This is a genomic window from Streptomyces xanthochromogenes (assembly GCF_014650455.1).
In the GTDB taxonomy this organism is placed as follows: Bacteria; Actinomycetota; Actinomycetes; order Streptomycetales; family Streptomycetaceae; genus Streptomyces; species Streptomyces xanthochromogenes.
Window position 1 is genome coordinate 226,955 of the sequence record NZ_BMUZ01000011.1, and the last position, 56,322, is coordinate 283,276.

The 56,322-nt window shown below is 72.2% G+C and carries 50 protein-coding genes; 20 read left to right on the top strand and 30 right to left on the bottom strand.

Going from position 1 to position 56,322, the window contains the following annotated elements:
* The first annotated feature begins 245 nt into the window (after positions 1–245).
* The 4 genes from IE267_RS27550 to melC2 all read left to right on the top strand — a co-directional run bounded on the left by IE267_RS27550 (position 246) and on the right by melC2 (position 3,894).
* Positions 246–692, top strand: a complete 447-nt coding sequence (locus IE267_RS27550) for a subtilase-type protease inhibitor (RefSeq protein WP_167160083.1) — start codon at positions 246–248, stop codon at positions 690–692.
* 204 nt (positions 693–896) lie between these two features.
* Complete coding sequence (locus IE267_RS27555; RefSeq protein WP_229861454.1) at positions 897–1,988, top strand: phosphatidylinositol-specific phospholipase C domain-containing protein; 1,092 nt, start codon at positions 897–899, stop codon at positions 1,986–1,988.
* Positions 1,989–2,622: 634 nt separating this feature from the next.
* Complete coding sequence (melC1, locus tag IE267_RS27560) at positions 2,623–3,012, top strand: apotyrosinase chaperone MelC1 (protein ID WP_189765077.1); 390 nt, start codon at positions 2,623–2,625, stop codon at positions 3,010–3,012.
* A gap of 54 nt (positions 3,013–3,066) precedes the next feature.
* On the top strand, positions 3,067–3,894 hold the full coding sequence (gene melC2, locus IE267_RS27565) for a tyrosinase MelC2 (RefSeq protein WP_161253112.1): 828 nt from the start codon (positions 3,067–3,069) through the stop codon (positions 3,892–3,894).
* A gap of 22 nt (positions 3,895–3,916) precedes the next feature.
* On the opposite strand, the gene IE267_RS27570 is transcribed toward melC2, so the two are convergent.
* From IE267_RS27570 to IE267_RS27585, 4 genes are read right to left on the bottom strand one after another with little or no spacing between them, the layout of a single operon-like run.
* Complete coding sequence (locus tag IE267_RS27570; RefSeq protein WP_161253109.1) at positions 3,917–4,717, bottom strand: methyltransferase domain-containing protein; 801 nt, start codon at positions 4,715–4,717, stop codon at positions 3,917–3,919.
* A gap of 19 nt (positions 4,718–4,736) precedes the next feature.
* A complete protein-coding gene (locus tag IE267_RS27575; protein ID WP_167160081.1) occupies positions 4,737–5,615 on the bottom strand; it encodes an ABC transporter permease in 879 nt (292 codons plus the stop codon).
* The gene (locus IE267_RS27580) at positions 5,575–6,429 is read right to left on the bottom strand and encodes an ABC transporter ATP-binding protein (protein WP_189765078.1); all 855 of its coding nucleotides are present in this window, start codon (positions 6,427–6,429) and stop codon (positions 5,575–5,577) included. Before IE267_RS27580 ends, IE267_RS27575 begins: the two co-directional genes overlap by 41 nt.
* Positions 6,426–6,890 carry a MarR family winged helix-turn-helix transcriptional regulator gene (locus IE267_RS27585; RefSeq protein WP_161247007.1) on the bottom strand — a complete coding sequence of 155 codons (465 nt, stop codon included), beginning with the start codon at positions 6,888–6,890 and terminating at the stop codon, positions 6,426–6,428. The genes IE267_RS27580 and IE267_RS27585 overlap by 4 nt, the downstream gene beginning before the upstream one ends.
* Positions 6,891–7,103: 213 nt before the next feature.
* Between IE267_RS27585 and IE267_RS27590 the strand changes: the two genes are divergently transcribed.
* Positions 7,104–8,243, top strand: coding sequence for a hypothetical protein (locus IE267_RS27590; protein WP_373304595.1), 1,140 nt, complete (start codon positions 7,104–7,106; stop codon positions 8,241–8,243).
* Between the two features lie 93 nt (positions 8,244–8,336).
* Entirely contained in the window at positions 8,337–9,008 is a 672-nt protein-coding gene (locus IE267_RS27595; protein WP_189765079.1) for a heme oxygenase-like domain-containing protein, read from the top strand.
* On the opposite strand, the gene IE267_RS27600 is transcribed toward IE267_RS27595, so the two are convergent.
* The gene (locus tag IE267_RS27600; RefSeq protein WP_229861455.1) at positions 9,005–9,910 is read right to left on the bottom strand and encodes a hypothetical protein; all 906 of its coding nucleotides are present in this window, start codon (positions 9,908–9,910) and stop codon (positions 9,005–9,007) included. The genes IE267_RS27595 and IE267_RS27600 overlap by 4 nt on opposite strands.
* Before the next feature lie 208 nt (positions 9,911–10,118).
* Between IE267_RS27600 and IE267_RS27605 the strand changes: the two genes are divergently transcribed.
* The 3 genes from IE267_RS27605 to IE267_RS27615 all read left to right on the top strand — a co-directional run bounded on the left by IE267_RS27605 (position 10,119) and on the right by IE267_RS27615 (position 13,844).
* A complete protein-coding gene (locus tag IE267_RS27605; protein ID WP_229861456.1) occupies positions 10,119–11,660 on the top strand; it encodes an alpha/beta hydrolase in 1,542 nt (513 codons plus the stop codon).
* Between the two features lie 139 nt (positions 11,661–11,799).
* The gene (locus tag IE267_RS27610; RefSeq protein ID WP_189765081.1) at positions 11,800–13,275 is read left to right on the top strand and encodes an MFS transporter; all 1,476 of its coding nucleotides are present in this window, start codon (positions 11,800–11,802) and stop codon (positions 13,273–13,275) included.
* Positions 13,272–13,844: a TetR/AcrR family transcriptional regulator gene (locus IE267_RS27615; protein ID WP_189765082.1), complete on the top strand. Its 573-nt coding sequence runs from the start codon at positions 13,272–13,274 to the stop codon at positions 13,842–13,844. The genes IE267_RS27610 and IE267_RS27615 overlap by 4 nt, the downstream gene beginning before the upstream one ends.
* An 18-nt stretch (positions 13,845–13,862) precedes the next feature.
* Here IE267_RS27615 and IE267_RS27620 read toward each other — a convergent pair whose 3' ends face one another.
* A complete protein-coding gene (locus IE267_RS27620; RefSeq protein ID WP_161244472.1) occupies positions 13,863–14,054 on the bottom strand; it encodes a ferredoxin in 192 nt (63 codons plus the stop codon).
* 31 nt (positions 14,055–14,085) lie between these two features.
* Positions 14,086–15,318 (bottom strand): cytochrome P450, encoded by a 1,233-nt coding sequence (locus tag IE267_RS27625; protein WP_167160067.1) that lies wholly within the window; start codon positions 15,316–15,318, stop codon positions 14,086–14,088.
* Positions 15,319–15,518: 200 nt separating this feature from the next.
* Here IE267_RS27625 and IE267_RS27630 point away from each other — a divergent pair, with 200 nt between their 5' ends.
* Complete coding sequence (locus tag IE267_RS27630) at positions 15,519–16,523, top strand: cytochrome c oxidase assembly protein (protein WP_229861457.1); 1,005 nt, start codon at positions 15,519–15,521, stop codon at positions 16,521–16,523.
* Positions 16,524–16,527: 4 nt separating this feature from the next.
* On the opposite strand, the gene IE267_RS27635 is transcribed toward IE267_RS27630, so the two are convergent.
* Together IE267_RS27635 and IE267_RS27640 are read right to left on the bottom strand one after the other, a co-directional pair.
* Entirely contained in the window at positions 16,528–16,935 is a 408-nt protein-coding gene (locus IE267_RS27635) for a hypothetical protein (RefSeq protein WP_189765083.1), read from the bottom strand.
* Between the two features lie 100 nt (positions 16,936–17,035).
* Positions 17,036–17,806: a DUF2127 domain-containing protein gene (locus tag IE267_RS27640; RefSeq protein WP_167160065.1), complete on the bottom strand. Its 771-nt coding sequence runs from the start codon at positions 17,804–17,806 to the stop codon at positions 17,036–17,038.
* Positions 17,807–17,999: 193 nt separating this feature from the next.
* Between IE267_RS27640 and IE267_RS27645 the strand changes: the two genes are divergently transcribed.
* On the top strand, positions 18,000–18,629 hold the full coding sequence (locus IE267_RS27645) for a DUF1275 family protein (protein WP_189765084.1): 630 nt from the start codon (positions 18,000–18,002) through the stop codon (positions 18,627–18,629).
* Positions 18,630–18,819: 190 nt separating this feature from the next.
* A complete protein-coding gene (locus IE267_RS27650) occupies positions 18,820–20,253 on the top strand; it encodes a PP2C family protein-serine/threonine phosphatase (RefSeq protein ID WP_167160061.1) in 1,434 nt (477 codons plus the stop codon).
* Between the two features lie 80 nt (positions 20,254–20,333).
* Here the strand turns inward: IE267_RS27650 and IE267_RS27655 are convergent, their stop codons facing one another.
* Positions 20,334–21,827: a DNA-binding protein NsdB gene (locus IE267_RS27655; protein WP_167160059.1), complete on the bottom strand. Its 1,494-nt coding sequence runs from the start codon at positions 21,825–21,827 to the stop codon at positions 20,334–20,336.
* Between the two features lie 233 nt (positions 21,828–22,060).
* Here IE267_RS27655 and IE267_RS27660 point away from each other — a divergent pair, with 233 nt between their 5' ends.
* Positions 22,061–23,191 (top strand): aminoglycoside phosphotransferase family protein, encoded by a 1,131-nt coding sequence (locus tag IE267_RS27660; RefSeq protein ID WP_161244549.1) that lies wholly within the window; start codon positions 22,061–22,063, stop codon positions 23,189–23,191.
* 94 nt (positions 23,192–23,285) lie between these two features.
* Here IE267_RS27660 and IE267_RS27665 read toward each other — a convergent pair whose 3' ends face one another.
* The 3 genes from IE267_RS27665 to IE267_RS27675 all read right to left on the bottom strand — a co-directional run bounded on the left by IE267_RS27665 (position 23,286) and on the right by IE267_RS27675 (position 28,079).
* A complete protein-coding gene (locus IE267_RS27665) occupies positions 23,286–24,614 on the bottom strand; it encodes an N-acetylmuramoyl-L-alanine amidase (RefSeq protein WP_189765085.1) in 1,329 nt (442 codons plus the stop codon).
* A gap of 320 nt (positions 24,615–24,934) precedes the next feature.
* Positions 24,935–25,435 carry a hypothetical protein gene (locus IE267_RS27670; protein WP_161244551.1) on the bottom strand — a complete coding sequence of 167 codons (501 nt, stop codon included), beginning with the start codon at positions 25,433–25,435 and terminating at the stop codon, positions 24,935–24,937.
* 193 nt (positions 25,436–25,628) lie between these two features.
* Complete coding sequence (locus IE267_RS27675; protein WP_308428856.1) at positions 25,629–28,079, bottom strand: LuxR C-terminal-related transcriptional regulator; 2,451 nt, start codon at positions 28,077–28,079, stop codon at positions 25,629–25,631.
* 182 nt (positions 28,080–28,261) lie between these two features.
* Here IE267_RS27675 and IE267_RS40305 point away from each other — a divergent pair, with 182 nt between their 5' ends.
* Together IE267_RS40305 and IE267_RS27680 are read left to right on the top strand one after the other, a co-directional pair.
* Complete coding sequence (locus tag IE267_RS40305; RefSeq protein ID WP_308428857.1) at positions 28,262–28,639, top strand: hypothetical protein; 378 nt, start codon at positions 28,262–28,264, stop codon at positions 28,637–28,639.
* 208 nt (positions 28,640–28,847) lie between these two features.
* Entirely contained in the window at positions 28,848–29,921 is a 1,074-nt protein-coding gene (locus IE267_RS27680; RefSeq protein ID WP_167160053.1) for an isoafricanol synthase, read from the top strand.
* A gap of 110 nt (positions 29,922–30,031) precedes the next feature.
* Here IE267_RS27680 and IE267_RS27685 read toward each other — a convergent pair whose 3' ends face one another.
* The 5 genes from IE267_RS27685 to IE267_RS27705 all read right to left on the bottom strand — a co-directional run bounded on the left by IE267_RS27685 (position 30,032) and on the right by IE267_RS27705 (position 34,739).
* A complete protein-coding gene (locus tag IE267_RS27685) occupies positions 30,032–30,298 on the bottom strand; it encodes a DUF397 domain-containing protein (protein ID WP_373300102.1) in 267 nt (88 codons plus the stop codon).
* Between the two features lie 107 nt (positions 30,299–30,405).
* A complete protein-coding gene (locus tag IE267_RS27690) occupies positions 30,406–31,572 on the bottom strand; it encodes a thiolase family protein (protein ID WP_189765086.1) in 1,167 nt (388 codons plus the stop codon).
* A complete protein-coding gene (locus tag IE267_RS27695) occupies positions 31,569–32,630 on the bottom strand; it encodes a thiolase family protein (protein WP_189765087.1) in 1,062 nt (353 codons plus the stop codon). The genes IE267_RS27690 and IE267_RS27695 overlap by 4 nt, the downstream gene beginning before the upstream one ends.
* A complete protein-coding gene (locus tag IE267_RS27700; RefSeq protein ID WP_189765088.1) occupies positions 32,630–33,619 on the bottom strand; it encodes a Zn-ribbon domain-containing OB-fold protein in 990 nt (329 codons plus the stop codon). Before IE267_RS27700 ends, IE267_RS27695 begins: the two co-directional genes overlap by 1 nt.
* A gap of 319 nt (positions 33,620–33,938) precedes the next feature.
* A complete protein-coding gene (locus tag IE267_RS27705) occupies positions 33,939–34,739 on the bottom strand; it encodes a crotonase/enoyl-CoA hydratase family protein (RefSeq protein WP_167160045.1) in 801 nt (266 codons plus the stop codon).
* A 167-nt stretch (positions 34,740–34,906) separates the two neighbouring features.
* Here IE267_RS27705 and IE267_RS27710 point away from each other — a divergent pair, with 167 nt between their 5' ends.
* Positions 34,907–36,529, top strand: coding sequence for an acyl-CoA synthetase (locus IE267_RS27710; protein WP_189765089.1), 1,623 nt, complete (start codon positions 34,907–34,909; stop codon positions 36,527–36,529).
* Here IE267_RS27710 and IE267_RS40485 read toward each other — a convergent pair.
* Together IE267_RS40485 and IE267_RS40490 are read right to left on the bottom strand one after the other, a co-directional pair.
* On the bottom strand, positions 36,484–37,014 hold the full coding sequence (locus IE267_RS40485) for an alpha/beta fold hydrolase (RefSeq protein WP_373304601.1): 531 nt from the start codon (positions 37,012–37,014) through the stop codon (positions 36,484–36,486). The two genes, IE267_RS27710 and IE267_RS40485, sit on opposite strands and share 46 nt — an antisense overlap.
* Positions 37,015–37,116: 102 nt before the next feature.
* A complete protein-coding gene (locus tag IE267_RS40490) occupies positions 37,117–38,034 on the bottom strand; it encodes an alpha/beta fold hydrolase (protein ID WP_373304596.1) in 918 nt (305 codons plus the stop codon).
* A 223-nt stretch (positions 38,035–38,257) separates the two neighbouring features.
* On the opposite strand from IE267_RS40490, the gene paaK reads away from it, so the two are divergent.
* Positions 38,258–39,550, top strand: a complete 1,293-nt coding sequence (gene paaK / locus IE267_RS27720) for a phenylacetate--CoA ligase PaaK (RefSeq protein ID WP_189765090.1) — start codon at positions 38,258–38,260, stop codon at positions 39,548–39,550.
* 35 nt (positions 39,551–39,585) lie between these two features.
* Here the strand turns inward: paaK and IE267_RS27725 are convergent, their stop codons facing one another.
* From IE267_RS27725 to IE267_RS27735, 3 genes are all read right to left on the bottom strand, one after another.
* Complete coding sequence (locus tag IE267_RS27725; RefSeq protein ID WP_189765091.1) at positions 39,586–41,088, bottom strand: acyl-CoA synthetase; 1,503 nt, start codon at positions 41,086–41,088, stop codon at positions 39,586–39,588.
* A gap of 99 nt (positions 41,089–41,187) precedes the next feature.
* Positions 41,188–42,738, bottom strand: a complete 1,551-nt coding sequence (locus IE267_RS27730; RefSeq protein WP_167160038.1) for an acyl-CoA synthetase — start codon at positions 42,736–42,738, stop codon at positions 41,188–41,190.
* On the bottom strand, positions 42,735–43,844 hold the full coding sequence (locus tag IE267_RS27735; protein ID WP_167160036.1) for a nitronate monooxygenase: 1,110 nt from the start codon (positions 43,842–43,844) through the stop codon (positions 42,735–42,737). Before IE267_RS27735 ends, IE267_RS27730 begins: the two co-directional genes overlap by 4 nt.
* A 198-nt stretch (positions 43,845–44,042) precedes the next feature.
* Between IE267_RS27735 and IE267_RS27740 the strand changes: the two genes are divergently transcribed.
* Positions 44,043–45,809 carry a serine hydrolase domain-containing protein gene (locus IE267_RS27740; protein ID WP_189765092.1) on the top strand — a complete coding sequence of 589 codons (1,767 nt, stop codon included), beginning with the start codon at positions 44,043–44,045 and terminating at the stop codon, positions 45,807–45,809.
* Positions 45,810–45,840: 31 nt separating this feature from the next.
* Here IE267_RS27740 and IE267_RS27745 read toward each other — a convergent pair whose 3' ends face one another.
* The 4 genes from IE267_RS27745 to IE267_RS27760 all read right to left on the bottom strand — a co-directional run bounded on the left by IE267_RS27745 (position 45,841) and on the right by IE267_RS27760 (position 52,005).
* Positions 45,841–47,406: a phytoene desaturase family protein gene (locus IE267_RS27745; RefSeq protein WP_189765093.1), complete on the bottom strand. Its 1,566-nt coding sequence runs from the start codon at positions 47,404–47,406 to the stop codon at positions 45,841–45,843.
* Positions 47,407–47,581: 175 nt separating this feature from the next.
* On the bottom strand, positions 47,582–49,798 hold the full coding sequence (locus IE267_RS27750; RefSeq protein WP_189765094.1) for a serine/threonine-protein kinase: 2,217 nt from the start codon (positions 49,796–49,798) through the stop codon (positions 47,582–47,584).
* An 18-nt stretch (positions 49,799–49,816) separates the two neighbouring features.
* On the bottom strand, positions 49,817–50,707 hold the full coding sequence (locus IE267_RS27755) for an oxygenase MpaB family protein (protein WP_189765095.1): 891 nt from the start codon (positions 50,705–50,707) through the stop codon (positions 49,817–49,819).
* Positions 50,708–50,826: 119 nt separating this feature from the next.
* Complete coding sequence (locus tag IE267_RS27760; RefSeq protein ID WP_189765096.1) at positions 50,827–52,005, bottom strand: acyl-CoA dehydrogenase family protein; 1,179 nt, start codon at positions 52,003–52,005, stop codon at positions 50,827–50,829.
* Between the two features lie 226 nt (positions 52,006–52,231).
* Between IE267_RS27760 and IE267_RS27765 the strand changes: the two genes are divergently transcribed.
* Positions 52,232–52,651 (top strand): CBS domain-containing protein, encoded by a 420-nt coding sequence (locus IE267_RS27765; RefSeq protein WP_189765097.1) that lies wholly within the window; start codon positions 52,232–52,234, stop codon positions 52,649–52,651.
* 102 nt (positions 52,652–52,753) lie between these two features.
* Positions 52,754–52,951 (top strand): long-chain fatty acid--CoA ligase, encoded by a 198-nt coding sequence (locus IE267_RS27770; protein WP_161258353.1) that lies wholly within the window; start codon positions 52,754–52,756, stop codon positions 52,949–52,951.
* Between the two features lie 232 nt (positions 52,952–53,183).
* On the opposite strand, the gene rho is transcribed toward IE267_RS27770, so the two are convergent.
* From rho to IE267_RS27785, 3 genes are all read right to left on the bottom strand, one after another.
* Positions 53,184–54,317, bottom strand: a complete 1,134-nt coding sequence (gene rho / locus IE267_RS27775; protein WP_189765098.1) for a transcription termination factor Rho — start codon at positions 54,315–54,317, stop codon at positions 53,184–53,186.
* A gap of 335 nt (positions 54,318–54,652) precedes the next feature.
* Positions 54,653–55,495, bottom strand: coding sequence for a carboxymuconolactone decarboxylase family protein (locus IE267_RS27780; RefSeq protein ID WP_189765099.1), 843 nt, complete (start codon positions 55,493–55,495; stop codon positions 54,653–54,655).
* Between the two features lie 29 nt (positions 55,496–55,524).
* The gene (locus IE267_RS27785) at positions 55,525–56,271 is read right to left on the bottom strand and encodes an AraC family transcriptional regulator (protein ID WP_189765100.1); all 747 of its coding nucleotides are present in this window, start codon (positions 56,269–56,271) and stop codon (positions 55,525–55,527) included.
* Positions 56,272–56,322: the final 51 nt, after the last annotated feature.

Here is a 56,322-nt window from a genome sequence, read left to right on the forward strand (position 1 = left end):
GGCCTAAGATTCACAGAATTCAGCCTTCCGTTGCCTGGAAAACGACTTCACACCTGCCTTCGTGCCTTTCTTTTGGCCGACCTTGACCGACTCGGCGACCTGCACACCCCTCCGGCCGCCTGCACCGATGCGGCTTCGTTGAGTGACTTCGTGTGACCGAATGTGTCCGGCGTGGCTCACGGGACCGCCCGCCGCAGGACAGACTCCTGTTCGTTCTTCGGAAACCAACCCCAGGAGTGTTCGAAATGCGGAAGATCGCAGCAGCCGGCGCCGTCACCGTCGCCCTACTCGCCAACGGGCTCATCGGCACCGGACTCGGCAGCGCGGCAGCGGCGCCGGCCGAGGCCATGAAGCCGCTGAGCCTGTACCCGCCGTCGGCCCTCGTCATCAGCATCGAGCCCGGCACCGGCGACCAGGGCGCCTCCGTCCAGCGCGCCGTCACCCTCAGCTGCGCCCCGACACCCTCCGGCACCCACCCCGCACCGGGCGCCGCATGTGCCGAACTCAAGGGCGTACAGGGCGACTTCAACGCCCTCGTGGCCAGTGGCGCCCCACGTCTGTGTACCCAGGTGTGGCAGCCGGTGACCGTGCGGGCGGACGGCGTCTGGAACGGCAAGCGCGTGAGCCATGTCCAGACGTACGCCAACTCCTGCCTGAAGGCCGCCGGTTCCGAGGCCGTGTTCAACTTCTAGGCGACCCGACATCGGGGAGGCTTGCGACTCCCCGTCTCCGAAGCCAGGTTGACCCCGTCGACCGTCACACGAGCACCATCTGCGACCGGACCGGCCGCAGGGGGTGACAGAAGGAATCCAACTCGTGTTACTTGACATGTCTTCGTCGCTTCACTCGACGATGACACCGTCCTGACGGAGAGTCACCCCCCACTAGGAGGACCCGTGTCGGATCCCCGGCCCAGACGCTTCACGACCCGGCCGCGCACCGCTCTGCTCGGCGCGCTCGCCGCCTGCCTCGCCCTCGCCACGGCGGGTGCCGGCGGCAGCGCATCCGCGGCGGGGCCCGAGACCCTGCCGCTGTCCGGGGCCACCGTCTCCGGGCTGCACAACACCTACGATCCGGCGGCCTTCTCCTATCTGGCCCAGGCCCTGGACTCCGGCACCTCGATGATCGAGCTCGACGTCTGGGACGACTTCATCACCAAGGAGTGGAAGGTCAGCCACTCCAACCCTCTGGGCAACAGCAACAACTGCGTCAACGCCAGCACCCCCGCCCAGCTCTACACCGGCGGCGCGAACAAGAACCTGGAGAGCTGCCTCGACGATGTACGGGTGTGGCTCGGCGCCCACCCCGGGCACCCGCCGCTCGTCATCAAGCTGGAGATGAAGGCGGGCTTCCAGGCCACCTACGGCATGAGCCCCGCCAAGCTGGACCAGACGATCAGCGACCACCTGGGCTCGGCGGTCTTCCGCCCGGCGGACCTGCTCGCCAAGCCCGGCGGCGGACAGTACGCCACCCTCGACGAGGCCGCGGGCGCCGGCAACTGGCCGACCCGACAGGCACTCGCGGGCAAGGTGATGCTCGAAGTGATCCCGGGCACGGTCGAGGAGGGCAACCCCACCGACACCCTGTGGACGGACGTCGAGTACGCGCGCTACCTGCGCGATCTGGCGGCGGCCGGCCGCACCGGCCAGGCCCAGATCTTCCCCGCGGTCCACAACGCCCAGGCGGGCGACCCGCGTTCACGCTATGCCGATGCCTCGATCCGCCCGTGGTTCGTCGTCTTCGACGGGGACGCGGCGACGTATCTGGGCGGCACGATCGACACCGCCTGGTACGACACCCATCACTACTTCCTCGTCATGACCGACGCGCAGAACGTCGCGCCGGCCCTCGACGACAAGAACCCCTCACCGGCGGACGCGCAGGCGCGGGTGGCCCGGCTCGCCGCGGCCCACGCGAGCGTCGCCTCGAACGACTGGACCTCCCTTCCCCAGATCCAGTCGCTGGCCCTGCCGCGCGGCGTGGGGTAGTCCGGCTCCGCCGGACGGAAAGGCGGCCACCCGGCTCGCACGACAGGAGAGCCGGGGCGGCCGCCTTTCCTTGCCCTGCACACCCCCGGTACCGCGTGGTCGACCCCGCGCCGCGGCCGGACGGGACCGGCCCCGGGAGACGGGGGGTGCCACGAGGTGGACGCCGGGCCGGTGCTGGGGCAGCGGTACCGGTTGGCGGAGCGGCTGCCAACGGGGCGGCGCAGGCCGGTGGTCGAAGAACGATGTCCGCGAACCGTCCACGCTCGGGGCCCGGTTCAGGCCAGCGGCCGAACCGTGGTGCGTGTTTTTGGACAGGTTCGACGCGTGAGCACAGACACATCCCCCGCATCAAGGCAACAAGATTTTCACAAACTTGGCATATGCCAGAGAGAATCTTCACCCATGGCTCCCAAGTGACGCGTGTTCAGCAAGATCCTCCTTGTTGAACACTGCACTTCGAATCGGGACATGTCCGCATAGCGGCCAACCCCCCACCTGCCGCTTCTTGCCGCACCATCTCGACCGGTAGGCATGGAGGTGCACCGGTTCGCCGGGCATCCCGGCCGTGACCAGGCCGGTCGAATGCTCCCGGCGGACCCGCGCGCCAACTCGCCGCGAAGCAATGGGGATCGCCATGTCTCAACCCTCCCGACCGTCCCGACCCACCCGCCGCCAGGCCATCGGCGTCACCGCCGGCACCCTCGCCGGACTCGCCCTGGCAGGCACCGCGCAGGCCGCCGTGCCCAGCGGCCGCACCGACGCCCACACCGGCCACGACGCGCCCGAGGCGTTCGACGAGGTGTTCCAGGGGCGCCGCATACAGGGCGCGCCGGCCGCCGGGCACATGCACCACGGCGGCGGCTACGGCGTACGGATAGACGGCCAGGAACTGCATGTGATGCAGAACGCCGACGGCACCTGGATCAGCGTCGTGAACCACTACGAGACCTTCGCCACGCCCCGCGCGGTCGCCCGCGCCGCCGTGGTCGAGCTCCAGGGCGCCTCCCTGGTCCCGCTCGCCTGATCCGGCCACGGCCGCCTTACCACCCTCGTCCCACGCCCAACCAGGAGCACAGCCATGGCCGTTCGCAAGAACCAGGCAGACCTCACCGCCACCGAGAAGCGCCGACTCGTCGACGCGCTGCTCCAGCTGAAGCGCAGCGGAAGGTACGACACCTTCGTCAGCACGCACAACGCGTTCATCATGAGCGACACCGACACGGGCGACCGGGTCGGCCACCGTTCACCGTCCTTCCTGCCCTGGCACCGCAGATTCCTCATCGAGTTCGAGCAGGCGCTGCAGTCGGTCGACGCGTCGGTGACCCTGCCGTACTGGGACTGGACGGTGGACCGCACCCCGACGGCCTCGCTGTGGGCGGCCGACTTCCTCGGCGGCACCGGCCGCAGCCGGGACGGCCAGGTGATGGACGGCCCGTTCGCCCAGAGCGCGGGCGGCTGGCCCCTCAACGTCCGTGTGGACGGCCGCACTTATCTGCGCCGGGCGCTCGGCGCCTCGGTCGCCCAGCTGCCGACGCGGGCCGAGGTCGACAGCGTCCTCGCCATGACGACGTACGACATGGCGCCGTGGAACAGTGCCTCCGACGGCTTCCGCAACCACCTGGAGGGCTGGCGCGGGGTCAATCTGCACAACCGCGTCCATGTGTGGGTGGGCGGCCAGATGGCGACGGGGGCCTCGCCCAACGACCCGGTGTTCTGGATGCACCACGCGTTCGTGGACAAGCTGTGGTCGCAGTGGCAGACCAAGCACCCGGCCTCGCCGTATCTGCCGGCTGCGGGCACGCGGGACGTCGTGGACCTGCACGACACGATGCGGCCGTGGAACAACGTGACCCCGGCGGACATGCTGGACCACAGGGGTTACTACACGTACGACACCGCGGCCTAGCCGTCCCGGCCACCGGTCGCGCTCAGGCCGGCCGGCGGCCCCAGGCGGAGATCATCGGCGAGGTCGCCAGGTCGAGGCGGCCGGCGGCGACGCTCGCCAGATGGCGTTCGATGTCCTCGTCGTCGGCCAGGCCCTTGTCGACGAGCTGGTCCCTGACCTGGCGCACGGTGGCCGCTTCGAGGACGGCGCCGGCCGGCGAGGTGACCGGGAAGTACGCGTCGGCCTCGACCCGTTCGAGGCCCAACTCTCGTAGCAGGCGCGGGAGTTTGCGCCCGTAGGACAGGTCGGCGCCGCGCTCCGCGAGGAGTTGCCTGAACGCGCGGCGCAGGCGGTTGGCCCGTTCCTGTTCGGGGCCGTACTCGTCGAGGCAGAGCAGCGGCTGGAGCGCGGGGTCGGCGTCCTCGACGAACAGGACGCCGCCGGGGCGCAGCGCCCCGGCCATCGTGCGCAGCGCCCGGGCCCGGTCGGTGACGTGGACCAGGACCAGGCGCGCGTGCACGAAGTCGAAGCTCCCCGAGGGCGCCTCGTCCCGGCCGATGTCGTGCCGCCGCACCTCGACAGGGGGCGGCGGGGTGACGCCGGTCAGCCAGCCGGTGTCGAGGTCCGTCGCGAGGACGTATCCCTCGGGGCCGACCCGTTCGGCGAGGCCGCCCGGCACCGAGAGACCTCCCGCGCCCACCTCCCAGACCCGGTGCCCCGCGGTCAGGCCGAGGGCGTGGAAGTGGCGGAACGTGGCGGCGTCGAAGAGCTCGGCGAGCGCGTCGAACCGCTCTCCCGCCTCGGCCTGCCGGTTGTCCAGGAGGTATCCCTCGTCCTCGGTCATGGGGATCATGATGGCAGCCTCAGCGGGCCAGCCTGCCGAGCAGCGAGGAGGCCGCGAGGATGCCGAGGGCCGCCGCGAGCAGCAACACCCCGTAGTCGAGGGCGAGATGGGACGGGGTGCCGAGCAGCAGTCCGCGCAGCGCGTCGACCTGGTAGCTGAGCGGGTTGGCCCTGCTGACGGCCTGGAGCCAGCCCGGCATGATCGACACCGGGTAGAGGGCGCTGGAGCCGAAGAACAGCGGCATCGTGATGGCCTGCCCGATGCCCATCAGGCGGTCGCGGGTCAGCACGATCCCGGCGATCGTCATCGACAGGCAGGAGAAGAAGGCCGAGCCGAGGATCACGGCCACGGCGACGCCGAGCAGCCGCAGCGGGTTCCAGGTGAGGGCCACGCCGAGCAGGGCGGCGATGACGATCACCACGACCGCCTGGATGAGCGCCTTGACGCCCGCCGCGAAGGCCTTTCCGGTGATGAGGGCGGAGCGCGGCGTCGGGGTGACGAGGAGCTTGGTGAGGATGCCCGAGTCCCGCTCCCAGATGATCATGATGCCGTAGAAGATGGCGATGAACATGGCGGACTGGGCGATGATGCCGGGCGCCAGATAGTCGATGTACGGGATGCCACCGGTGGGGATCGCCTTGATGCGGGTGAAGGTCTCGCCGAAGATGAGCAGCCACAGGGCGGGCTGTACGGCCCGGGTGTAGAGCTCCGCGCGGTCGTGCCGGAGCTTTTGCAGTTCGACCGTGCACAGCGCGCCGATCCGGGCCGGCAGCAGCCGCCAGCCGGTGCGGGCCCGTGGCGGGACGAGCAGCAGATCGAGGGCGCCGGTCTTCTCGCCCCCTGCGGTGTCGAGGGCCTCAGCCGAGGCGGGTTGCGGTGCGGCGGGTGCTGCGGACATCGCGGAAGTCACCTCCCTGGGTGTCGAGCCCACGCCCTGCGACGTCGCGGAAGACGTCCTCCAGGGTGGGCGGCGGATCGTCGGGGCCGCTCGCGCCGCGGCGCTCGCGCAGTTCGGCCTTGAGGCCGTCGGGTGTGCCCAGGGCGCGTATCCTCCCGCGGTGCATGAGCGCGAGACGGTCGCAGTACTGGTCGGCCTCGTCCATGTGGTGGGTGGTCACCAGGACCGTCATGCCAGTGGCCCGGCGCACGGCGTTGATGTGCTCCCACACGCTGGTGCGGGCTATCGGGTCGAGGCCGATGGTCGGCTCGTCGAGCATCAGCAGGCGGGGAGCGCTGACCAGCGCCTGCGCCAGTTCGAGGCGGCGGATCATGCCGCCCGAGTACGTCTTGGCCATCCGGTCGGCGGACTCGGTGAGGTCGACGGCGTACAGGGCCTGCTCGACGCGGCGGGCCCGCTCCTTGCGGGGGACGTCGAAGACCCGGGCGAACAGGGCCACGTTCTCGCGTCCGGTCAGGCCGGAGTCGGCCGACAGCTGCTGCGGCACGTAGCCGAGCAGCCGGCGCACCGCCATCCGTTCCTTGGCGGCGTCGTGCCCGAACACCCGGACGCGGCCCGCCGGTACGGGCAGCAGGGTGGTGATGCACCGGATCGCGGTGGTCTTGCCCGCGCCGTTCGGGCCGAGCAGCCCGAAGACCTCGCCGGTGGCTACGGTCAGGTCGAGCCCGTCGACGGCTCTGGTCTGCCCGAAGGCGTACTCCAGGCCGTCACACCGCACCGCCTCGCCGCCGGTCCTCGCGTCGTCGTCACTCATGACCCCTCCGCTTCCTCGTGCAGGTTCTCGGCCAGCCGGCGCAGTGCGGGCATCGCGGCCGCCAAGGCGGCCCGGTCGGCCGGGTCCAGGCGTGCCACCTGCTCGCCCATGAGCGCGGCCCGGCGGCGCTGCCAGTCGTGCAACCGCTCCTGGGCTGCGGGCGTCACGTGGAGCCGGGCGGAGCGACGGTCGCCCGGATCGGTCTCGCGCCTCATGTACCCGCCCTTCACCAGCTGGTTGACCAGCGTGGAGACCGAATTGCCGGCCAGATAGAGCTCCTTGGCGGCGGCCGACACCCCGATGCCGGGCCGGGTGGCGACCAGCCTGAGCAGTTCGATGTGGGCGCCGCGCAGCCGGGGCGCGCTCAGCCCGCGGCGCAGCCTGCGCCGGACGAGCCGCTGGACGGCGGCCAGCACATCGGCGAAGGAGTCGTCGAACGGTTCGGGCTCTTCGGCGGCCATGCCCCCATTTTATCTCTGACTCAGAGGTAATGACCAGAGGGCGTCGGTGCCGCACGGGATCGGAGCGCGGCCAAACGCGCCGGGAGTGTGGCAAGCGACACATGTGGACCCGCTGTGCGAACGAACGAGGGCCACATGACATCTTTCCCCGGGGCCCCGTGTGCTCCACCGAACGTCATTCGCATCGGGCAGGGAAACAGGAGCTGAACACACGTGCCGGCCATCAGCCAGAGGATGCATCTGATCCTGCTCTCCGCATGGACCGCGCTGTGGTTCGCCGTGGTGGAGCCCAACGGCGGCTTCTCCTGGCACTATCTGCGGGCCGGGGGCGAGCTCATCTTCCAGGGACCCTCGGGCGACGGCACCGGCGGACTCAACCTCTACGCGCACCATCCCGAGCTCCAGATGGGCCCCGTCAGCTTCCTGACGGCGGGCCTGTTCAACCCGTTCCCCGAACGGACCGGTCAGTTCCTCGCCGCGCTCCTGATGTCGGTGCTCGGCCTGGTCATCGTGGTCATCGCCGGGCGCAGCGCCGCCTGGTACTTCCTGGGAACCGGCACCAACCACCAGCGGCTGCGGCAGCGCGTGCTGATCGCGGGGCTCGCCTTCATCCCGATGTGGATCGAGGTGTCGGTGCGCTTCGGCCACCTCGACGACGTGCTCGCCCTGTTCTTCACCGCGCTCGCGGTCCGTTCGGTGACGCGCGACAGCCCGGTGGGCACCGGGATCTGGCTGGCGCTCGCGATGGACTCGAAGCCGACCGCGGTGACGTTCGCGGCGCTCCTCTTCGCCCTGCCCCGGCACCAGTGGCTGCGGGCCGGGCTGTGGTGCGCTGCGGTGCTCGCGCTCGCCTGGGCGCCGTTCTTCCTCAGCAATCCGCACTCGATGTCGGCGGCCGGCTTCGCGATACCCAACCAGCCCGCGTCCGCGCTGCGCTGGCTGGGCGTCGCCGACGCCGAGACACCCGGCTGGGACCGGCCCGCGCAGGCCGCGCTCGGACTGCTGCTCGGCGCGATCGCGGTGTGGCGGGGCCGGTGGGCGGCGGTGGTGCTGCTCGGCGCCAACGCGCGGATCGTGCTCGACCCCAGCGTCTACACCTACTACACGGCCTCCGTCCTGCTCGGCACCCTGCTGTGGGACGTCATCGGGCAGCGCAGGCTGGTGCCCTGGTGGAGCTGGCTCGCCCTGCTGACCCTGTACGGGAGCGTGTTCGTGGTGCCGGACGACGCGGCACGCGGGCTCATCCGGCTGGCCTTCGTGCTCGTGTCGACGGTGTACGTACTGCTGTGGCCGCAACGCGACCGGACCCGCGACCGACGGCGAAGGCAACGGCCCGCACCCGTCGGGGCGTGACCCGCGTCCGGGGCCGCGCGGCACGGGCCGGAGGCGGGGCCGCGTGAGAGGCTGGGCGCGACCGCATCGGCAGACGTGCGAAGAAGGTCCCCCATGACCCGTCAGAGGCGCCCGGCCCAGGAGATCATCGCGGCGACGTCGGCGGAGCTCGCCCCCGGGCCCGAGGACAACCCCCTCCTGCCGCTCGTCGAGGCCGGTACGGCGCCGCTCTCCGCGCTCGCCCGGCTCGCCCTGGAGCAGCGCCACATCATCGCCTCGGACCGGCGGGCCTTCGCGTTCCTGGCCGAGCGCTCGGGGCCCGGCACCGCGTGCGCGGAGTTCTTCGGCATGCTCGCCGAGGGCGAGACGCCGGCCCTCGACCGGCTCGGGGCGTACGAGCGGGCCTGCGGGCTCACCGCGGAGGAGATCGGCCAGTACCTTCCGCAGGCGGGCTGCCAGGCCTACCCGGCGTATGTGTCCTGGCTGGCCCTGAACGGGGAGCCGCCGAGCGTGGCCCTCGCCCTCACCGCCAACTTCGCGGCCTGGGGCGGCTCTTGCGCCCGGCTGGGCGCGGCGCTGCGCACCCGGTACGGCTTCGGCGACGACGCGTGCGGCTTCTTCGACTTCTTCGCGGGCCCGGCCCCCGAACTGGAACAGCGGGCGGTGGCGGCCGTCGCCGCCGGCTCCGACGACGCACACGGCGAGGGTGTCGGCGGCGGGGCGCACTACGGGCGGCTGCTCCAGACGTACGAGTCGATGTTCTGGAGCACGCTCGCGGCCTCCTAGGAGCCGGCGGCCCCGGCCGCCCTGTCCGCGGCGGCCGCCCGTCCGACGGCCTCCTCGACGCCGGCCCGCACCGTATTCAGGACGTCCCGGTTCGCCCTGATCGCCTTGGTCTGCAACGCCGACTCGGCCTCGAACCACACCTTCGCCACGGGTATGCGCGTCCGGCAGGCGACGTCCGCCGTCGCCGTGGCGATCTCCACGTCACCGACGCCGTCCCGGGCGTGGAAGCGGGGGTCGTCGTCGACGTCCGTCGGTTTGGCGTAGGAGTAGCCCTTCGCCCTCATGCAGGCCGACCATCGCGCGAACACGGCGACGACCTCGGGGGCCTTGGCCGACTCCGCGTACGAGTCCCGCATGATCGCCTGCACCACTTCCGCCTGGGTGGGGGCCGGCACGGTGACACCGGCGGAGGCGGAGCAGGCGCTCAGCACGTCGGCGTCCGGCCCGGCCGGAACCACCGCGCCCGCCGCCACGGCCCGGTCCCGCATCTCCTGGGCGGCGGCGTCCGGGTGGTAGCCGCGCCGGGCGGCCAGGGCGGCGTCGTGAATCCCGTAGCGCAGATCGGTCTCGGTCCTGCCGTCCGTGCCGGGGCCGTCGTAGGCCGGGCCGGAGTCCGGGAGGCCGGCGCCCTTCGCGCAGTCGGCGATCAGCCTGTCCCGGCTCCTGTTCATCGCACGGACTTCCGCCTTGCTGAACATGTACGGCTGGATCGGCAACGTCCAGGTGGCGGGGTCGCTGCGGTCCTCAAGCGGCGTGTCTGCCAAGGGAGTTGAGGCCGCTCTCGTCGACCCGCCCCCACCGGCCGGTGGGCCGGCCGGCAGCGCGGCCACGGCGACCATCCCGGCCGCCACCGCCACCACCACGGGTGCGGCCACTTTCACGATCCTTCGCGGTGAGCTCATCGGAGCATTCTCCTTGAAACCAAGGGGACTTGGGGAGATCGGCGGGTCTTCGCCACCGCCACACCGTCCCACCCGCACCACCTTCGAGGTGGCACTCGTGCCACCCCTGATCGGGGTGGTGCCGGGATCGAGGCCGGGCGGCGGACGCGGGACGATCCTCGTGACCGATTCACCGCAAGGGGAGCGATCCCAACGGGGAGCGAGAGAAATGCAGTTGATCAGGAAGACGGGCCGCTGGGCCGCCGCCGCGGCGTGCGCGGTGCTCGCCGCGGCGGCCCTGCCGGGCGCGACGGCGAGCGCCGCCGGCCACGCCCCGCCCGTGCCCGACCGCTACCGCCTGCAGAAGCTCGACTGGCAGCCGTGCCTGGACGGCAGGCTGGAGTGCGCCACGATGGCCGTGCCGCGCGACTGGTACCACCCCGGCGCCGGGCCGAGCCTCGACATCAAGGTCTCCCGGCACCGGGCGGCCGACCCGGCCAAGCGGCGGGGCGTGCTCATGATGGCGGCGGGCGGGCCGGGGTCCTCGGGCCTGAAGCGTCCGGCCACGCTCACCGGGCTCAGCCCGAAGCTCGCGGCGGCGTACGACGTCGTCAGCTTCGACCAGCGCGGCGTGGGGGCGAGCACCAACGTGGTCTGCTCGGGTCAGGACAAGGTCGACGCCTTCTTCACCAGCGGCGATCTGCGGGACCGCTCGCCGCGCGCGATCAGCGCCACCTTCGACCGGGCCCGCGACTTCGTGGCCGACTGCGAGCACGCGTCGGGCGGGCTGCTGCCGTACATCACCAGCGACCAGGCCGTGCACGACATGGACCTGTACCGCTCGCTGCTCGGCGTGGACAAGGTGTCCTACTACGGGCCGTCCTACGCCACCGTCCTCGGGTACTACTACGCGACCGAGTTCCCGCGGCGGGTCGAGCGGGTCGTCCTGGACAGCACGGTGGACCTCACGCACGGCTGGGACTCGTTCTCGCCCGGGCAGCCGCTGAGCTTCCAGCGCCGCTTCGAGCAGGACTTCCTGCTGTGGCTTGCGAAGAACGACGCCACCTACCACCAGGGGCGTACACCCGCCGAGGCCGAGGCGTCCTACGAGCGGCTGCGGGCCGCGCTGCACGACCGGCCGCTCGACCTCGAAGGCACCCTGATCACGCCCAACCACCTGGATGCCGCCGCGACGGGGTCTGTGTACAACGCGGGCCAGGGCTTCGCCCGCCTCGCCTCGCTCATGGGACTTCTGGAACATCCCGACAGCGCTTCGGAGCAGGCGAAGAAGGACGCCGTCGACCTGCTGCAGCCCATCATGAGCGCCGGATACTTCGCCGACTACTTCGCGGTCACCTGTGGCGACACCCCGTGGAACCGCGACAGCCGCTACTGGGTGGACCGGAGCGCCGAAGCCACCCGCGTCAACCCCCTGGCCGGCGCACGGGAGTTGACCTTCGCCGCGATCTGCGCGAACTGGCCGGAGACCAAGGCCCCGCAGATCAAGGTGACCGGCAAGGGACTGCCGCCCGTCCTCATGCTCAACTCGACGAACGATCCGGCCACCTATTACGAGGGGGCGCTGCGCGTCCACCGCGCGCTCGCGGGTTCACGCCTGATCACCGTGGACGACGGCGACCACGGCCAGTTCCAGACCGGCAACCCGTGCACGGACGCCTACGTGGAGGACTACCTCCTGGCCGGCACGCTCCCGGCGAAGGACACCGAGTGCCCGGGCGTGCCGCTGCCCGAGCCCGCCGCGCACGGCTGACCCGCCCGAAGAGCCGCCGGAGCCCCGGACCAGGAATCCGGCCCGAGCGGGGAACGAGGGGTGCACAAGCGTTTACCCTGAGGGTGAACACCTGTGCACCCCTGACACCCCTGTCCTCGTTCCTGTCGTACGGAGAGTCATGCCCCCAGCGATACCCCTGCCCGCAGATCCGCCGCGTCCCCGTTTCTTCGTCGGGGTCCTGGCGTTCTGCGGGGTCGTCGTGGCCGTGATGCAGACCCTGGTGGTGCCGCTGCTCCCGCACGTGCCCGCGCTCACCGGCAGCACCCCCGCCGCGGCCAGCTGGCTGGTCACGGTCACGCTGCTGACCGGGGCGGTGTTCACGCCGGTGCTCGGACGGGCCGGTGACATGTACGGCAAGCGAAAGCTGCTGCTCGTCTCGCTCGGGGTGCTCACGGCGGGTTCCGTGATGTGCGCGGTCAGCTCCCACATCGGCATCCTGATCGCGGGCCGCGCCCTGCAGGGGGCGGCGCTCGCGGTGATCCCGCTGGGCATCAGCATCATGCGCGACGAGCTGCCGCCGGCCAAGGTGCTGTCCTCGGTGGCCCTGATGAGTTCGACGCTCGGCATCGGCGCGGCCGTGGGCCTTCCGGTCGCGGCGCTGGTCGTCGAGCACTTCGACTGGCACACCATGTTCTGGGCCTCGGCCGCGCTCGGGGTGCTCGACATCGTCCTCGTCCTGTGGGTCGTCCCGGAGTCGCCGCTGCGCTCGCGCGGCCGGTTCGACGGGGTGGGCGCGCTCGGCCTCTCGGCGGCCCTGGTCGCGGTGCTGCTCGCCATCACCCAGGGCGCCGACTGGGGCTGGACCTCACCGCGCACGTTGGCCCTGCTCGGCGCGGCCGTGGTGATCTGGCCGCTGTGGGGCGCCTACGAACTGCGCACCCGCTCCCCCCTGGTGGACCTGCGCGTATCGGCACGGCCCGCCGTCCTGCTCACCAATGTGGCGGCCCTCCTGATCGGGTTCGCCTTCTACGCCAACTCCCTCGTCACCGCGCAGATGGTGCAGGAGCCCAAGGCCACCGGGTACGGGCTGGGCGCCTCCATCGTGGTCAGCGGGCTCTGCCTGCTGCCGGGCGGCCTCTCGATGGTGGCCCTCTCCCCGGTGTCGGCCAAGATCTCCGCGAAGTACGGGCCGAAGGCGGCGCTCGCGCTCGCCGCCGCCGTCATGGCGGTGGGCTACGGGGTGCGGTTCTTCACCAGCCACAGCCTGCCCATGATCATCGCGGGAGCGACGGTGGTTGCCTGCGGCACCGCGATCGCCTACTCGGCGCTGCCCGCCCTGGTGATGCGCGCGGTCCCGGTGAGCGAGACGGGCGCGGCCAACGGGCTCAACACGCTGATGCGCTCGGTCGGCCAGGCCTGCTGCAGCGCGGTGGTCGCCGCGATCCTGGCGAACGTCACCTTCCAGGCCGGCGGCCACACGGTGCCGACCCTGCACGCCTATCTCCTGGTGTTCCTGATCGCCGCCGGTGCGGCGCTCGCCGCCCTCGTCGCCACGCTGTTCCTGCCGGGCCGCACCGCGCCGGCCACCGCTACCGTCGGAGCGGACAGCGCCACGGGCGCGACGGGACGCACGACGGCACAGGAGAGCGCATGACGGGGCAGCAGCCCACCGGAGTCGAGGCGGGGACGGGCAAGGACGCGATTCTGCGTGCGGCGCGGCGGGCGTTCACGCTGCGCCCGTACGCGGAGGTCACGATGCGTTCGATCGCCGCCGACGCGGGGGTCAGCGCCTCCCTCATCGTCAAGCGGTTCGGCAGCAAGGAGCGGCTGTTCCACACGGTCGCCGACTTCGGGCCGGCCGCCGACGCGCTGTTCGCGGCCCCGCCGGCGACGCTGGGGCGGCACCTGGTCCTGACCCTGGTGCGGATGCGGCGCGAGGACCAGGGGGACCCGCTGCTCCGCGCGGTCTTCTCGCTGGGCAACATGGACGAACGGACCCTGCTGCGGGAGCGGTTCCGCGAGCAGGTCACGTCCCGGCTGGCTCGTCAACTGCACGGCGGGGCCAGCGAGTTGAGAGCCGAGTTGATCGCCGGTCTGCTGCTCGGCCTGGGCGCGACCCTCAGCCTGCACCGGCCCGGCGCCGGGGAACGCGCCACGCCCGAGCAGCTGGCGGACCTCTACGCGCCGGCTGTGCAGCGTCTGATCACCGGCTCCGAGGACTGACCGGAACCGGACGTTTCGCTAGTCGTCCAGGGTGATCGCCTGCACGGGGCAGGCCCGGGCGGCTTCGCGGACCAGGGGATCACCGGCGCCGTCCTCACGGCCGGGCAGCAACGCGCTGAACCCGTCGTCGTCCTGGGTGAAGACGCCGGGGGCGGTCAGTGCGCACTGCCCCGCGCCGATGCAGACGTCCTTGTCGATGCCGATCCGCATGGTGCGGCTCCTTTCCTCGGGTGGGGGACCGCTACCAGGTGACGGGGAGTTCGAGCATGCCCTGGATGGTGTCGCCCGGCTTGAACGGGATCTCCTCGGCGGGCACCGCGAGCCGCAGGCCCGGCAGCCGGTCGAAGAGGGAGCGCAGCGCGATCTCCATCTCGGCCCGCGCCAGGTTCTGGCCGAGGCACTGGTGGATGCCGAAGCCGAAGGCGACGTGGTGCCGGGTGGAGCGGTGCCAGTCGATCCGGTCGGGCTCCTCGTAGCTGGCGCTGTCCCGGTTGATGACCGACGTCGAGAAGACGACGCCCTCGTCCGCCCGGATCGTCTGCCCGCCGATCTCGATGTCCTCCAGGGCCACCCGCAGCATCCCGTCGGCGATCGACAGGAAGCGCAGCAGCTCCTCGACGGCGGCGGGCATCAGCGCCGCGTCGGAGCGCAGTTCGGCCAGCTGTTCCGGGTGCTGGAGGAGCGTGAAGGTGCCGAGCGAGATCATGTTCGCGGTGGTCTCGTGGCCGGCGACCAGCAGAATGGTCGCGAAGTCCACCAGCTCCTGCCGGTCGAGCACCCCTTCGTTCAGGCGCTGCTCGATGAGCTCGTCGAGCAGCCCGTCGCCGGGCTCCTTCTGCTTGTGGTCGATGAGCCGGACGAAGTAGTCCTCCAGGGCGTCACGGGCCGCCTCGATGTCGGCGGGCTCCGGCCCGCGCAGCAGCTTGCGGGACTGGCCCTCGAAGAACTCGTGGTCCTCGTACGGGACGCCGAGCAGGGCGCAGATCACCATGGAGGGCACCGGCAGCGCGAACGCGGTGACCAGGTCGACGGACGGCCCCTGCCCGATCATCCGGTCGAGGAGACGGTCGACGGTCTCCTGGATCTGCGGCCGCAGCGAGGCGGTCCGCTTGAGCGTGAAGCTGGGGATCAGCATCCGGCGCTGGGTGGCGTGCTGGGGGTCGTCGACGCCGAGCAGCGCGACCCGCCGCCTGGTGACCCCGGCGAACCGGGCCGTCGGCAGCGGGAAGGCCTCGTTCTCCCGGTCGGTGGACAGCCGTGAATCGGCCAGCAGGGCGCGCGCCTCGGCGAGCCCGGTGACCATCCACACGGTCCGCCCGTCGTAGAGCCGGACGCGGGCGAGCGGACGTTCGTCGCGCAGCGGCTGGTAGGCCGTGGGCGGGTGGTAGGGGCAGCTGCGGTCCTGCGGGAAGTCGACGCTGCCGGTGTCGGTGGCGGAGTGGTCCGTGGTGACGCTGGTGTCGGTGCCTGTCATGTAGACCTCGCAAGCGAAGGGATCCGTCTTGCCGATCTCCACTACATGCCTCAGGCACCTATGACGTCTACACGTTCTTCGGCCGAATCCATACCTTCGGCCGAACGTGCCCGGGGGCCCGGTGCGGGGGTGGCCTGGCGGCGGGGCTAGCGTGTGGACGGCCCGTCGTACGTCACGGGCCGGTGAGGAGATGGGCCCGGATGTCCGGTATGGCGCTGAGCATGGCGGCGGGGGACCTGCCCGAGCTGACGACGGGGCGGCTGCTGACGGTGTGGCGGCCGGACGCGGCGGCGCTCCTGCTGACCGTCGTCCTGGGCGGCCTCTACGCCGGGGGCGTGGTCCGGCTGCGCCGCCGGGGCGAGCGCTGGCCGCTGCCCCGCATCGCGGCCTTCGCACTGCTGGGCCTCGGCAGCCTGGCCGTCGCCACGATGTCGGCGCTCGCGGTGTACGACACCGAGCTGTTCTGGCCGGCCGCCGTGCAGAACGTCCTGCTCGACCTGATCGCGCCGCTCGGCCTGGCGCTCGGCGATCCGCTGCGGCTCGGCATGCTCGCGCTGCCCGAACGCGGCGCGGGACGCCTCCGGCGCGCGATGGGCGGACGCCTGGTGCGCTTCCTCACCTTCCCGCTGGTCAGCACCGTCCTGGTGCTCGGCTCCGAGCTCTGCATCTACTTCACGCCGTACTTCGAGAGCGCCCTGCGCCACGGCCCGCTGCACGAGCTGATGTACCTCCAACTGCTGCTCGCCGGGAGCCTGTTCGTGCTGCCGGTCCTCACCCGCGAGGAGGCGCTGCCCGCGTGGTGCACCCATCCCGTGCGGGCCGCGCTCGTCTTCCTCGACGGGCTGATCGACGCGGTCCCCGGCATCGTGGTGATGACCCACGGCACCCTGATCGCGGGCGCCTGGTACCTGCACCACGCGCCCGCGTGGGCACCCGACGTCCAGCGCGACCAGCAGCTCGGCGGCGGCGCCATGGTCTCCATCGCGGAGCTGGTGTCGCTGCCGTTCCTGCTCGCCGTCCTGGTGCAGTGGTCGCGCGCCGACCGCGCCCAGCGCGCGGTGCTCGACCGCCGACTGGACGCGGAACTGGCTCCGGCCGCCCCCGTCGGGGGGCGGCCGGAGGACGCGGAACTGGTGCGGCCCTGGTGGGAGACCGACGGCGGGGCGGTCGGGCAGCGGATGCGCCCGCGGCGGCCCGGCGACTGAGCGGTCAGTGCCGGTCGCGGCGCCTGCGCAGCCGGCTCACGATGAACCAGATCACGAACACGATCAGCGCGATGAAGAGGATCACGATGATCAGCAGGAAGATGCCGAGCTTCTTGAAGAAGCCGCCCTTCTTCTTGGTCTTCTTGCTCTTCTTCGACGCGGTCACGACGGACTTGCTCGCGACGGTGTGCTGTCCGGCCCGCGCCTGGGCCTGAGCCACCTCGGTCGCCGGCGCCGCCTGCCCGGCCGAAGCGGCCGACGAGGCCGACGAGGCGACCACGGCGGCACGCGGCGCGGCCTCGGCCGTCACCGGGCCCGCCACGAGCGCGGTGCCGAGCACCAGCGTGAGCAGCACGGCCACCCGGCGCAGCCGTCCGGTCCGGTGCGTGGGCGTGGAGTGCGGTTCGTTCATGCTTGTCATCCCCCAAGGACGCTCGGTGCGGCAGGCCGCCGCACGCTGTCTGTATCTGTACCCGTCGGGCAACCCGTACCCCCGGTCCGGGAGTTACACCTCATCGGTGCGCCGCGACGCCGGCCGAGCTCTCCACCTCGATGAGCGAGGCGCTGTGCCGCTCGGCCTCGAAGGCCGCATGCCCGCCCCGCAGGCCGAACAGGCGCTTGGCGAGCAGGATGTAGAGGACGGCGAGGATGTTGATCGTCAGCGTGACGATCTTCACCCAGCTGATCTTCTCGGTGAGTTCGTAGATCTCCAGCGGCAGGAACATCGCCGTGGCGACGACGGTGAGGTACTCGGCCCAGCGCTTGGCGCGCCACAGCCCGACGCCCTCGACGATCTCGATCAGCGCGTAGACGAGCAGCGCCACCGCGACGATCAGCAACGTGGAGTGCTTGTAGTCGAAGGTCTTCTGGATGGTGCCGACGACCGGCGAGTGGTCCAGGTCGTAGTGGAAGTGGCGGAAGACCGGCCGGAACACGTCGAGGTACTCGTCGAAGAACCGCCGCACCGCGTCCTGGCTGTTGCTGAACTTCCAGACCGCGACCGCGACGAGCACGATGAAGAGGCCGCGCACGGCCCGCTCGACGGCCAGGAAGCGCAGGATGAACAGATCGCGCAGCACCTTGCCGCGCGGCACGAGCGGCGCGTCCTCGGCCGGCCCCGAACCGTGCGGCTCCCCCAGCGCGAAGTCACCGCAGCGCAGACAGCGCCAGGCCTCGCCCAGACCGGTCTCGGCCCTCAGCCGCTCGCGCAGCACGGCCTCCTGCGGCGCGTACGTCTCGTGGCCGCGGCGCGCGCAGGTGCGCCGGTCCCAGTCGATCTTCATGCTCTTCCTCCCGTGGGGCCCGCGCGGCGGGCCGATGTGCTCACAGGGACCGTAGTGGACTCTTGTCGTGGACGTGCCACGGGGTCGGGTCCGGTGCGGGCGCGCCCGCGCCGCTTCCGACCGATCCGGATCTTCCCTCGGGTCGGCGCCGTCGCGGCAGGTCCGTACAGACGGAGAGGGCGAGAATGCACGGATGGGTTCCGCGATCACGACACCGAATGCCGACCGGACCGACCAGCGGTTCCTCCTGGTGCTCTCGGCGGCGTCCGGGGCCACCGACGCCTTCGCCTTCCTCTGTCTGGGGAAAGTGTTCGCCGGGGTGATGACCGGCAATCTCGTTCTGGTAGGCGCATCGGTGGGCGCCGGGGACCGCGACGCGGTGCCCCGCGCCGTGGTCGCCCTGGCCGGGTACGCGCTGGGGGCGGCCGGTGCGGCCCTGGCCGCCGCGCGCCTCGCGCCGCGCCTGCTGCTCACCGCGCAGACCGTTCTGCTCGCCTTCGCCGCGGCGGCCTGGGGCCTCGGCTCCGGACGCTCGCTCGGCCCGCAGCTGGTGCTGCTGTTCGCGGCGGCCCTGGCGATGGGGGTGCAGGCGCGGGCCTGGGGCACCCCCACCACCTATTTCACGGGGACGTTCACGAACCTCGCGGGCCGTCTCGCGAAGCGCGAGGCCGAACATGCCGACCGCTGGGTCGCCGGACGGCTCGCGGCGGTCGTGGCGGGCGCCGCCCTGACGTCCCTCCTGGTGTGGAGCTGCTCGCCGGCGGCCGGCGCCGGCGCGGTCGCGCTGTGTGTGGCCGCTTTCGCGCTGCCGGTCCGCGCATGAGGCCGATCCGCATATGCCCCGCGGCCGATCCGGCTCGCGCGGGGTGAAACCGCTCGCCTTTGACATATGCCAGAAGCACCACCGTATCGAGTGTTGCCAAATCCCTTACGGGGCATCGCTCCCTGTGCAACCCTCGTAACCGGTCCACTTCACCAGACCAGGCTCTACCGCGGCCGCATCGGAGAACGTCATGCCGTCCCATCTGTTCGCGGACCGTCCCGCTCCCCAACCGCCCGAGCGGGGCACGGTCGACGCACTGATCACGCAGACCCGCCGACTGCGCGGCGGCGTGGACGCGGTGCGCCGCGACGCGCTCGTGGACGAGGACGACGCCCAAGTACGCTGGCAGCGCGCCCTGTGCGACCTGGCGGTCCATCAACTCGACGACCTGGGCTCGCACTTGGACCAACTGCGCGACGGCCTGACCGCCGAGGAGGAGGACGCGGCGGCGCTCGCCGTGGAGAGCGCCTTCGGTGAGGGACCGGAGGCCGCCACCCTGCTCACCCGGGTCGGCAGCGCCGAGTGGGACCTGCTGACGGACGCGGTGAGCTGGTCCGAGGAGCTGTTCCAGATCTTCGGCCGCGCCGCCGGGAGCGGTGGCATGTCGCTCGACGAACTGCCCGCCGTGGTGGTCGAGGACGACCAGGCCCTGCTCACCACGATGGTGACCGACGCCCTGGTGGACGGCAGGCCGATCGACGGGGAGTTCCGGATCGTACGGCCCGACGGCCAGGTCCGTACGCTCCACATGATGGGCGAGCCCGTGCTCGACGCCGACGGCTGCACCGCTTCGATGTGGGCCGTCCTGCGCGATGTGAGTGAGCTGCGACGCAGCCAGCGGGCCGTGCGGGAGAGCCGCGACTGCCTTCAGCGCCGGCGCCACATCGCCCAGACCGAGCGCCGGCTCGCGGTCGAGTTGCAGGAGGCCGTGCTGCCACCGTGGCGCGGCTCCCTGCGACTCCCGCAGGGCGGCCCCGCCGCGCTCGACATCGCCGCGCACTATCTGCCGTCCTCCGCCGGCGCCCTGATCGGCGGCGACTGGTACGACGCGCTCGAACTCCCCGACGGCGCCTCGTTATTGACCGTCGGCGACCTCACCGGCCACGGCGTGACCGCGACCGGCGCCATGGCGATGCTCCTAGGCGCCCTGCGCGGGATGGCCGTCGCGGGCATCGGCCCGGGCCCCCTGATGGGCCACCTCAACCAGCTTCTGGAACAGACCGTGCAGCCCGCCCTGGGCAGTGCGGTCTGCTGCCGTTACGAGCCCGCCGGGCGCAGGCTCATCTGGTCCCAGGCCGGCCACCCCGCCCCGCTGCTCTTCCGCGACGGGACGGGACGCGCCCTCAGCGCACCGGACGGGGTGCTGCTCGGCGCCACCCACGGGGCCGCCTACGGTCAGGCCGAGGTCACCCTGCACCCGGGCGACCTGCTCGTGCTCGGCACCGGCGGGCTGACCCGGCACGGCACGTCCGACGACGGCGAGCAGCGCCGGCTGCTCGCACTCGCCCCGCTCTTCGACGGCGGCCGTACGGCCCAGGACTGCGTACGGATGATCGTCGAGGAGTTCGGCGAGCACGAGCGTGCCGACGACGCCTGTGTGCTGGTGGCCCGTATCGGGTCCTGACGCATGGGCCTCCTGACCCACAGGCGGCCGTGAACGGCCTCGCACCGGGGGGTTGTACGTTTCGGGCGTACAACCCCCTTCTAGATGTCCGCCACCCGGCTCCGCTTCAACGGGGCCTGGGGCAGGGCCTGTTGGATCTCCTCCCGGAGGTCCTGGATCTTTCCGTGGCCCGCGTACTGGTTGGTGAGCCGGTACATCTCGCGCAGCCGGTCCCAGGTGCGGTGCGAGGAGGTCTCCCCCATCGACACCAGGGCCAGGCGGGCGTAGCGGTCCGCCTGTTCCGGGTCGTCGGCGATGAAGCAGGCCGACGCGAGCGAGATGTAGTCGAAGATCTTCGAGCGCTGACGGCCGCCCACCCGCAGTTCGAGCGCCTGCTTGGCGTGGTGCTGCGCGATGGTGGCCGCGGCCGGATCGTGCTCGGCGAGCGTGCGGAAGGCCAGGGCCTCCATGCCGTGCAGATCCGCCTCGTCGAACATCTGCATCCAACTGGGCGGCGGCACATCGCCCTTGTCGGAGACGAAGAGCTCCTCCGCCTCACCGAGGGTGCGGCGCATCGCCTGCCCGCGCCCCATGGACGCCTGGGCCCATGCCTCGATGGTGTGCAGCATCGCCCGGGTGCGCGGCAGGGTCTCCTCGCCCGAGCCGGACTTGGCGAGCTTCATCAGATCGAGTGCTTCGCCCGGGCGGCCCAGGTGAACCATCTGGCGGGCGGCCCGCGAGAGGGCCTCGCCGGCACGCGGGCGGTCGCCGCCCTCGCGGGCCGCGTGGGCGGCGATGACGAAGTACTTCTGCGCGGTGGGTTCCAGACCGATGTCGTGCGACATCCAGCCCGCCAGGACGGCGAGGTTGGCGGCGACGCCCCACAGGCGGCGCTGGAGATGGTCGGGGTGGCGGTAGGCGAGCATGCCGCCCACCTCGTTGAGCTGGCCCACCACCGCCTTGCGCTGGAGTCCGCCACCCCGGGAGGCGTCCCAGGCGCGGAACACTTCGACCGAGCGCTCCAGCGCGTCGATCTCCTGCGACCCGATGGGAGCGGCCTCGTAGCGGTCGAACCCGGCGGGGTCGGCGTGCAGGGGGTCGTGGTGGCGGGGGGCGTCGGCCGAGAGTACGGGGTCGGTGTGCAGCCAGTCGTGCATGGCGCTGCTGAGTACTGAGCCGGTGGCGAGCGCGGCGCCCGCGCCCACCAGACCGCGTCGGTTGAGCATGAGGTCCATTCCCGTGAATTCGGTGAGGACCGCTGCCGTCCGTTCGGGCGCCCACGGAAGGCCGTCCGGATTCTTGATGTTCCTGACGTCGTTCCGCTTTCCAGCGCGCCCGTGCCGGTCGAACCCGAGGTCCTCGATGGTCACGACACGGCCGAGCCGCTCGGTGAACAGCGCCGCCAGCACCCTGGGCACCGGATCGCGCGGGGTCTCCCCCATGTCGATCCAACGCCTCACCCGTGAGGTGTCGGTGGCCAGTTGGGGGTGGCCCATGGCCGCCGCCTGCCGGTTCACCATTCTCGCGAGTTCGCCCTTGGACCATCCGGCGAGGCCGAACAGGTCGTTCAGACGGGTGTTGGGTTGTCCGCTCACGTCAAGCCCCCAGGTTCTCGGCTGAGTTGACAGTAATCCCCTGTCAGATGCGGCGCGACTATTCGCCAGGGTTCGCCAGGGCACGCCAGATGGTGTGCCACCCGCGGCCGGGTGTCAGGTAAGAGAGCGCCACCCCGACCCGGGGGCCGGACCTCATTCCCCAGGGTGCGGCTCGGCCACCGGGACGGGTAGCGCACGCAACTTGTCGGCACACGAAGGGATCTGTCACCCCCATGTACACAGCATCGTCCTCCGTGTCCACGCCGCCCCGGCCGCACCGTCCCCTGGGAGCGGGTGGCGGACCGTACCTCGACCCCACCCACGCCGGCTCGGCGTACGGCGCGGGCCGGATGCCACGCCGGCCGGGGGCGGCCCCGCAGCCGCTCAGCGGAAGAATCGACCTCTCCGGCCCCCAGGGCGCCCAGCTGCGCATCGCGATCGCCTCGGTGCAGCGGATCTGTCCGGAGTTCAACCCGGTGCAGGTGCTGCGGCACAGCGGACGCTCCGTGCTCATCGTCGGGACGACAGGACGCACGACGGCCGTCGCCAAGTGTTTACTGGACCATTCGCCCGCCTGGGCCGAGCGCTTCCGGCACGAAATAGCTGCATATCGCGCGTTCGTCCGGCACCGCCCACCGGTGCGGGTGCCGCGGCTGATCGCCGCCGATCCCGACAACTGCACCCTGGTGATCGAGCGGATGCCCGGCCGGGCGGCGGCCCTGACCCGACACCCGGTCGAGGCTCCCCCGCGCGCGGACGTGAGGGCCGCCCTCGGGGCGATCGGGCGCGTCAACGCCTGGCGGCCGCCGGCCGAGATGTTCGGCAGGCCCCTGGACTACGCGCCCCGGATCGCGCGCTACCACGAGCTCGGCCTCTTCACCGACCGGGATCTGAGCGACCTTCAGAAACTGATCCACGGTCTCGCCCTGTCGGGCCGGGTCGACTGGCAGTTCTCGCACGGTGACGCGCTCCTGTCCAACATCCTCCTTTCACCGGCCGGTCCGGTCCTGGTCGACTGGGAGCACGCGGGCTGGTACCTGCCCGGGTACGACCTGGCGACGCTGTGGGCGGTCCTGGGCGACGCACCCGTGGAGCGACGGCAGATCGCCTCGGCCGCCCAGGCGGCGGGTCCTGCGGCGCGGGACGCGTTCCTGGTGAACCTGATGCTCGTACTGACCCGGGAGATCCGGACGTACGAGACGGCGGTGCAGCGCACCATGCGGGATGCGACGCCGTCGAGCCCGGTGCAGAACGCCCCTGGCGTGCTGTCCGCCGGGGAGCAGCAGCGACTGCTGCTGCGCAGGCTGCACGACGACTGCGCGTTGGCGCGGCGGGCGGTGCGGGCGGCGGTCGGCACGCGCTGACGGCCGGGCGAGGGGGGAAGCGGGCCGCGCGTCCAGTGCCGACACACTGGGCGCGCGGCCCGCTGCCATACCCTCGGCCGGGACCTGGCCAGGCCTAGCGGACGCGTACGACGTCGACGTCGGAGGCCTTCACGAAGGCGATCCGGTGGCCGATCTGCACCGTGACGTAGCGGGTGCTGCCGGGGAAGTACGTGTGGTCGTAGGGATAGGACGAGTCGATGGTGGGGGCGTAGTAGTAACCGGTCGGCGTCGGCTCACCACCGGGGTAGGACTGTCCGGCCTTGATGGTGTAGGCGAGCGGGGTGCTCACCCGGGGCGCGGTGAAGTCCGCGGGGTAGTCGCCGGCCGCCGGGTAGGCGGTGCCGTAGACCGGGACGTCGGTCCGGCCCCGCTTGGGGCGTACGACGTAGCCGGCGGTCGCGGTGGCGGTTCGGGTGTGGGCGGGGCTCTGGAACCAGGCCTCCTGTCCGTACCACCAGATCGCGGTCCAGCCCGGCTTGCGTTCGGCGACCACGGCCTGCTGGGTGGCACTGATCTTGCTGCCCCAGTCGCCCGCGCAGTTGGTCCCGCTCTGGCCCGGGGGGTGGAGGCCGGGGTCGGCGAACAGCGGTGCCGTGGTGGAGGGTTGGGTGTACAGCGGGACCGCGCTCGACGGCTGGGCGGGCAGGTCGATGTTCTTCTCGCAGTCGCGGAAGGCCTGGACGTTCTGCTTGAACACCGGGTTGACGGTGACCAGTTGACCGCCGGGGCGGCCGGTCTGCTCGGTGGGGCGGCCGAGCAGGCCCATGAAGTAGTTCCAGTCCCAGTACGGCCCCGGGTCCCAGTGCATGGCGGCGGTGCCGCCGGCCGTGGTGGGCGGCACGGTGTCGTGTCCGAGGATGTGCTGACGGTCCAGCGGGATGTCGTACTTGTCCGCGAGGTAGCGCACCAGGGCCGCGGTCGAGCGGTACATCGCGGGGGTGAACCAGGTGGCGCCTTCGGTGGCGTAGCCCTCCTGCTCGATCCCGATGGAGTCGGAGTTGATGTACCAGTTGCCGGCCTGCCAGGCGACGTCCTTGGTCTTGACCATCTGGGTCACGTGACCGTCGCCGGACCGCACGACATAGTGCGCGGAGGCGGCGCGTGTCGGGTCCTGGAAGATCTTCAGGGTGGTCGCGTACGTCTCCTCGGTGTCGTGCAGGACGATGTACTTGATCCTGTTCGTGTTCGGCCGGTCGGAGACGTCGTAGTTGCCGTACGCCTCCTTGTTGGCGGGGTCGCCGGTCTGCTGGTAGGCGGCCGGAACCCAGTCGCACTTCAGGACGCGGGGGCATTCGGTGCCGGAGCCCGCCGCGCTCGCCGCGGTGGCGGGGGCCAGGGCCAGGCCCAGGGCTCCGGCCGTCGCCGTAGCGAGCGCGAGTCTGATCCTCTGCTTGGACGTCATGGACAACCCTTCTTGCCGGAAGGTGCGGGGCTCTCTCGCCGCAGCCGCGCGTGGGTGCGCGCGGGACACAGTGCGACCCGGCATGACGGCTCGTCAAGTACCCCTCGGGCGCGCCGACTTGTATCAGTGGACGAGACCAGTGGCGGCGGCCCCGACCTGCCGGTGTCGCGACGGGCTCAACGGACGTACGGGCAGGCCGGGTTCAGGGTCGGCGGCGTTCGGGAGCCGCCACCGGCGCCGGGCGCTCCGGGCCCCGGACATGAAGCGGCCCGGCACCTCGGGCGGAGGGTGCCGGGCTGTCGGCCGGTGCGCGGGCCCGGTCAGCTCTGCTGGAAGAGCTCCGCGGGCAGCGGCTTCAGGAGGGCGTACAGGTCGTCCGTGATCGGCCGGTCCCAGCTGGCGATCGTGACGAGGACGTCGTCGCTGCGGTCGAACTGGACGCAGGAGATGCGGCTTTCGGAGAGCTTGAGCCGGCGCACGATGAGGAGGTTGTCGCCCTGCATCACCGGCATGTCCTCGGTGCCGACGACCTCGATCGGCTCGTCGTTCTCCAGGGCCACCAGGAGCTGGGCGACCTCGAAGGGAACCTGCCCCTCGGCCATCTCACGGGCCGGGGAGCCCGCCGGCAGATTGCCGATGATCATCGCGGGGCCGCGGCCGCCGAACAGGTCGTAGCGCAGGAAGACACCCTGGCAGCTGCCGTCGGGGGCGGGCAGCAGACCGGCGCCCAGGTTGCCGGGCCAGTCACCCGGGTCCATGGCCAGGACGTCGAAGTCCGGGCCCGCGGGAGTGGCGGCGCTGCGGCGGCGGAGGAAGGACATGCCGTCAATGGTACGTGCCCCCGGCGCTCCGGCGGAGCCGGGCCCGAAGCGCTGGGCGGGTCGACACCCGGCGTCCTGCGGGGCCCTGGGGCGTGCGGGTGGCCGTACTCCGCTCCCGCGGGCGGGGCGGCGTGCCACGGCCCCGGCTCCCCCGCTGGCGGGCGCTCGGGGGCCGGGGCCGTGCCGGGGTGCTTCAGAGGCCGGGCACTCCTCGGACTCCGGAGCCGCGGGACTGGTGGGGCAGCAGCCCGGCGAGTCCGTCGCGGTTGGTGCCGAGCTTGCGGAAGGCACCGGAGAGCAGGAGTTCCACGGTGCGCTCCTTGGTGCCGAGCTCCTCGGCGATGCGCCGGTTCTCCCAGCCCTGGGCGGCCCGCTCGGCCACGGCCTTCTCCTGGGAGGTCAGCGAGTCCGAGTCGACGGCCCGCAGCTGGAGCGGGCGGAGCCCGGAGGCGGCGAGTTCCTCACGGGCCCGGGCGGCCAGGGCGTCGGCCCCGCACAGGGCGGCGCTCTCCAGGCCGCGCATGAGCAGGTCGGCCGCGTCCTGCGGCAGACCGGCGCGGCTGAGCATCGCGCCGTGGTCGATCAGTGCCTGGGCCAGCTCGTAGGCGGCCGGAGACTTTTCGAGCTGCCGGACCGCCTCGGACATCAGGGCCAGGCTGTCGGCGCCGGAGGTCACCTTGGCCGCCGCGTGCAGGGCGCGGCCGACCGCACCCGGGGTGCCGAAGCGGCGGGCGATCTCGACGCCCTCCTGCGCGATCGCGGCGGCCTCGACGGGATCGGTGTGGGCGATCGTCTGGGCCAGGAGCGGGCGCCACGGGCACCACATCGGGTTGCGCATGCCGCGCGGCTCCAGCCTGCGGCCGACCGCGCGCAGCCGTTCCTCGGCATCCGTACGCAGTCCCCGGGCGATGAGGAGCTCGCTGTAGACGGTCTCGGAGTCCGGGTAGACGACGGCGTTGGGAACGACCTGGCCGTAGTTGTAGGCGTCGGAGAGTTCCTGCGCGTCCTGGACCCGGCCGCGGGCGAGCAGGATCTCGATGAGGATGCCGAGCGCGAACCACTGCGCGGGCACCTGATGGCCCACGCGGTCGGCGATCCGCAGTCCGCTGTGCACCAGGTCCTCGGCCTCGGAGAGCCGGCCGCGGTGGAACTTGATGTAGCCGAGCAGCGTCAGGCCGAAGGACAGGTGCGCGCCGCGCCAGCCCTTGCGTTCGCAGTCGGCGATGCCCTGGGTGAACAGTTCGTCGGCGCGGCCGGGCTGGTCGCAGTACATGAAGGTGAGCGCGACCAGGACCGGGACCTCGAAGCCCCAGTTGTCGTCGGTCCAGGAGAGCCCGCCCTCCAGGGCCTCCTCGGCGTAGCGCAGTGCCGTCTCGGCGGGTTCGCCGCGCACCATCGCGTCCCAGGCGCGCAGGCCGAGGATGTAGCGCTCGGCCTTGCCGCGCCCGGTGATGTGCTCGGCGAGCCGGGCCAGGCTGCGCGAGCGCGCCGGGGAGTCCTCCTCGTCGGCGCGGAAGGCGTTCCACTGGAAGCTCTCGGCCTGCATGCGCAGCCGTGTACGGGCGCTGCCGGAGTTCTTGGCCTCGGCGCCCACGATGGCGGCGGCCTCGCCCATCCGGTCCGTGTGGGCCAGCGCCTGGGCGAGCCGGTAGGTGACGGCTTCGCGCAGTTCCGGGGCGAGTTCGGGCTCTTCGAGGGCCGCCTTGAGGTGGTTGACGGTGGTGGCGGGCTCGTTCAGGAGCGCCGAGCAGCCGAGTTCGAAGAGGACTTCGGCGCGCTCCTCCAGGGCGGGTGGTTCGCGCAGGGCGCGGGCCAGACAGCGCCGGGCCGCGTCCGGGGCACCGGCCCGCAGGTAGTCGCGGGCGGCGGCCCGCAGCTGGCGCACCGCCCACCGGTCGTTCTCGGGGTGCATCTCCAGGATGTGCCGGGCCGCGGAGGTGGCGCCGAGTCCGGCCTCGCTGACGGCGAAGGCGGCCTGGCCGTGCATCGCGACGCGCATGGCGGACGGGATGGCGCGGTAGACCGCGGTGCCGACGAGCGGGTGGAAGAAGTCGAGCCGGTCCGGATGGTCGTCGCTCTGCTCGGCCAGGATGCGGGCGTCGCGGAGCTTGCCGATCGCGTCGGCCATCTCCTCCACGCCGAGTCCCGCGACTCCGGCGGCCATCTCCCGGCGTGCGTCGGTGCCGAGCACGGCGACGGCCCAGGTGAGCCGGAACGCGGAGGGGCCGAGCCGCTCCAGGCGTTCGATGAGGCCGTTGCCGCGTACGGCGGAGGCCAGTTCGCGCAGTTCGGTGGCGTTGGCGTACTGCGGTTTGATGCCGCGGTCGCGGATCCTCGCGACGAGCTCGACGGCTTCGTAGGGGTTGCCCGCGGTCAGGGCCCAGCATTCGCGTGCGAACAGTTCGTCGCCGCCTTCGCCGAGCACGTCGCGCACCAGGTCGCTGACGGCGGCCGGGGTGAACGGCGAGAGGTCCAGCGGGCGCGAGCCGTGCCGGGTGGCGAGCCGGCGGAACTCGGCCGCGTGGCGCGGAAGTTCCTCGGGCCGGTAGGCGACGACGATGAGCAGCGGCAGGTCGGCCGCGCGCAGCGCGAACGAGGTGAGCCAGGCCAGGGTCTCCTCGTCCGCCCAGTGTGCGTCGTCCACCACGAGCACCACGGGTGCGTACTGGACGGCGACACCACGGGTGCGTACTGGACGGCGAAGCGGGTGACGAGCCAGTCGAGGCCGTCCCGCACGCCTTGCGGATCGGGTGCCACCCCGCTCTTTCCGGCGACCAGGCCGACCGCCGGTGCGACGATGTCGTACCAACTCCCCAGTATCTTGCGGTGTTCTTCCTCGCTCGTCGCGGCGAGGACCGGCTGCACGAGCTGGCGTACGACGTGGAACGCGACGCCTTCCTCCTGCTCGCTGCCGCGTGCGGCCAGCAGGGTGCAGCCGCGGGCCGCGGCCTTTCGCCGGACCTCGGCCACCAGGGTGGTCTTGCCCAGGCCGGCCGATCCGGCGATGGCGAGCAGTCCGCCGTTGGGCGCGCTCCCCTCACCTGCCCGGCCGCACAGATCGTCCAACATGCTGTCGAACAGCAGCAGTTCTTCGTCGCGCTCAAAGAGCATCCGGCGCGGCACGCCGCCCCGGCCCTTCGTCTCCGCCACAGCGGTCCCCTTCTGGCAGTAGCACCGAGCCTACGCCCCGGATACGTACCGTGACATGAATACCCGACCTCCGTCTCCTCCTTGACTGTTTAAGTTGGCTGAATCCATGGGTGGTTGGCATCCAAATGTCCCGGTGGGGCGCCAGGAGGGGCCTCGTACGCCCCCCATGCGCTGTCGGACTCCGCCACCGCGCGACTGGCTTCGGGAGGCCCTCACCTTGATGATTGAACTACGTACGGAGCAGTGAAGGAGGCGGTGCCGCATGGGCAGCACTGGCAGGGTCCGGTCGGCCAGGATGCGGACCGGTCTCGTCGACATTCCCTTTCCGGCCCGCAGGCATCCCCGGGACGCCCTGGCCCGGCGCCACACGCTCGACTGGCTCTACGAGTTCGGCATGCTGGCCGGGGAGCAGGCCACGGCCGAGTACGACGCGATGGGCCTGGAGCGCCTGATGGCGTACTTCTATCCCGACGCCTCGGACGCGCATCTCGCACTGGCGACCGACCTCAACGCCTGGTTCTTCGTCTTCGACGACCAGTTCGACGGTCCGCTCGGGAAGCGCCCCGACGTGGTGCTGCGTCAGATCGACACGGTGTTGCGCACCATGAGTGACGAGGCTCCGGTGGCGGGCGAGACGACGAACCGGCTGGCCGAAAGTTTTCGTGATCTTTGGCAACGGGTCACCGCGGGCACGCCGTTACTGTGGCAGGACCGCTTCCGGGCGCACTGGCGCGAGTATCTGACGGCGTATCACTGGGAGGCGCTGAACCGCACCCGCAACGGCACCCTGTCGCTGCCCGGCTTCCTGCGCGGCCGCCGGGACTCCATAGGCGTGCAGCCCTGTCTGGACCTGGTGGAGCGCTGCGGCGGCTACACGCTGCCCCGGGAGCTCCACGGCGGGGTGCCGCTGGCCGAGATGCGGGAGATCACCGCCGATGTGGTCATCTTCGTCAACGACATGGTGTCCGTGGACAAGGAGCTGGCGGCGGGCGACGTCAACAACAGCGTGATCATCCTGATGCGGCAGGAGGCCTGCACCGTCGAACAGGCTCTGCGCCGGGTGGCCGTCATGGCCAACTCCCGCATCGCGCGCTTCCAGGAGCTGACCATCGAGCTCGCCGCCCAGCTCGACAAGACCGCGCTTCCCGAGCAGGTGCGGGCGAACGTGGACGACTACGTCGACGGCATGCGTGCCCTGATGAGCGGCAACCTGGCGTGGTCCCTGGAGACCGCGCGGTACGGCGAGGCGGGCATCGCCGCCGTCAGCGAGGGCCGTCAGCGGCCCTGGGCGCGGCTCTTCCCCGAGCAGGCCACGGAGGAGCGGGAAGGCGCCTAGCGTTCACCCGGCATATGAGAAGGGGGTGTTGAGGAGGCAACCGGCCTCCTCAACACCCCCTCCTGACACGAAGGCGCACCGGCGGGACCGGCAGCCGCGGGGCGCGGACGCTAGGTGAGGTCGAACTCGCCGTCGCGCGCGTTGATCACGAAGGCCCGCCATTCCGCGGGGCTGAAGATCAGCGACGGGCTGCCGGGGCTGCCGCTGTTGCGCATGGCGATGAAACCCTCGACGAAGGCGATCTGGACGTCCCCCGCCCCCTGACTGCTCGACTGCCACTCGGCCTGACTGAGGTCGAGCTCCGGCTTGTCCCAGCCGGAACGGGTGTGACCCGCAAGGGTCCGCAAGGTGTGCTGGGTTGTGCTGGTGTCAGCCACGTCCGTGCTCCTCCCCGGTTCTGTCGTTCGGGGCCACCCTAGCGATCGTCCGCGGGGACGGACAGGCCACGGAAGGAGTACCCGGGCCCGCCCGCCGCGAACGGGCCTCAGCCGGTGGGCGGTTCGGCGCCGACGAGCCACATCGCGAAGAACTGGGAGCCGCCGCCGTAGGCATGGCCGAGGGCCTTGCGGGCCCCGTCCACCTGGTGTTCGCCGGCCAGCCCGCGCACCTGGAGTGCCGCCTCGGCGAAGCGGATCATGCCGGAGGCTCCGATGGGATTGGTGGACAGCACCCCGCCCGACGGGTTCACGGGGAGGTCGCCGTCGAGTTCCGTGACGCCGGCCTCGGTGAGCTTCCACCCCTCGCCCTCGGCGGCGAAGCCCAGGTTCTCCAGCCACATCGGCTCGTACCAGGAGAACGGCACGTACATCTCGACCGCGTCGATCTCGCGCCGCGGGTCGGCGATCTTGGCCTGCCGGTACACGTCGGCCGCGCAGTCCTTGCCCGCCTGCGGGGAGACGAAGTCCTTGCCCGCGAACAGGGTCGGCTCGCTGCGCATCGCGCCGCCGTGCACCCAGGCGGGCGGGCGGGGCGAACGGGCCGCGCCCGCACGGTCGGTGAGGATCATCGCGCAGGCCCCGTCGGAGGACGGGCACGTCTCGGAGTAGCGGATCGGGTCCCACAGCATCGGGGAGGCCTGGACCTTCTCCAGGGTGATGTCGTGCTCGTGCAGATGCGCGTACGGGTTCTTCAGGGCGTTGCGCCGGTCCTTGTAAGCGACGAGGGAGCCCACCGTGTCGGGGGCGCCGGTGCGCCGCATGTACGCCCGGACGTGCGGGGCGAAGAAGCCCCCGGCCCCCGCGAGCAGCGGCTGCGTGAACGGGATCGGCAGGGACAGGCCCCACATGGCGTTGGACTCGGACTGCTTCTCGAAGGCGAGGGTGAGCACGGTCTGGTGCACCCGGGCGGCGACCAGGTTGGAGGCGACCAGCGCGGTCGAGCCGCCGACGGAGCCCGCGGTGTGCACCCGCAGCATCGGCTTGCCGACCGCGCCGAGCGCGTCGGCGAGGTAGAGCTCGGGCATCATGACGCCCTCGAAGAAGTCGGGCGCCTTGCCGATGACGACGGCGTCGATGTCCGACCAGCCCAACCCGGCGTCTTCCAGAGCCCGTTGGGCGGCCTCGCGGACGAGTCCCGCTATCGACACGTCGTGCCGGGCGGCCACGTGCTTGGTCTGGCCGACGCCGACGACGGCCACGGGTTCCTTGCTCATGACTCCCCCTCCAGGACGGCGACCAGGTTCTGCTGAAGGCAGGGGCCGGACGTGGCGTGCGCGAGTGCCCGGTCGGACTCGCCCCGGTGGATGCGGGCGGCGGCCTCGCCGAGCCGTACGAGGCCGGCCGCCATCACGGGGTTCGCGGCGAGCGCGCCGCCGGACGGGTTGACGGCGACGTCGTCGCCGAGCCGCAGCGCCTTGCGCAGGACGATCTCCTGCGAGGTGAACGGTGCGTGCAACTCGGCGGTGTCCACGGGTAGTTCGAAGGCGCCGGCCCGTTCGCCGGCGAGCCGGGTGGACGGCGAGTCGGTGAGGTCGCGCACGCCCAGGCCGTGCGCCTCGATGCGGTGGTCCATGCCGCGGATCCAGGCGGGCCGCGCGCACAGCTCGCGGGCCCGGTCGCCCGCGGCGAGGATCACCGCGGCGGCGCCGTCCCCGATGGGCGGGCAGTCCCCGGTACGCAACGGATGCACCACGTAGTCGCCCTGCGGGCGCGAACCCCGCACCTGCGCATGGGAGTTGGCGCTCGCGGCGTCCCGGCTGCGGGCCGCGACGGCGGCGAGCGCGGGCTCGTCGGTCTCCCCCGCGTCGATGAGGGCCTGGGCCTGGAGGGCGGCGAGTGCGACCGAGTCGGGCCACAGCGGCGCCACGTAGTACGGGTCGAGCTGGCGGGTGAGTACGTCGCGCACCTCGCCGGGAGAGGACTTCCCGTAGCCGTAGACGAGCGCGGTGTCGGCCTCCCCGGTGAGGATCTTCACCCAGGCCTCGTAGAGCGCCCAGGCGCCGTCCATCTCCACGTGGGACTCGGAGATCGGCGGCCAGGCGCCGACCCCGTCGAGCGCCATGGTGAAGGAGAAGGCGCGGCCCGCGAGGTAGTCGCTGGAGCCGGAGCAGGTGAAGCCGATGTCGCTGGTCTTCAGGCCGGTGGCGTCCAGGACCTGGTGCAGCACGGGCATGAGGAGCTCGACCTCGGACAGCTCGTCGGTGCGGCGCCGGTGGTCGCTCTGCGCGAACGCGACGATCGCCACGTCCCGGGCGGCGGGTGTGGGCGCCATCAGATCAGCTCCTTGTACGTCTCGTAGTCGGCGTCGGGTTCTCCGGTGGGCCGGTAGTGGTCGGGGTAGCGGCCGCCCTCGCTCCACACCGGCTCCACCCGCAGCCCCATCCGCACCTGGTCGTAGGGGATGCCGCCGATCCGCCCGTGCAGGGCGAGCCCCGCGCCGTCGAGCGCGATGTGGGCGTAGACGTAGGGCACTTCGATGTCGAGGTTCTTCGCCTTGATGTTCACGATGCAGTACGTGGTGACGGTCCCGGCGGGCCCGACCTCGACCCGCTCCTCGGTGGCGACCCCGCAGGTGGGGCAGGCGCCGCGCGGTGGCACGTACACCTTGCGGCAGGAGGGGCAGCGCTCGCCGACTGTCCGGCGGGCGGAGAGGCCGTTGATGTACGCGGACTGGGCGCGCCCCGGGCTGTAGGTGTAGTCGAGCCGCGCGGCCGCGACGATCCCGGTGACGGGATCGTCGAACCGGCCACTGTGCGCGGCGGGTTCACCTCCCGCCTCACGTGTTCCACCGGGTTCATCCGTTTCACCGGGTTCACCGGGTTCGAAGCAGGCGATGTCGGTGATGGCGCCGGTGCGTTCGGCGGCCCAGCGGACGCGGACGCGCATCCCGCTGTGCACGGCCTCGGGACCGGGCGCGTCCAGGGCGTGCAGGAGGGCGGTGTCGGCGCCGTCCAGTTGGACGAGCACCCACGCGAAGGGCCGGTCGAGGGGCTGGTCGCGGCGCGGGGCGGGATTCCAGGCCCAGGTGGTGACGGTGCCGGTGGCACCGACCTCGACGAGATCGCGGATCTCCTCGGCGGTGACGGGGTCGTACTCCACGGGCGGCACGAGAACACGCCCGTCCCCCGTACGCACCCCGAGCACGGTCCGCTCCCGCAGCCCCGTGAGGAAGGCGCTCTGGACCGGCCCCAGGGACCGGGTGAAGGGAAACTCGACAACAAGCGGCGCCCGCAACACCTCGGGCCCAGCAGAGCCAGCCATGATCCAACTCCTTAAGTACCGTCAATTACCGGGCCACTTGGAGCCCGTCGGGCGTTCGAGGCTCCGGGCCGCTCGCAGCCCCCTCCGGCTTACGGGGCCCCGGGCGGGCACCTGCATTCCGTCCGGCGTTCGAGGCTCCGGGCCACCTACGGCCTCTGACGTACGAGGCCCCTGGCGGCCACCCGCATTCCGTCGATCGATGGGGGCTCCGGGCCACCTGCGGCCCGTCCGGCGTTTCGAGGACGAGCGGCCTCGCAAGGCGAGCCGGGTCCGGGGCGGAGCCCCCGCGCCTCCTCTCCCGGAGGACGGGGGCGGGGGCTCAGGCCCGCCGGTATACGGCGGCCCGCTTCTCGGCGAACGCCAGCGCCCCCTCCTTCGCATCCGCCGTGGCGAACACCGGCCACCCGCGTTCGAGCTCGGCCGCCAGCCCGTCCGCCTCGCTCATGGACGCCGTGTCGTACACGGAGGCCTTGACCGCCTCGACGGCGAGCGGCCCGCACGCGTTGATCTGCTCCGCGATCTCCAGCGCCGCATCGAGCGCCGTCCCGTCCGGCACCACCCGCCCGATCAGCCCGATCCGGGCCGCCTCCTGCGCACCGTACGGCCGCCCCGTCAGCAGCATCTCCAGCGCGTGCGTGCGCGGAATCTGCCGCTGGAGGCGGACGGTCGAGCCCCCGATCGGGAAGAGCCCGCGCTTCACCTCGAAGAGCCCGAACGTCGCCCCGGCCCCCGCGACCCGGATGTCGGTGCCCTGGAGGATCTCGGTACCCCCGGCCACGCAGTACCCCTCGACGGCGGCGATCACGGGCTTGCGGGGCCGGTGGTGGCGCAGCATCGCCTTCCAGTGCAGATCGGGGTCGGCCTTGAGCCGGTCCCGGTACTGGTCCCCGGCCATGCCCTGCCCCGCCAGGGCCTTGAGGTCCATCCCGGCGCAGAAGTCACCGCCCGCGCCGGTGAGCACGACCGAGCGGATCGAGTCGTCCGCGTCGGCCTCCAGCCAGCCGTCGTAGAGCCCCACCAGCAAGGGAAGCGACAGCGCGTTCTTCGCCTCCGGCCGGTTCAGGGTGAGCACCAAGGTGGCGCCCTCGCGATGCGTCGTGAGGTGTTCCGTACCGCCCACAGCCGTCCTCCCGTCTCAAGACCTAGAACAGGTTGCAGTAGGGGCGGTGTCAGTTCAATAGTTTTCTGACACTCAGTCAGTTTTCTTCTGCGGCACCCCTTCCCTGTTGTGCGCGGCTTTGTTCTGATGACCCCCGAGTTCAGTCGGGGCCGGTGTCAGGAGGAATGGTGGAGTACAACCTTGCCGACCTGTTCGAGTCCGTCGTCGACGTGGTCCCGGACCGCGAAGCGCTCGTGTACATCGACCATCCCGGAACGGGCGCCGAACGCAGACTGACGTACCGTCAGCTGGACGAGGCGGCGAACCGGCTCGCGCACCACCTCATCGACGCGGGCCTGAAGCCCGGTGAACACCTGGGCCTGCACCTCTACAACGGCATCGAATACCTGCAGACCGTGCTCGCCGCGCTCAAGGCGCGGCTGGTGCCGGTCAACGTCAACTACCGCTATGTGGAAGAGGAGTTGGTCTATCTCTATCGGGACGCCGACCTCGCGGCCCTCGTCTTCGACGCCGAGTTCACCGAGCGGGTCGCGGGCGCACTGCCCCGCACGGAGAAGCTGCGGCACCTGGTCCGGGTCGGGGCCGCTCCCGACGGGGCCCCGGCCCTGGCCGCGACGGCGTTTGCCGAGGCGGAGGCCCGCGGCTCCGCCTCGCGGGGCTTCGCGGCGCGTTCGGCGGACGACCAGTTCATCATCTACACGGGCGGCACCACGGGGATGCCCAAGGGAGTGATGTGGCGTCAGGAGGACCTGTTCTTCGCCGGGTTGTTCGGCGGCGAACCGGCCGGTGAACCGGTGAAGCGCCCCGAGGAGCTGGCCGAACGGGTCGCCAAGAGCGGCTCGGGCCTCACCTTCTTTCCCGCTCCCCCGCTCATGCACGGCACCTCCACCCTGACCTCCTTCGTCGCCTTCAACTACGGCCAGCGGGTGGTCATCCACCGCAAGTACGTCCCCGCAGAGGTGCTCCGTACGATCGAGAGGGAGCGGGTCACCAGCGTCTCCCTGGTCGGTGACGCGATGCTGCGGCCCCTCGTCGACGCGCTGCACGGCCCGCTCCGGGGCACCGACATGTCCTCGCTGTTCAGCGTGTCATCGTCCGGCGCGATCATGTCCGAGACGGTGCGCGACCAGTTGCAGGCGCTGGTGCCGAACGCGCTGATCCTCAACAACTTCGGCTCGTCCGAGTCCGGCTCCAACGGCAAGGCCACGGACGACTCGGGCCCGGAGAAGGGCTTCCGGCTGGAGGTCAACGAGCGTACGCAGGTGGTCGATCCGGTGTCGTACGAGCCGGTCGCGGTCGGCGAGGTGGGGCGGCTCGCCCAGCGCGGGCACGTACCGCTGGGCTACTACAACGACCCGGCGAAGACCGCCGAGACCTTCTTCCAGAAGGGTGCCGAGCGGTGGGTGCTGCTCGGCGACATGGCGACCGTCGACGAGGACGGCATCGTCACGGTGCTCGGGCGGGGCTCGCAGTGCATCAACACCGGCGGCGAGAAGGTGTACCCGGAGGAGGTCGAGCAGGCCCTCAAGGCGCATCCCGATGTGTACGACGCGCTGGTGGCCGGGGTGCCGGACGCCAAGTGGGGCAGCCACGTGGCGGCGGTGGTCCAGGTTCGCGCCGGGGCGGCCGCGCCGACGCTCGAAGGGATACAGGCCCACTGCCGCACCCGCCTGGCCGGCTACAAGGTGCCCCGGCAGCTGGTGATCGCCCCCAGCATCCAGCGCTCCCCCAGCGGCAAGGCGGACTACCGCTGGGCGCGCTCGGTCGCCGCCGAGGCCGACGGCACCTGATCGGACGGCAGGGACGGCAGGGACGGCAGGGACGGCAGCCGACCGGAGCCGTGCGTCCGGCCGATACCGAACTCCCCGAGTGCGGACAGGAATTGTTCGGGCCGATCGGTGTGCACGAGGTGGCCGGCGCCGATGGTGACGAGGCGGGCGTCCGGTATCCGCGAGGCCATCCAGGCCGGCGTCTTCTGGTCGACGTGGCCGGCCCGGCCGCCCGCGACGACCAGTGTGGGCGTGGCGATGGCGGCGAACCGGCCGCGCCAGGCCGGGTCGGGGTCGTTCAGCTGGGCGTCGGTGGCCTCGATGACGGTCAAGTCGAAGCCCGGCGCCCGCCCGGGGCGCTCGGCGGGGCCGCGCGGCGGGTCGAGCGGGAAGAACGGCGGAGTCTCCTCCAGCACGAGCCTGCCGATGAGGCCTAGCGCCTCCTCGGCGAGCAGCGCCGCGGCCGCGCCACCCATGGAGTGGCCGACCAAGTCGGCGCCGGTCAGGCCGAGTTCGGTGGTCGCGTGCGTACGCCCGGTGGGCGGCCGCGAGGCGTTCGGCGATGTGGTCCCAGTCGCGGCTGTCGCAGCCCCGGTCGTGCACGAGGATCACGGGCGGTGCGGTCCGCGGGCCGCGCACCCGCTGGGCGAGCCGGACACCATCGACGACGACGTGCGCACTTCCGGGTCGAGGAAGGCGGCGACCGTACGCACGAAGGCCTCCGGGTCGTCGACCCACGGGGAGTGCCCGGCGCCCCGCTGCACGACGAGTTCGGCGTCCGGGAGGAGGGCGGCCAGTTCGGCAGCGCGCGCCGGGGTCGGTCCGCCGTCGTACTCGCCCGCGATCACCAGGACGGGCGCGGCAAGCCCCGCGAGGGCGGCGACGGTGGCCGCCGGGTCGAAGGCGCCGTCCGCGTAGTAGGCGCCCGCCAAGGCCTGGTTCCGCACGGCTCGGGTGAGGGCCTCGTGCCGCTGGGCCGCCGCATCCCACCGCCCGTAGGCGAAGGGCCTGATGGCGTCGAGGACCTCGCCCCAAGAGGCCTCCTTCGCCCACAGTCGCTCGAAGGCCGCCCGCCCCTCCTCGTACCAGGGCTCGCCCGCCCGCAGGGCGACGGCCGCCCGCCAGTCGTCCTCCGTCACCTCGATGCCCACGGCGCGGACGCCGGGCGCGACCAGGGTCAGCGAGCGGACCCGGTCGGGGTGGCGGGCGGCGTACAGGAGCGCGAGGTTCCCGGAGGCGGAGTGGGCGAGCAGATCGAGGCGGTCGAGGCCGAGGTGGACGCGCAGCGCCTCCACATCGGCCACCTGACGGTCGCAGCGGAAGGACGCCGGGTCGTCCGGCGCGTCCGAGTCCCCCGTGCCCCGGGGGTCGGGCAGCACCAGCCGACGCTGCGCGGTGAGCCCGCCCAGGTCCCCGAGGTAGGCGGAGGCGCCCATCGGGCCGCCCGGCAGACAGATCAGCGGCCGGCCGTCGCCGCGCAGGCGGTAGGCGATCCGGGTTCCGTCGTACGTCGTGAACTTCGGCATGCGGCCGATCCTCACAGCCGCCCTGCGCGCCCGGCAATCCCGTTTCGCCCACGGCACGATCATGAACGGCCGCCCCCGCCCAGGCGGGGCGCTCCGACTTGTCCACAGGCCTTGACGGACCCCTCGGGCTGCTGAATTACTGATCCAACACAGATCGACCGAATGATCGGTCGTCCGATTTCGTCGCCCCTTCCCCGGGCGGAGCGAGGACGGGAGCGCACCCATGGCACCTGAGCTGGACGCGGGCGAGCGGCTGAGCCGCCCGGAGCTGGAGGCCCTGCAGCTCGACCGGTTGCGCGCCTCGCTGCGTCACGCCTACGAGCACGTCGGGTTCTACCGGGAGGCCTTCGACAAGGCCGGGGTGCACCCGCAGGACTGCGTCTCGCTCGCCGATCTCGCGCGCTTCCCCTTCACCGCCAAGTCCGATCTTCGCGACCACTACCCGTTCGGCATGTTTGCGGTCCCCGAGACCGACATCCGGCGCATCCACGCCTCCAGCGGCACGACGGGCCGCCCGACCGTCGTCGGCTACACCCAGCGGGATCTGGACACCTGGGCGGACGTGGTGGCCCGCTCGATCCGCGCGGCGGGCGGCAGGCCGGGCCACAAGGTCCATGTGGCCTACGGGTACGGCCTGTTCACCGGCGGTCTGGGTGCGCACTACGGGGCCGAGCGGCTCGGCTGCACGGTGATCCCGGCCTCCGGTGGCATGACGGCGCGTCAGGTGCAGCTGATCCAGGACTTCCGTCCGGAGATCATCATGGTGACCCCGTCCTACATGCTCACGCTGCTCGACGAGTTCGAGCGGCAGGGCGTCGACCCCCGCAGCACCTCGCTCAAGGTGGGCATCTTCGGCGCGGAGCCGTGGACGCAGGAGATGCGCACCGAGATCGAGGAGCGGTTCGCGATCGACGCGGTCGACATCTACGGCCTGTCGGAGGTCATGGGCCCGGGCGTCGCGCAGGAGTGCGTGGAGACCAAGGACGGGCTGCACATCTGGGAGGACCACTTCTACCCGGAGGTGGTGGACCCGCTGACCGGCGCGGTGCTGCCGGAGGGCGAGCGCGGCGAGCTGGTCTTCACCTCGCTCACCAAGGAGGCGATGCCGGTGATCCGCTACCGGACCAGGGATCTGACCCGGCTGCTGCCCGGTACGGCGCGGGTGTTCCGGCGGATGGAGAAGGTGACCGGGCGCAGTGACGACCTGGTGATCCTGCGCGGGGTGAACCTCTTCCCCACCCAGATCGAGGAGATCGTGCTGCGCACGCCCGGCCTCGCCCCGCACTTCCAGCTGCGCCTGACCCGCCAGGGCCGGCTCGACGCGCTGACGGTACGCGTGGAGGCCCGGGCGGACACCACCGCGGAGCGGCGCGAGGACGCCGCCCGCTCGATCGTCGCGGCGGTCAAGGACGGGATCGGCGTCTCCGTGGCGGTGGAGATCGTCGACCCCGAGACCATCGAACGCTCGGTGGGCAAGTTCAAGCGCATCGTCGACCTGCGGGAGCCGCGCGGCTGACAACCGGTGCTGCCCCGGCCCGGCATGACGGGTGTTCAGGCGAATCGGTCACGCAGTTCGCGCTTGAGGATCTTGCCGCTTGCGTTGCGCGGCAGCCCGTCCACGAACAGGACCCGCTTGGGCGCCTTGAAGTGGGCGAGCAACTCCCGCGCATGGTCGATGAGTTGGGCCTCGGTGACCGATCCCTGCGTACCCTCGCGCCGTACGACGAACGCGGTGACCGCCTCGATCCAGCGCTCGTCGGGCAGCCCCACCACGGCGGCCTCGGCGACCGCGGGATGGGTGTAGAGGGCGTCCTCGACCTGGCGCGAGGCGATCAGGACGCCCCCGGAGTTGATGACGTCCTTCACCCGGTCGACGACGGTGAAGTACCCCTCGTCGTCGCGCACCGCGAGGTCACCCGAGTGGAACCAGCCGTCGCGGAAGGCGTCCGCGGTCTCGGCCGGCTTGTCCCAGTAGCCCTCGCACAACTGCGGTGAGCGGTACACCACTTCGCCGGCCGTCCCGTCGGGCACCTCCTTGCCGCTCTCGCCCACGACCTTCGCCTCGACGAAGAGGACGGGCCGCCCGCACGAGTCGAGCCGCCCCTCGTGCTCCTCGGGCCCGAGCACGGTGGCCAGCGGCCCGATCTCGCTCTGTCCGAAGCAGTTGTAGAAAGCGAGCCCCGGCAACCGGGCGCGCAGCCGCTCCAGGACCGGCACCGGCATGATCGAGGCCCCGTAGTAGGCCTTGCGCAGGCCGCTCAAGTCGCCGGTGGCGAAGGCGGGGTGGGCCGCGAGGGCGATCCACACCGTGGGCGGCGCGAACAGCGAGTCGGCGCGGCCCTCGGCCACGAGGCCGAGGATGCGGCCGGGGTCCGGCGCGTCCAGGATCGTGTTCTCGGCACCCACCGCGAGATAGGGCAGCAGGAAGACGTGCATCTGCGCCGAGTGGTAGAGCGGCAGCGCGTGCACGGGCCGGTCCGAGCCGCGCAGGTCGAGGGCCGTGATGGCGGAGACGTACTCGTGGACGAGGGCGCGGTGGGTCATCATCGCGCCCTTGGGCAGCGCGGTGGTGCCCGAGGTGTAGAGCAGCTGGACCAGATCGTCCCCCCGGCTCGCGCAGGCGTACGGGCGCGGCTCGGCGAGGGCCGCGAGCAGCGAGTCGCCGGCGTCGCGCAGTGCCCGCACGGCGAAGCCGGCGGGCACCTGCCCGGCGAGCGCGGGGTCGGCGAGGACGAGGGCGGCGCCGGACTGCTCCAGGACGTACGTCAGGTCGGCTCCGGTGAGGTGCTGGTTGACCGGCACGTGGATCAGCCCGGCGCGGGCGCAGCCGAGGAACGCGATCAGGTAGGCGTCCGAGTTGTGTCCGTAGGCGGCGACCCGGTCGCCCTTGGTCAGACCCAGGCCGGTCAGGAAGGCGGCCGCCGTGGAGACCGCCGCATCCAGTTCGGCATGGCTCCAGGTGCGGTCCCCGTACCGCAGGGCGGTCCTGTGCGGGGTGCGGCGGGCGCTGCGGCGCACGATGCCGTCGACGGTGCTGCTGCGTAGCTCGTCCATGGCGAGATCCTGGGCGGCCCGGCGGGCGGGGTCAACCGTCCGGGCGGGTGAGCCCGTTGGAGCCCGGTGCCGGCGGTGCCGGCACCGGGCTCCAACGGGTCACATCGCGCGCTCGTGGCCCTCCCAGTACGGCTCGCGCAGCCTTCGCTTGTAGAGCTTGCCGTTCGGGTCGCGCGGCATCGCCTCGATGAAGTCGACGGTCCTGGGCCGCTTGTACGCGGCCAGCCGGCCCTCGCAGTGGGCGAGTATCGCGGCGGCGAGGTCATCGCCCGCCGCGAAGCCCTCGGCCACCTCCACGACGGCCTTGACCTCCTCGCCCCAGTCGGCGTGCGGGATGCCGAAGGCGGCGGCGTCCGCGACGGCCGGGTGGACGAGGAGCGCGGCCTCGATCTCGGCGGGGTAGATGTTGACGCCGCCCGAGATGATCATGTCGATCTTGCGGTCGCGCAGGAAGAGGTAGCCGTCCTCGTCCAGATAGCCGAGGTCGCCGACGGTGAAGAAGTCGCCGATGCGGTTCTTGCGCGTCTTGGTCTCGTCCTTGTGGTAGCTGAAGCCGCCGGTCGACATCTTCATGTAGACCGTGCCGAGCTCACCCGCCGGCAGCCGCTCGCCGTCGTCGTCGAAGACGGCCAACTCGCTGATGGGCCAGGCCTTTCCGACCGTTCCGGGCTTCTTCAGCCAGTCCTCGGCGGTGGCGAAGGCGCCGCCGCCCTCGCTGGCCGCGTAGTACTCCTCGACACAGGTCCCCCACCACTCGATCATGGCGCGCTTGACGTGGTCGGGACAGGGGGCCGCACCGTGGATGGCGTGCCGCATCGAGGACACGTCGTAGCGTTCCCGCACCTCGGCGGGCAGCGAGAGCAGCCGGTGGAACTGGGTCGGCACCATGTGCGTGTGGGTGCAGGCCTGTTGGTCGATGAGCCGCAGCATCTCCTGGGGTGTCCACTTGTCCATGAGGACGATGCGGTGCCCGATGTGCAGGGAGGCGCCCGCGAACTGGAGGACCGCCGTGTGGTAGAGCGGCGAGCACACCAGGTGGACGTTGTCGTCGAACGGCTTGATGCCGAAGATGCCGAGGAACCCGCCGAGATACGTCTCCTCGGGCAGCTTGCCGGGCAGGGGGCGCCGGATGCCGCGCGGGCGTCCGGTGGTGCCGGAGGTGTAGTTCATGACCCAGCCGAGGGTGCGCTCCTCCGGCACCGACTCGGGCCGCCCGTCCAGGAGTTGGGCGTACGAAGAGAAGCCCGGGACCGCGCCGACGGCATAGCGGCGGGAGGCGGGCAGCTTCGCCTCGTCGGCCGCGGCGGTGGCCGCCGCGGCGAACCGTTCGTGCGCGATGAGGACCTTGGCGCCGGAGTCCGCGACGATCCAGGCGATCTCGGGCCCGACCAGATGGTGGTTGACGGGAACGAGGTAGAACCCGGCCTGGGAGGCGGCGAGGTAGGCGGTGAAGAACTCGACCCCGTTGGGCAGCACCACGGCGAACGCGTCACCGCGTTCGAGGCCCGCGGCCCGCAGGCCGTGGACGAGTTGGTTGACGGCTCCGTGCAGCCGGCCCGCGGTCCACTCCTCGCCGTCCGGGGCGATGAGGACGGGGCGGTCGGGGTCGGCGGTGGCCTGGGCCCAGAATCCGTTGGGCGGCTGGTTCATCGGGCGTCCCTCCCGGCGATGCGGTTGATGCGGTCGACGGCGCGCTCGAACCCGCGCGTCAGCTCGTCGAAGGTCTCCTGGACTCCGCGCTCGGCGGTCATCTTCCCCACGATCTGCCCGACCGGAGTGCCGAGCAGCGGCTTGACCTCGTACTTCTGGATGCGCGAGACGGCCTCGGCGACGAGCAGGCCCTGCAGCGGCATGGGCAGGGTGCCGGGTCCGGCCGGGTCGTCCCAGGCGTCGGTCCACTCGGTGCGCAGCTGGCGGGCGGGTTTGCCGGTCAGGGCGCGGGAGCGGACGGTGTCGCCGGAGCCGGCCGCGAGGAGCTTGTCGGTCAGGGCGCGGGAGTGCAGTTCGGCCTCGGTGGTGGTGAGCCACAGGGAGCCGAGCCAGACGCCCTGGGCGCCGAGCGCGAGCCCGGCGGCGATCTGCTCGCCGCTGCCGATGCCGCCGGCCGCGAGCACGGGCAGCGGGCCGACCGCCTCGACGACTTCGGGGACGAGCACCATGGTGGCGATCTCCCCGGTGTGGCCGCCCGCCTCGTAACCCTGGGCCACGACGACGTCGATGCCCGCCTCGGCGTGGTGGCGGGCGTGGCGGGCACTGCCCGCGAGCGCGGCGACGAGCACGCCCCGGTCGTGGGCGCGCCGCACGACATCGGCGGGCGGCGAGCCGAGGGCGTTGGCGAGCAGCTTGATCGGATACCCGAAGGCGACGTCGAGCTGGCTGCGGGCCACCTGCTCCATCCAGCCCGTGATGCGCCAGCCCGAGGCCTCGCCCTCCGCGAGTTCGGGCACGCCGTGCTTGGCGAGGGTGTCCCGCACGAACTGGCGGTGCCCCTCGGGGATCATGGCCTCGATCTCGGCCTCGCCGACGCCTTCGACCTTCTGGGCGGGCATCACCACGTCGAGGCCGTAGGGCAGTCCGTCGGTGTGCTCCTGCATCCAGTCGAGGTCCCGCGCGAGGTCGTCGGGTGCCGTGTAGCGGACCGCGCCGAGCACACCGAATCCGCCGGCCCGGGTGATGGCGGCGGCCACCGCCGGGAACGGCGTGAAGCCGAAGACGGCGTGCTCGACTCCCAGTTTCTTGCTCAGCTCCGTCTGCATGGGGCGCAGGATGCCGCAGCCGGGGCGACGAAGGAAGAGGTTTTCTGATGCAGCGTCAGTTTGTTTGCGCCGCTCGGCGGGCGGCGGGCCCGATCATTGACACGCGCAACACCGGGGAAGAAAGTTTCCCGGGCACGACGTGATCACGAAAGATACTTTCACCGCGTCGGACGGGTGCGTCGAGAAAGGTGCGTGACGATGGACGGGGACGTCCGGGGGGTCAGCAGACGACGGCTGGCCGGTGCGGCCATGGCGCTGGGAGGCGCGCTGATGACGGGTTCCACGCCGGGCACCGCGGCGGCCACGGAACGGGGGCACGCGCTGCGGCGCGGCTCCGCCGAGCGGGCCGGGCTGCTGCCCGAGCACCTGGACCGTCTGGTGGCGGATGCCGAGACGTTCCTCGGCCCCTCCCCCGACCACCCCTGGTACGCCGGGGCCGTGCTGCTCGCGGGCCGCGGCGGCACGGTGGCCCTGCACCACGCGATCGGGGACGCGGTGCGCTACGCGGCGTACGACGAGAAGGGCGACACGGCGGTTGAGCTCCCGCCCGGGCGGCGGATCGCGGCGGCGAAGGACACGGTGTACGACCTCGCGTCCCTCTCCAAGCTGTTCACCTCGCTGCTCGCCGTCCAGCAGATCGAGCGGGGCACGCTGGCCCTGGAGGAGCCGGTCGCCTCCTACCTTCCCGAGTTCGGTGCGGCGGGCAAACAGGGCGTCACCGTACGGCAGTTGCTCACGCACACCTCCGGATTCCCGCCGTGGATCCCGCTCTACGGGGCGGCGACGTACGAGGAGAGGCTGCGGCTCATCTGGAACGAGGCGCCCGCGAGCCCGCCGGGCAGCGCCTACCTCTACTCCGACCTCAACCTGCTGTCGCTCCACCTGCTCCTGGAGAGGATCACCGGGCGCCCGCTGGACGTACTGCTCCGCGACGGGATCACCGCTCCGCTCGGGATGCACCGCACGCGCTACAACCCGCCCGCCTCCTGGCGGGCGGGGATCGCCGCGACCGAGGACGCCCGCAGGCCGTGGTCCGGGATCGACCGGGGAATGGTGTGGGGCGAGGTCCACGACGAGAACGCGTACTGCCTCGGCGGGGTCGCGGGCCACGCCGGGGTGTTCTCCTGCGCCTGGGACCTCGCGGTCCTCGCCCGGACGCTCCTGAACGGCGGCTCCTACGGCCGGACCCGAATCCTGCGCCCCGCCTCCACGGACCTGCTGTTCAGGGACTTCAACACGGCGTTCCCCGGCCATGAGCACGGCCTGGGCTTCGAGCTCCACCAGCACTGGTACATGGGCGCGATGGCCACGCCGCACAGCGCGGGGCACACCGGCTTCACCGGCACCAGCTTCGTCGTCGACCCCAGCACCGACACCTTCCTGGTGCTGCTCGCCAACTCCGTTCATCCGGTGCGCACGTGGCGCGCCGGATCGGCCCCGAGGGTGGCCGCGGGCAACGCGCTCGCCCGGGCGGTCCCGGTACGCACCGCACACGGCGGGGCCGCGTGGTTCGCGGGGATGACACGCGGGACCACGGCCACGCTGACGCTGCCCGAACTCCTCGTCACGACCGAGCGGGGCCGCCTCGGCCTCTCCCTGTGGTGGGACACCGAGCCGGGCGTGGGCACCCTCGCCCTGGAGGCGTCGACGGACACGGGGACGACCTGGCGGCCGGTTCCGTTCACGACCGTCCGCCCCGGCGGGCCACCCCTGGAACACGTCTCGGGGTCGGTGACGGGGTGGTCCGGGCGGGTCTGGCACGAGGCGAGCGCGGACCTGGCCGCCTGGCACGGCCGGCCCCTGCGGCTGCGCTGGCGGTACACGACCGGTCCGCTGTACGTCGGGCGCGGGGTGTACGTCGACGGGGTCCGGGTCGTCGACGACGGCCGGGTCCTGTTCGACGAGACCCGGCCGACCGACGCCGCCCGGATCGAGGCGGCCGGCTGGGCGCGGTCGGCGGACTGACCGCCGCACCCGGGGAGTCGAGCGCTTCGGGTCAGAGTCCGAGGAGCGCCATGGCCGCGTTGTGGCCCGGGATGCCGCTGACCCCGCCGCCGCGCACGGCCCCGGCCCCGCACAGCAGCACGTTGGCGTGGGCCGTCTCGACCCCCCAGCGGCCCGTCGATCCGTCGGCGTGGGGGAAGGCGAGGGCGCGGTGGAAGATGTTGCCGCCGGGCAGCCGCAGCTCCCGCTCCAGGTCGAGCGGGGTCTTCGCCTCGATGCAGGGACGGCCTTCGGCGTCCAGGGCCAGGCAGTCGGCGAGCGGCTCGTCGAGGTGGGCGTCCAGCTGGGCGAGGGTCGCCGCGAGGAGGAGCTCGCGCGCCTTGTCGTTGTCCTCGGCGAACAGCCGGGCCGGGGTGTGCAGACCGAACAGGGTGAGGGTCTGGTAGCCCTGCCGGGCGAGTTCGGGGCCGAGGATCGTGGGGTCGGTCAGGGAGTGGCAGTAGATCTCCGAGGGCGGGGCGGTGGGCAGTTCACCGCGCGCGGCCTGGGCGTACGCGGTCGCCAACTGGCCGTACCCCTCGGCGATGTGGAAGGTTCCGGCAAAGGCCTCGCGCGGGTCGACCGCGGTGTCCCGGAGCCGGGGCAGCCGCCTGAGCAGCATGTTGACCTTCAGTTGGGCGCCCTCGGCCGGCTCGGGCGCCGCAAGCCCGGTGAGCTCCGCGAGGGCCTGGGGCGAGGCGTTCACCAGGACGTGCCGGGCGGCCACCGTGCCGGTGGTGTCGGCGGTCGCGTAGCCGACCTCGGCCTCGGTGCCGTCGGTGCGGATCTCGGTCACCTCGTGCCCGGTGGCGATCTCCGCTCCGGCCGCCCGCGCGGCCCCGGCGAGCGCGTCGGTGAGCGCGCCCATGCCGCCGACCGGGACGTCCCAGTCGCCGGTGCCCTGGCCGATGACGTGGTAGAGGAAACACCGGTTCTGGGCGAGGGAGGCGTCGTGGGCGTCGGCGAACGTGCCGATCAAGGCGTCGGTGAGAACGACTCCGCGTACCAGGTCGTCGCGGAAGCGGTCCTCCACTGCGATGCCGATGGGCTCCTCGAAGAGCATCCGCCACGCCGTGTCGTCGTCGACCCGCTCGCGCAGCGCGGCGGCGCTGGGCAGGGGCTCGGTGAGCGTGGGGAAGATCCGTTCGGCGACTTCTCGCATCGTGGCGTAGAACGCCTGCCAGGCATGGAACTCGGCTTCGTCTCCCGTCAGTTGGCGGAACGACGCGGCAGTGCGGTCCGTGCCGCCGCCGACGAGGAGACCGCCGGGGCGTCCCCCGCGCAGGGTCGGGGTGTACGAGGACACGGTGCGCTTGCGGACCGCGAAGTCGAGCCCGAGATCGTCGGCGATCTTCTTCGGCAGCAGCGAGACGAGATAGGAGTAGCGCGAGAGCCGGGCGTCCACCCCCGCGAACGGGCGGGTGGACACGGCCGCGCCACCCGTGCGGCCGAGCCGTTCGAGCACCAGGACGGACTTCCCGGCGCGGGCCAGATAGGCGGCGGCGACCAGGCCGTTGTGGCCGCCGCCGACGATGACGGCGTCGTAGACATCACGGGCGAACGCGGTACGTGCGGACATGCCCCTTGGTAACACGGGACGTTCGCGCGCGGAACCCCGCCGCGGGCCGGGCGCGCCCCGGTGCCGCCGGGGCCGGTACCGCCACGGGGCGCTGGGAACCGCGCGAGTGACCACGCAGCAGCGGGGGCGAAGCCCCGCCCCGGAGGGGAGGCGGGGCGGCGGAACACCGGCCCCGTCAGTGGTGGCCGCTTCGGCGCAGGGCCGCCACCTTGCGGTACAGCTCCACGGCCTCCGGGCCGCGGCCCAGCTGTTCCAGGCAGTTCGCCTCGTCGTTGCGGCTGGCCAGGGCGTCGGGGTGATCGGCCCCCAGGACGCGTTCGCGGGCTTCGGCCACCTTGCGGTAGACGTCGAGGGCCTCCGGCCAGCGGCCGAGCCAGCCCAGGCCCACAGCGACCTCGCGGCGGCTGACCAGGGTGTCCAGGTGCTCGGGGCCGAGCACGCGTATGCGCAGCGCGCACACCTCTCGGGCCTCCTTCAGCGCCTCCTCCCAGCGGGCGAGGCGGCCGAGGTTGACGCCCAGGCCGTGCCGGGCGCGCAGTGTCTCCGGGTCCTCGGGGCCGCTGACCCGCAGCCGGTCCGCCACCAGCTCCCGGTACAGCTCCAGTGCCTCCGGGCTGCGCCCGAGCCGGCCCAGGCTGATGCCGATCTCGTAGCGTGCCGCGAGGGTGTCGGGGTGGTCGCGGCCGAGCGCCACCGCCCGGCCCCGGGCGACCTCGCGATAGGCGGCGAGTGCCTCGACCCAGCGCCCCAACAGGCCCAGTGCGTAAGCGACTTCGTATTGGGTGACCAGGGTTTCGGGGTGCCCCGGGCCGAGCACCCGGGCCCGGGCCGCGGCCACGTCCTGGGCCATCGCGCAGGACTCCTCATGCCGGCCGAGGCGGCTGAGGTTGAAGGCGAGGTTGTGCCGGCAGCGCAGGGTGTCCGGGTCCTCGGGGCCCTGGGTGCGCTCCCGGGCCGCGAGGACCGCGACGTACACCTGGTGCGCCTCGAAGTGACGGCCGAGGCGGCCGAGGACGTAGGCCGTCTCCTGGCGCGCGTCGAGCGTCTCGGGATGGTCGGGGCCGAGCGAGCGGGCCCGGCCCTCCGCGACCTTGCCGAACTCGCGCAGCGCGTCGGCCGCCCGGCCCGTCCGGCTCAGCGTGAAGCCCATTTCGTAGCGGCTGGCGAGGGTGTCGGGATGGTCGGGCCCGAGGAGGTGGGCGCGCTCGGCGGCCACCGCCCGGTGCACTTCGCCCGCCTCCGCCCAGCGGCCGAGACGGCCGAGGCTGAGCCCCGCGCCGTGGCGGCTGTCGAGCGCGGCGAGGGCCTTGGCCGTCGGGGCGGCCCGCTCCGCCTCCCTCGACGCGGATGCGGCCCCGGCGCGGTACGGGTCGGCGGGCGGCGCGGTCCATTCGCCGGTGAGGCCCGCGGTCGGGTCGGGGTCGATGGCCGGCGAGAAGGCGCGGGTCGCCTTGTGGCCGGTGGTCATCCCCTCCGTCCACGACGGCAGCCGGGGTGCGCGCCGCGCGGCCCGCGGCACCGGGCCGCCGGACCGGCCGGCCGCGGCCCGGCCCGCCGCCAGCCTGCGCCCCAACTCCCCCGCGTCGTCCGGTCGTTGATCCGGCTCCTTGGCCAGGAGGTCGAGGACGACACGGTCGAGGAAGCCGGGAAGTTCGGCGCGGTGCTCGCGCGGCGGGCGGGGCACGGTGTCCCGGTGCCCGACGAGCACCGCCCAGGCGTCGTCCAGGTCGAACGGCGGCGCCCCGGTGGCGAGTTCGTACAGGACGCAGCCGAGCGAGTACAGGTCGCTGCGGTGGTCGACCTCGGCGCCGGCGATCTGCTCCGGCGACATGTAGTGCGGGGTGCCCATCGCGATGCCGGTGCCGGTGAGCCGGCTGGTGAAGCCGATGTCGGCGCCGAGCCGGGCGATGCCGAAGTCGCAGATCTTCACCGTGGCATCGGTGAGCCGCATGATGTTGGCGGGCTTCAAGTCCCGGTGCACGATGCCCTGTTGGTGGGTGTAGTCGAGGGCAGCGGCCACCTGTTCGGCGATGTCGACGACGTCCTCGACGGCCAGCGGCCGCTGCCTGTTGTCGTCGAGGAGCTGACTGAGGTTGCGCCCGTCGAGCAGTTCCATGACGAGGTAGAGCCCGCCCTCGTACTCGCCGAAGTCGTGGACGACGGTGACGCCTCGGTGCTGGAGCGCGGCGGCGACCCGGGCCTCGCGCCGGAAGCGTTCCCTGAGCACCCGGGTGAACGACTCCTCGTGGCCCGGGGCCAGTGGTTTGAGCAGCTTGACCGCGACCCGCCGCTCCAGCGATTCGTCACGGGCCGCCCACACCTCGCCCATGCCGCCGCGCCCGATCGGATCGAGCAGCCGGTAGCGGCCGTGGATCAGCCTGGTGTCCGCCATCTGGTGCCGTCGCCCCCGTCACTGACCATGCGCCCTCCCCGGCCGGTCCAGTATGGCGGCCTGTTCGCGAAGTTTGTACGGTGCGGGCCGGGTCTCGGGCCCGAGCCGGGCGACCGCCCTCAGGATGTGCCGGGGCGGAAGCTGCCAGCGCACCGTCGCGGGGATGCGGCGCAGCGCCGTACCGGTGAACCGCAGGCGGCGGTCCACGGTGGTCACGGCGGGCGCGGGGCGGCCGTAGAGCTCATGGGCGTACGGGGGCAGTGAGGCGTAGGCGAGGGCGGCCACCCGCCGCCACACGAGCTCGCGGGCCGGGATCAGGGGCCAGGGGGTGGGCGGCCGGCGCAGGAAGTCGTCGACGGCCCGGGCGTCGGCGGTCACCGCGAGCCGGGGCCGCACGGAGTCGAAGTAGGCAGCGAGTTCGGCCACGCTGCCCGGGACCTCCGCCGGATCGAGTCCCACCAGGCGCGCGTCCACGCGGTGTTCGCCGACATAGCGGTCGGCCTGGGCGTCATCGAGCCGGAACCCGGAGCGCCGCACGACAGCGAGGTAGCTGTCGATCTCGGCGCAGTGCACCCACAGGAGCAGCTCGGGGTCGTCGATGCCGAACCGCTCCCCGGTGACGGGGTCGTCCGCCTTGAGCAGGGCGTGGATGCGGCGGACCCGCTCGCCCGCCCGCTCGGCGTCGTCCTTGGTGCCGTACGAGAGCGTCCCGACGAAGTTCGCCGTACGCATCAGGCGTCCCCAGGCGTCCTTGCGGAAGTCGGAGTTCTGCATGACTCCGCGCACGGCCCGGGGGTGCAGCGCCTGGAGGTAGAGCGCCCTGACACCCGCGATCCACATCATGGGGTCGCTGTGCAGCTGCCAGGTGACCGAATGGGGCCCGAAGTACCCCGGGTCGGCGTCCGTCATCCGCCACCTCCAGTGGGCGTGCGCTCGGGACCGGGCGTGCCTGTGACACCAGCAGGTTAGTCGGCGCCCCGCGCCCGGGGTAGCGGCGCCGCGGTACCCGGCCGGCGCCGCGCGGGCCGTCAGCGCCGGACGCGGGGCATGCCGAGGCCGATCCAGGCGATGATCTCGCGCTGGATCTCGTTGTTGCCGCCGCCGAAGGTGAAGATCACGGCCGAGCGGTAGCCGCGCTCCAGTTCGCCGTGCAGGACGGCCTTGGCCGAGCCCTCCTTCATCGGTCCCGCGGCCGCCACGACCTCCATGAGCGAGGCGTAGGCGTCCCGGCGCGCCTCCGATCCGTACACCTTGACGGCCGAGGCGTCCTGCGGGGTGAGGGTGCCTTCCTGGACGGCGTTGACCATCTGCCAGTTGAGGAGCTTCATCGCGTCCAGGCGGGCATGGGTGCGGGCGAGGTTCCTGCGGACCCAGCCGAGGTCGATGACGCGGCGGCCGTCGACGAGCTTGGTGTCGGCGGCCCAGCGCTGGACGTCGTGCAGCGCACGGATCGCCATGGTGCCGTGCGCGGCCAGGGTGACCCGCTCGTGGTTGAGCTGGTTGGTGATCAGCCGCCAGCCCTTGTTCTCCTCGCCCACCCGGCGCGACGCGGGGACCCGGATGTTCTCGTAGTAGCTGGCGGTGGTGTCGTGCGAGGCGAGGGTGTTGATGAGGGTGCAGCTGTAGCCGGGGTCCGAGGTCGGCACGAGGAGCATGGTGATGCCCTTGTGCGCGGGGGCGTCCGGGTCGGTGCGGACGGCGAGCCAGACCCAGTCGGCCGTGTCCCCGTTGGTGGTCCAGATCTTCTGGCCGTTCACCACATAGGTGTCGCCCTCGCGCACCGCGCGGGTCTTGAGCGCCGCGAGGTCGGTCCCGGCGTCCGGTTCGCTGTAGCCGATGGCGAAGTCGATCTCGCCGGAGAGGATCTTCGGCAGGAAGTACGCCTTCTGCTCCTCCGTGCCGAACTGCATGATCGTCGGGCCGACGGTGTTCAGGGCCATGAGCGGCAGCGGGACTCCGGCCTGGGCGGCCTCGTCGAAGAAGATGAACTGTTCCATGGGGCTCAGCCCCCGCCCGCCGTACTCCTCGGGCCAGCCCACCCCCAGCCAGCCGTCGCCGCCGAGCCGCCGTACGGTCTCGCGGTAGAACCGCTTCTGGGCGGCCGGGTCGGCGTACCGGGCGTAGACGTTGTCCGGCACGAGCCCGGCGAAGTAGGTCCGCAGCTCGGTGCGCAACTGCTGCTGCTCAGGCGTGTATTCGAGGTGCACGGCCCCTCCAGGACGGTCGCGGTACGGCGGCGCACACAGTAGAACGTGTTCCAAGAATCTGGAAGGGGAGCGCCGACCCCGGGCCCGGCGGCCCAGGAGGAGCGGGGACGCGGCGGGACACCCGATCGGCGCCGAGCGGTCGCCGAAGGGGCAGCCTCCGGCGAGCATGGCCGAGGCGCGGGCGCCGAGCCCGCCCCCCTTCCGCACCCCTGGACCGGAGGCTTCCGTGACCACTGCCCGTGACCTGATGACCGCCGACGTCCGCTGCATTCCGGCGACCGAAACCCTCGACCGGGCCGCCCAGTTGATGCGTGACCACGGGATCGGCGCGCTGCCCGTCAAGGGCAGCGCGGGCGAGCTGGCCGGCATCGTCACCGACCGGGACATCGTCGTCAGGGCACTCGCCGCGGGCAAGGACGCCGCGAAGGTGACGGCGGGCGACCTGGCCGAGGGCGGCGTGCACACCGTCGACGCCGGCGCGGACGCCTCGCTCGCGGTCAAGGCGATGAGCGAGGCGCGGATCCGCCGGATCGTGGTGGTCGAGGACGGCACGCCGGTCGGCATGATCACCGAGGCGGACCTGGCGCGCAAGCTCACCGCCGAGGCCTTCTCGTCGTATGCGAGCCGGGTGTACGCGGCGTCCTGAACCCGGCCCCGCCGACCCGTGCGGACGGGGCGTGTGGGCCGGATGCGGCCCGGGTAGGCGGGGGCGAGAATGGTGCATTACCGGACGAACACAGGAGGCGGCATGAACGACCGGTCCGATTCCAGCCCGCACGAGGCCGTGACCCCCGACGCCCTGCTGCACACCGGATCCGGGGGCGAGGTCAGCGCCGAGGACATCGTGCTCGCGTCCGGGCGGGACGTCACTCCGGAGAACCTGGCCTGGGCCGAGCGCAAGCTGGCCGCCGAGGGTCCCGCCGCCCTCGACAAGCTGCTCCCCTGAAGGCCCTCGGCCGGGCGACGGCCGCGCGGACGCCGTCGCCGGGCCGATCGGGCATGTCCGGCCGGGCGCCGTCCGGCTCGCCCGGCCGGGCACTCCGGGCACTCCGCGGCACTCCGGGCAGGCCGCCCGGTCCGGACGGTCACACTGCGGGGTGTGCGCCCGGGTCGCGTGGGCGCCGGTCGCATGCCCGCCGGTCGGCAGGCGCGTCAGGCCGTTCCGGCCGGCAGGCGGGTCAGGCGGTGAGGCGGATCTTCCGCAGGAAGGCCGCGTTGTCGGGGGTCTGCTTCATCTTGTCGAGCAATGCCTCAAGGGCGCCGTGCGCGTCCTGATGGTGCAGAGCCCGGCGCAGTCCGCGTACCGCGCTCAACTCCCCCGGTTCCAGGAGGAGTTCCTCGCGGCGGGTGCCGGAGGGGGTGATGTCGACGGCGGGGAAGAGCCTTCGCTCGGCCAGGGCGCGGGTCAGGCGCAGTTCCATGTTGCCGGTGCTCTTGAGCTCCTCGAAGAAGAAGTCGTCGGCGCGTGACCCGGTGTCCACCAGTGCGGTCGCGAGGACGGTGAGGGAGCCACCCTCCTCGGTCAGCCGGGCGGCGCCGAACAGGCGCTTGGGGCCGTGCAGCGCGGCCGCGTCGACTCCGCCGCTGAGGGTCCGTCCGCCGGGACCCGCCGCGTTGTTGTGGGCCCGGCACAGCCGGGTGAGCGAGTCCAGGAGCACGACGACGTCCCGACCCTGCTCGACCAGGCGCTTGGCGCGCTCGATGGCCAGTTCGGCGAGCGCGATGTGCTCCCTGGGCGGCCGGTCGAACGTCGAGGCGAGCACCTCGCCCCGGACCGAGCGCAGCATGTCGGTGACCTCTTCGGGCCGTTCGTCGATCAGCACCACCATGAGATGGCACTCGGGGTGGTTCTCGGCGACGGCCTGGGCCAACTCCTTGAGCAGGATGGTCTTTCCGGTCTTGGGCGGCGCGACGATCAGGCCGCGCTGGCCCTTGCCGACGGGTGCGACCAGGTCGACGACACGAGTGGCGAGCCGGTCGGAGCGGGTCTCCAGACGCAGCCGCTCCCGGGGGTGCAGCGGGGTGAGGTCGGCGAAGTGCGGGCGGCGGCGCAGCGCCTCGACGGGGCGGCCGTTGACCCGCACGATCCGCTCGGCCGCGGGGCTCTCGTATTCGATGAAGTCGCCCTTGCGCAGGGCGTGTTGGCGAAGAAGGGCGGGCGGTACCTTCACGTCGCCGGGGCCGGGGGCGTACCCGGTGGTCCGGAGCCTGCCCTGGCCGCCGGTGAGGTCCAGGACGCCGGCGAGCGGGGCCTGGGCGGGGTGGTCGTGGTGGATGGGGGTGGGGTTGGGGTGTTCGAGCGTGCTCAGCACAAGGGGGTCCCTTCGCGCGACGGGGCGCAGGAGAATTCCGGGCCGTACAGCGGCCGGGAGGGGAACAGCGGGCGCCGCGCTGGAGGCGGCACCGGGAGGGAACGAGCACGGACGCCGCGAAGAAGGGGCGTACACACGTGCTGCTCGCAGAGTAGCACCCTCGGGGCCCGACGGGGGAAGTCCGCGTCGGGCCGCCTTGCTGTTCCGCTTCAACTCCCCTGAGGGGCAAGCGGTTCGGGCTGTGCTGATGGGCAACCGCGCCAGGCGGTCCCGGAGCCGCCGCCCGCGCGCCCGCGCGTACGGCGGCCGGGCAGCGGCCCTCGGCCCGGGACCGGTCACTGCCCCGCGCCGCGCTCCTCGAAGACCTCGCGCGCCGCGGTGATGCCGTTGAGTGCCGCGGGGAAGCCGGCGTAGCCCGCCATCTGCGTGATGACCTCGATGACCTCCTCGCGGCTGCCGCCCACGTTGAGCAGGCCGTGGATGTGGACGCGCAGCTGGGGCGCGGCCGTACCGAGTGCGGTGCACATGGCGACGCTGGCGATCTCGCGGCACTTCAGATCGAGCGCGGGGCGGGAGTAGATGTCACCGAAGGCGAACTCGACGATGTAGCGCGCCAGATCGGGCGCGATGTCCTGCATCGAGGCGACCACTTGGTCGCCCGCGTGCCCGTCGACCTCGGCGAGCTTGGCGAGACCGCGCTCGTACCGGTCGCCCGGCAGGGGCTCGCTGTCGACCGGTGTCGCGGCGGCGTCGGGACGCGTCTCGAAGACCTCGCGGGCCGCGCCGATGCCGTTGAGGGCGGCCGGGAAGCCCGCGTACACCGCGGTGTGGATCAGGATCTCCACCACCTCGGCCGCGCTGACCCCGACGTTGAGCGCGCCGTCGATGTGGAAGCGCAGCTGGGGGGCCGCGTTCCCCAGGGCGGCCAGGGCCGCGACGGTGGCGATCTCCCGCTGCCGCAGGCTGAGTCCGGGGCGGGACATCACGTCGCCGTACCCGAAGGCGACGGTCATGTGGCCGAGGTCGGGCGCGATGTCGGCCAGGCTGTCGAGGACCGCCGGGCGCTCCTGTCCGCCCAGGGTCCGGAGCAGCGCGAGCCCGCGCTCGAACCGCTCGTCGGTGGTCTCGGCGCCGGAGGAGGCGGCGGGGATGTCGGCTGCGTTGTCTGCGCTGTTCATGGACAAGACGCTACGAGTTGGAGCGTGCTCTAACGCAAGCGGCCGTGCGCACCCGGCGTGTGGCCGAACGCCCGGCGGAACACGTCGATGAAGGCGCTGGTCGAGGACCAGCCGCAGCGATGGGCCACGGCGGTCACGGGCGTGTCCTCGGCCAGCAGTTGCAGGGCCCGGTAGAGGCGGAGCTGGGTGCGCCACTGCGGGAACGTCATGCCGAGGTCGGCGCGGAAGAGCCGGGTCAGGGTGCGCTCGCTCGCGCCGACGAGCAGACCGAGTGCGGCGAGCCCGCGCCGGTCGGCCGGGTCGGCTTCGAGCAGGGCGCACACCGCGACCAGCCGGGGGTCGCTGGGCGCGGGCAGGGTCACGGGCCGCTGCGGCGAGACGCGGAGCTGGTCGAGCAGCACGGCCCGAAGGCGGGCGCCCTCGGGAGTGTCGTCGTCGGGCGCCCTGGTGTGGGCGAGGAGCAGCTCGCGCAGCAGCGGTCCGACCATCAGCACGGTCGGGGCATCCAGGCCCAGCGGGTTCTCGTCGGCCGCGATCCCCATCAGATGCAGTTCGAGGCTGCCGTGCGCCCGGTGCGCGTGCACGGTCCCGGCGGGTACCCAGATCGCGCGGGTGGCGGGGGCGACCCAGGTCCCCGCCCCGGTCGTCACGGCCAGGACGCCGCGGCCGGCGTAGACGATCTGGTGGTCGTCGTGCCGATGCGCGTCGATGGTGTCCCCCGGCGCCATCTGCTGGGCGCGGGTGGGGGCGACGGGGGTGTGGCGGATGTCCGGCATTGCTTGGCAATTTATCGGAAGCGGGACACGTACGCCGCCGGCGAGGATCGG

What these genes read in the sequence shown, in the direction of transcription:
- IE267_RS27550 (WP_167160083.1), top strand. Translation starts at nt 246, where the DNA reads ATGCGGAAGATCGCAGCAGCCGGCGCCGTCACCGTCGCCCTACTCGCC.
- melC1 (WP_189765077.1), top strand. Translation starts at nt 2,623, where the DNA reads ATGTCTCAACCCTCCCGACCGTCCCGACCCACCCGCCGCCAGGCCATC.
- melC2 (WP_161253112.1), top strand. Translation starts at nt 3,067, where the DNA reads ATGGCCGTTCGCAAGAACCAGGCAGACCTCACCGCCACCGAGAAGCGC.
- IE267_RS27570 (WP_161253109.1), bottom strand. Translation starts at nt 4,717, where the DNA reads ATGACCGAGGACGAGGGATACCTCCTGGACAACCGGCAGGCCGAGGCG.
- IE267_RS27575 (WP_167160081.1), bottom strand. Translation starts at nt 5,615, where the DNA reads ATGTCCGCAGCACCCGCCGCACCGCAACCCGCCTCGGCTGAGGCCCTC.
- IE267_RS27580 (WP_189765078.1), bottom strand. Translation starts at nt 6,429, where the DNA reads ATGAGTGACGACGACGCGAGGACCGGCGGCGAGGCGGTGCGGTGTGAC.
- IE267_RS27585 (WP_161247007.1), bottom strand. Translation starts at nt 6,890, where the DNA reads ATGGCCGCCGAAGAGCCCGAACCGTTCGACGACTCCTTCGCCGATGTG.
- IE267_RS27595 (WP_189765079.1), top strand. Translation starts at nt 8,337, where the DNA reads ATGACCCGTCAGAGGCGCCCGGCCCAGGAGATCATCGCGGCGACGTCG.
- IE267_RS27600 (WP_229861455.1), bottom strand. Translation starts at nt 9,910, where the DNA reads ATGAGCTCACCGCGAAGGATCGTGAAAGTGGCCGCACCCGTGGTGGTG.
- IE267_RS27605 (WP_229861456.1), top strand. Translation starts at nt 10,119, where the DNA reads ATGCAGTTGATCAGGAAGACGGGCCGCTGGGCCGCCGCCGCGGCGTGC.
- IE267_RS27610 (WP_189765081.1), top strand. Translation starts at nt 11,800, where the DNA reads ATGCCCCCAGCGATACCCCTGCCCGCAGATCCGCCGCGTCCCCGTTTC.
- IE267_RS27615 (WP_189765082.1), top strand. Translation starts at nt 13,272, where the DNA reads ATGACGGGGCAGCAGCCCACCGGAGTCGAGGCGGGGACGGGCAAGGAC.
- IE267_RS27620 (WP_161244472.1), bottom strand. Translation starts at nt 14,054, where the DNA reads ATGCGGATCGGCATCGACAAGGACGTCTGCATCGGCGCGGGGCAGTGC.
- IE267_RS27625 (WP_167160067.1), bottom strand. Translation starts at nt 15,318, where the DNA reads ATGACAGGCACCGACACCAGCGTCACCACGGACCACTCCGCCACCGAC.
- IE267_RS27630 (WP_229861457.1), top strand. Translation starts at nt 15,519, where the DNA reads ATGTCCGGTATGGCGCTGAGCATGGCGGCGGGGGACCTGCCCGAGCTG.
- IE267_RS27635 (WP_189765083.1), bottom strand. Translation starts at nt 16,935, where the DNA reads ATGAACGAACCGCACTCCACGCCCACGCACCGGACCGGACGGCTGCGC.
- IE267_RS27640 (WP_167160065.1), bottom strand. Translation starts at nt 17,806, where the DNA reads ATGAAGATCGACTGGGACCGGCGCACCTGCGCGCGCCGCGGCCACGAG.
- IE267_RS27645 (WP_189765084.1), top strand. Translation starts at nt 18,000, where the DNA reads ATGGGTTCCGCGATCACGACACCGAATGCCGACCGGACCGACCAGCGG.
- IE267_RS27650 (WP_167160061.1), top strand. Translation starts at nt 18,820, where the DNA reads ATGCCGTCCCATCTGTTCGCGGACCGTCCCGCTCCCCAACCGCCCGAG.
- IE267_RS27660 (WP_161244549.1), top strand. Translation starts at nt 22,061, where the DNA reads ATGTACACAGCATCGTCCTCCGTGTCCACGCCGCCCCGGCCGCACCGT.
- IE267_RS27665 (WP_189765085.1), bottom strand. Translation starts at nt 24,614, where the DNA reads ATGACGTCCAAGCAGAGGATCAGACTCGCGCTCGCTACGGCGACGGCC.
- IE267_RS27670 (WP_161244551.1), bottom strand. Translation starts at nt 25,435, where the DNA reads ATGTCCTTCCTCCGCCGCCGCAGCGCCGCCACTCCCGCGGGCCCGGAC.
- IE267_RS27680 (WP_167160053.1), top strand. Translation starts at nt 28,848, where the DNA reads ATGGGCAGCACTGGCAGGGTCCGGTCGGCCAGGATGCGGACCGGTCTC.
- IE267_RS27690 (WP_189765086.1), bottom strand. Translation starts at nt 31,572, where the DNA reads ATGAGCAAGGAACCCGTGGCCGTCGTCGGCGTCGGCCAGACCAAGCAC.
- IE267_RS27695 (WP_189765087.1), bottom strand. Translation starts at nt 32,630, where the DNA reads ATGGCGCCCACACCCGCCGCCCGGGACGTGGCGATCGTCGCGTTCGCG.
- IE267_RS27700 (WP_189765088.1), bottom strand. Translation starts at nt 33,619, where the DNA reads ATGGCTGGCTCTGCTGGGCCCGAGGTGTTGCGGGCGCCGCTTGTTGTC.
- IE267_RS40490 (WP_373304596.1), bottom strand. Translation starts at nt 38,034, where the DNA reads ATGCCGAAGTTCACGACGTACGACGGAACCCGGATCGCCTACCGCCTG.
- paaK (WP_189765090.1), top strand. Translation starts at nt 38,258, where the DNA reads ATGGCACCTGAGCTGGACGCGGGCGAGCGGCTGAGCCGCCCGGAGCTG.
- IE267_RS27725 (WP_189765091.1), bottom strand. Translation starts at nt 41,088, where the DNA reads ATGGACGAGCTACGCAGCAGCACCGTCGACGGCATCGTGCGCCGCAGC.
- IE267_RS27730 (WP_167160038.1), bottom strand. Translation starts at nt 42,738, where the DNA reads ATGAACCAGCCGCCCAACGGATTCTGGGCCCAGGCCACCGCCGACCCC.
- IE267_RS27735 (WP_167160036.1), bottom strand. Translation starts at nt 43,844, where the DNA reads ATGCAGACGGAGCTGAGCAAGAAACTGGGAGTCGAGCACGCCGTCTTC.
- IE267_RS27740 (WP_189765092.1), top strand. Translation starts at nt 44,043, where the DNA reads ATGGACGGGGACGTCCGGGGGGTCAGCAGACGACGGCTGGCCGGTGCG.
- IE267_RS27745 (WP_189765093.1), bottom strand. Translation starts at nt 47,406, where the DNA reads ATGTCCGCACGTACCGCGTTCGCCCGTGATGTCTACGACGCCGTCATC.
- IE267_RS27750 (WP_189765094.1), bottom strand. Translation starts at nt 49,798, where the DNA reads ATGGCGGACACCAGGCTGATCCACGGCCGCTACCGGCTGCTCGATCCG.
- IE267_RS27755 (WP_189765095.1), bottom strand. Translation starts at nt 50,707, where the DNA reads ATGACGGACGCCGACCCGGGGTACTTCGGGCCCCATTCGGTCACCTGG.
- IE267_RS27770 (WP_161258353.1), top strand. Translation starts at nt 52,754, where the DNA reads ATGAACGACCGGTCCGATTCCAGCCCGCACGAGGCCGTGACCCCCGAC.
- IE267_RS27780 (WP_189765099.1), bottom strand. Translation starts at nt 55,495, where the DNA reads ATGAACAGCGCAGACAACGCAGCCGACATCCCCGCCGCCTCCTCCGGC.
- IE267_RS27785 (WP_189765100.1), bottom strand. Translation starts at nt 56,271, where the DNA reads ATGCCGGACATCCGCCACACCCCCGTCGCCCCCACCCGCGCCCAGCAG.